Below are 57,671 nucleotides of genomic sequence, written 5' to 3'. Positions count from 1 at the left end.
TTGAATTCACCGGGAAATTTCACCGCTTCGAAATTAAAATGGGTCAAAGAAAATGAGCCGGAAGTCTATGAAAAAATCTGGAAGTTTATGCTTCCGGGAGATTTTATCGCTTTAAAATTAAGCGGTGAAGCAACAACAACCGTTACCGGACTTTCAGAAGGCGTGCTTTGGGATTTCCAGAAACATCAGGCTTCAAAAACCTTATTGAATCATTGGGGAATTGATGAATCTTTGGTTTCAACAGTGGTAGACAATTTTACGGAGCAATGTGTAGTTTCAAAACAAGGTGCTGAAGAAAGTGGTTTGCCTGAAGGAATTCCTGTTTTGTACAGAGCCGGAGATCAGCCGAATAATGCATTATCATTAAACGTTATGAATCCCGGAGAAATCGCTGCTACAGGTGGAACTTCAGGCGTTGTTTATGGTGTGACAGACAATATTCATTCTAAAGAATCTGTGCGTGTAAACAATTTTGCGCACATTAATCATACGAAAGAGCAACCGAGAATTGGGAAAATGCTTTGTTTAAATGGCGCGGGAATTCAGTACAGCTGGTTGCGTCACCAGGTGGATCAGAAAAGACATTCTTATCAGGAACTGAATGATCTGGCTTCACAAATCCCAATCGGATCAGACGGAATCATCGTTCTACCATTCGGAAATGGTGCGGAAAGAGTTTTAAAAAATAAAGACATCGGTTCGTCTACTTATAATGTGAATTTTAACCGTCACAAAAGTGTTCATTTATTCAGAGCTGGATTGGAAGGCATCGCCTACTCTTTCGTTTACGGCACTGAAATTCTGATGAATGACGGTTTACAGAAAGGAATTATCAAAGCCGGTGGAGACAATTTATTCCGTTCATCTCTATTCGCGCAATCGATTGCAACCTTGTTAGATACGGAGATTAGAATTTTCGATACGACTGGTTCCACAGGAGCAGCAAGAGCAGCGGCAATCGGAGCGGGAGCATTTGAAACCTTAACGGATATTTTAACCGAAAAAGATATTACCACAACGTACATTCCTGATTTTAAAAATATGGATCAGTACAGAGAAAGTTATGGGAAGTGGAAACATAAATTGGAACAAGTGATAAGCACGACTTAGTCTCGATTTAATGGTTAAAGTTCATTTTGAAAGACAAAGTTGCAGCCCGACTTGAACGGAGCACTTTTTCTGAAAAAATGGATGGGAAATGCGCTGGTTTTTTCAGAAAAAAGCGGGAGTGGAAGGCGGATAAAGCTGCCCAAATAAAAATGTTAGACAAATTTTAAGAATCAATAAAATATAAAATCAAAATAATGGCAATTACGACAGGAAACAAAGAGTACTTTAAAGGAATAGAAAAAATCAAGTTTGAGGGAAGAGAATCAGATAATCCGTTGGCATTCAAATTTTACGATGAGAATTTGGTCGTTCGTGGAAAAACGATGAAAGAATATTTCAAGTTTGCATCTGCTTACTGGCATACATTCTGCGCAACTGGTGGAGACCCGTTTGGTGCAGGAACTCAGCAATTTGACTGGTTAACGGCTTCTGATGCAAAACAGAGAGCAACAGAAAAAATGGATGCCGCTTTCGAATTTTTCACCAAATTAGGTGTTCCTTACTACTGTTTCCACGATTACGATTTGATTGACGAGGCAGATAACTTTACAGAATCTACCAAAAGACTGGAATTTATTACTGATTACGCTAAAGGAAAGCAGGCTGCTTCTGGTGTGAAACTGCTTTGGGGAACTTCCAACTGTTTCTCAAACCCAAGATTTATGAACGGTGCGGCAACCAATCCTTCATTTGACGTTTTGGCGTACGCAGGTGGACAGGTGAAAAATGCTTTAGATGCTACGATAAAATTAGGTGGCGAAAACTATGTATTCTGGGGCGGCCGTGAAGGTTATATGTCTTTATTAAACACGAATATGAAGCGTGAGCAAGAGCACATGGCGAAGTTTTTACATTTGGCTAAAGATTACGCAAGAGCTCAGGGATTCAAAGGAACTTTCTTCATCGAGCCAAAACCGATGGAGCCTACAAAACACCAGTACGACTTCGATGCTGCGACTTGTTTAAATTTCCTTCGTCAGTACGATTTATTGAATGATTTTAAATTAAATCTTGAAGTTAATCACGCTACTTTGGCTCAACATACTTTCGAGCACGAACTTCAGGTAGCTGCAGATAACAATGTTTTGGGAAGCATTGATGCGAACAGAGGAGATTATCAAAACGGTTGGGATACAGATCAGTTCCCGGTTGATTTGTACGAAATGACTCAGGCGATGTTGGTGATTATCCAGGCTGGAGGTTTCCAGGGCGGAGGTGTTAACTTTGATGCAAAAATCAGAAGAAACTCAACCGACCTGGAAGATATTTTCATCGCTCACATCAGCGGAATGGACAATTTTGCAAGATCGTTCCTGGCTGCTGATAAAATTTTAGAAAAATCAAAATATTCTGAGATCAGAACCAACAGATATTCTTCGTTTGATTCTGGAAAAGGTAAAGATTTCGAAAACGGAAGCTTATCTTTAACAGATCTTGCCACTTATGCTCAAGGATTAGGTGAAGTTGGAAGAGAGAGCGGAAAGCAGGAATATCTTGAGAGTATTATTAATCAGTATTTATAATTTTTAACTGCGAATTGCACGAATAATTTTCACAAATAGCACGATAAGCTGATTTGTGAAATTAGTGAAGACATTTGTGCAATTTGTGTTTAAATAAAACTTTTAACATTTAAAACTAAATCAAGCTATGCAAATAATAGATTCCGGTCCTAAATATTCTTCAGGAACAAAGGCGCAGATCAACATGCTGTACGTTACTGTACTCACGTTGGTCGCCACTTTGGGAGGGCTTTTGTTTGGATACGACACGGCCGTAATTTCAGGAGCCGAGAAATCGATTCAGGAATATCTGATCATTCCACTAGGATTGAGCTCACTGGCACACGGAGCGACCATCTCGAGTGCATTGATTGGATGTATCATCGGTGGCGCTATTTCCGGGATGATCTCCACGAAGCTGGGAAGAAAAAAATCATTAATGCTTTCTGCATTTCTGTTCTTCATCAGTGCTTTGGGAGCGGCGTATCCTGAATTTTTATTCTTCAAACACGGCGAACACTCCATGGGTGTTTTGCTGGCATTTAATTTTTATAGGATCATTGGTGGAATCGGTGTGGGACTGGCTTCGGCGGTCTGCCCGATGTACATTGGCGAGATTGCACCTGCCGAAATACGTGGTAAACTGGTATCACTGAATCAGTTTGCCATTATTTTCGGGATGCTCGTGGTTTACTTTGTGAACTGGGGCATCGCAAGCGGACAAACCGTAGAATGGATCAACGAAATCGGATGGCGATATATGTTTTTGTCACTGACGATTCCTTCTGCCCTATTCGGTATCCTTTTATTTTTCGTTCCTGAAACACCGCGCTATCTGACGTTCGTTAACAAAGATGCAGAAGCGCTGAAAATTTTAACTAAAATCAATGGTGAAGCGCGTGGAAAAGAAATTTTCTCCGAGATAAAAAGCACCGTTGTTGAACATAAAAGTGAAATTTTCGCATTCGGGAAAACCGTGATTTTGATTGGAATTTTACTTTCTGTTTTCCAGCAGTTTGTGGGAATTAACGTGGCTTTATACTACGCTCCAAGGATTTTTGAAAGTATGGGTGTTCAAAAAGATTCATCGATGCTGCAAACTGTGGTGATGGGATTGGTGAACGTTGTATTTACTGTTATCGCCATTTTCACGGTGGATAAATGGGGAAGAAAGCCTTTATTAATCACAGGTTCAGTAGGAATGGCAATTGGAATGTTTGCGATTGCAATATTATCATATTATCAGATCATCGGAATTGCCACTTTGTTCTTTATCATTGTTTACACCGCGTCATTTATGATGTCCTGGGGACCGATTTGTTGGGTTTTGATCTCAGAAATATTCCCTAATAAAATACGAGGAAGTGCGATTGCGATTGCTGTTGCGGCTCAGTGGGCAGCAAATTATTTAATTTCATCTACCTATCCTTTTATGATGGAATTCAGTGGTGCTTTCACATACGGATTTTACGGTGTGATGAGTGTTCTGTCCCTGTTCTTCGTTTGGAAATGGGTTCCTGAGACCAAAGGAAAATCTCTTGAGGAGATTGAGAAGGTTTGGGAAAAATAAAGTTTGAATTTAATTTTTAAGATAAAAAAACCACCGTATCATCGGTGGTTTTTTGTTTTTTACTTAGTCTTGATAAACAATTTATAATTAATTAAAAATATGGATAAAAAGGACAAGATCAAAATTGGAAGAATCGAATAAGTACCAACATAATATAGTTCTTCATTAAATAGATAAGTGCTCCAGGATGATTCTCTATCCACAAAAACAGAGTAATCCCAGAAAGACCAAATGGTGATCAAAAGCAAAAACTGAATGACAATTATGAAAATTTTGCTTCTGATTTTATTTAAAAACCTAAAGATGATTGCCAACAAAACAGCAGTTATCGAAGACATATAAAAAGCATCTTCTACAAACCAACATTCCAGACAGGAACTAGACATCCTTTCCGACAAATGTCCCATCGACCAATAAAATTGTAAAAATGAAGCTGCAAAAATAATTGCTGCTACAAAAAGAATTTGTCTCAGGAATCTCACAATCTTATCTTTACTTAATCTCTCCATAATCAGTCAATTAATTCTAATAGATTTACTTAATTAGATCATCTTTAGTCGCTCTTCCTCCAGATCAATTTGGAACAATTGCTGGCGGATGATCTCCTCGTTGATCTTAGGATCTTTGTTCAGTTCTGACAAATATTCTCTCTGTATTTCCAACATTTCCACAAAAATGACTTTAGTTTTTTCATTCATCCAACTGTCGTCTGTCGCTTTGGTACGCTCTTCCCAATGTTTCAGGAACATTTCCAGTCCTGCGTGGTCTTTCAATTCGTTTTCATATTTGGATTTTAGAAATTGATAAACATGTTGTTTTAGTTCCTTTTTAATCTTCTGCTTGGTTGACTGCTCACTTTCTTCAGCGAAAATGCCATCGAAAAAGCCAGTCCTTCTAATGATGTAGGGCAACGTAAGACCTTGTACCAAAAGCGTCAAGAGGATCACAACAAAGGTGATGAATAATATCAAATTCCTATGTGGAAACGCCTCACCATTGCCCAGAGTTACCGGAATTGCCAAAGCTGCAGCCAGGGAAACCACGCCACGCATGCCTGTCCAACCCAATAAAAGAGGCATCATCCATCTTCGTGTTCTGGAAGAGGGATGAGGCTGAACGCTAGGTCGGAAAATGATTGTAGCAATAAGCGCCGCATACGAACTGATCATTCTGGCAGCAATCAAAATAGCGGTCACCAGAACCCCATAACCGATGGCTGTTTCCAACGGAATGTGATCGTCCCGAAGTCCGTCCACGATCTCAGGAAGTTCCAATCCGATGATCAAAAAGACAATCCCATTTAAAATAAATATCAAACTTTCCCAAACACTGTATGCATGGATCCTACTGGTACTATTGAGAAATTTCAATCGTCTTGCTGACATAAAAAGTCCACCGGCAACCACAGCCAAAACACCTGAACTATGGAGCTGTTCTGCGAACCAATACATCAAGTATGGTTCGATAATCGTCAAAGCAATGTCGGAAGGTGCATCGGTTGGGAGCAGTTTGTGTGCTTGAACGAAAAGCCATCCCAAAAGCAAACCAATTCCTGCACCGCCAATCACCATCCAGAAGAAACTCATTGTTGCATCCTGCCAAACAAACCGCCCAGTTCCAACCGCAACAAGCGCAAATCTAAAGATGATAAGCGAAGAAGCGTCATTCAGAAGGCTTTCTCCTTCAAGAATTGCGGAAGTCGATTTGGGAATTTTCACAAATTTCGTGATCGCACCAGTACTCACCGCATCTGGCGGAGAAACTATCCCACCAAGTAAAAAACCTAAGGCAATTGTAAATCCGGGAATAAAATGATTGGCAACCAGCGCTACAGACAAAGCTGTGAAAAACACGACCAGAAACGCAAAACTACCGATGATCCGCCACCATTTTTTCATCTCTTTAAAGGAAATGGTCCACGCCGCTTCAAATAATAATGGCGGTAGGAATATGAAAAAGATAAGGTCGGGATCGATTTTAATAACAGGCAATCCGGGAATAAAGCTGATCGCCAAACCACCGATTACCAATAAAATAGGATAAGCGATTTTCAGTTTGGTGGCAAACATATTGAGCAAAACGATCACTGCGACCATTGCCAAGAGAAAAGGTAAAAGACTGTGCATTTTAGTATTCGTGTTTTAAGCTACAAAAATAACAAATACATCGACTTTATAAAATACAAATTTTGCGGCTTGCTTCCTAATGATATTCATCATATTAATTTTATTAAATCCTTAATAATTTAATATTTTTTGTAAATATTCAAAAATAGTTCAACTGATTTTCATCATTGATTACCGACCTAACAAATATCATATCTGATTTTTCGTCAACCATTATCAATAAAAGACAAAATTAGAATTAAGAAAAAATTAACATTTAGACAAAATCGATAAGCATTATCGATAAATTTTATCAATTATACAATAAGATACAATCATAAGATTTTTGTCATCATAATATAATATTGTATTCATTAATAACATTATACCTTTGACATATCAAAATAGGGAAATATTTAATTATAACAATCAAATTTTACGAAAATGAAAACAACGAAAAATCTATTTGGCTTGGCAATTCTTTTAGGAGCAACATTCTTACCTCAATTATCAAATGCTCAAAAATTAAATCAAAAATCTACAGCAATCACAATCTCTGGAACATCGCCGATGCACGATTGGGAAATGAAAGGTTCTACCGCCACTTTCTCAGGTGTTGTGAATGGAAATGCAATCACCAACATCACCTATACAGTTCCTGTAAAAACCCTGAAAGCAGAAAAAGGAAAAACGATGGAAAAGAAAGCCTACGAAGCTTTGAAGTCCGACAAAGCACCAAATGTGACCTTCACAGCGACTTCCATTAACCTAGGAAAAAGCAATGCTGCAGGGAAATTGACCATTGCTGGAGCTACCAAAAATGTTTCGTTCCCAGTATCGATCGTCAAAAAAGGATACTCATACATTATCGATGGAACAGAAACCATCAAACTATCAGAATTCGGAATGGATCGCCCAGGTTTCATGGGAATCAAAACCGGCGATGTGGTCACTGTAAAAGTGAATGTGGTAGCCGAATAACTTTTTAATAATAACAACTAAATATTTAAATATCATGAAAAGAAATCTACTGAAAGCCGGCCTCATCGCAGCTTTACTGACCGCAACATTTGGATTCGCACAGGAAGGCAAACTGGACAATCTAAAACCAAGAGACAAACGTGGATTGACCGTTTTTGAAAATCCAAAAGATACCGTTTCAACCTTTGATCACTTGAGAGTGAAAGTGGGTGGCGCATTTGCCCTACAGTTCCAAGGCTTGAAACACGAGAACAACGCAACGCCTGTAATCAATGCCGCTGGCGTAAATACAAATCAATTGTTTGACCTGGGAAATAACATCAACCTTCCAACTGCAAACTTAGACTTAGACGTTGCTTTGTACGATGGTGTGAATCTTCACTTGAGAACATTCCTATCTTCTCGTCACCACAACGAAACCTATGTGAAAGGTGGTTACTTGCAAATTGACAAACTGGATTTTATCCAGAAAGGTTTTGCTGAAGACATTATGAAATATACTACCATCAAAGTAGGTCAAGACCAGATCAACTATGGTGATGCGCAACTCAGAAGATCAGACAACGCTTACGCCATCATGAATCCATTTGTAGGTAATTACTTGATGGATGCTTACGCCACTTTCCCTTTTGCAGAGATTTACTACAGAAGAAACGGCGTAATCGTGATGGGTGGTGTGACCAACGGAAAATTGAACCAAACGGCCACTGGAGGCACAAGCCCTGGAATCTACGGAAAAATCGGTTACGACAAACAGGTCAACGAAGATCTGAGAGTCAGATTGACAGGCTCCGCATACAACATCGCAAGAGCACCAAGATTGGATTTCTATAATGGCGACAGAGCTGGATCAAGATATTACTTCGTGATGGAAAACACAGCCGCCACATCTTCTGCTCAAATGAGAAGCGGAATGGTAGATCCGGATTTCCAAAACACATTGACCTCATTCATGATCAATCCATTTGTGAAATACAAAGGACTGGAATTCTTCGGGATCTTCGAATCTGCATCTGGACGTAACTTGACAGAAACTGAAAGAAGAACCTACAACCAATATGCAGCAGAATTGCTTTACAGATTTGGCAACGACGAGAACTTCTACTTCGGCGGCCGATACAACAAAGTAGACGGAAAAATAATCACCGGAGAAGACATCAGCGTAGACAGATACAACATTGGCGGAGGTTGGTTCATGACCAAAAACATCCTGACAAAATTGGAATACGTGAATCAAAAATACGACGGCTATCCAACGACCAACATCAAAAGCGATGGAAAATTCAACGGATTCATGTTGGAAGCAGTGATCTCTTTTTAAATATTTAGTTAATAGCAGCAGGGGAAACTCTCGGGAATCCTCTGCTTTCTTTAAAAATCAAAAGTCATGAGACCTTTCTATATTTTACTCCTTTTCTTGACCACGATCATCCAAATCGGTGCACAGGAAAACTTCGTGAAGATCAATGGCAGTACAAACGTCAGTAGTTTCCAATGCACCAACAGCAAATTCAAAAATGAAGCTTATTCCTTTTCAGAAAAAAACCTACCGAATATCATTTTGAAAGTCACAGATTTCGACTGCGGCAACAAGATGATGACCAAAGATTTCCAGAAGATCCTGAATGCAGAAAAGTATCCGGAAATGACCATCAAGTTCCTCAATTTCACTAGAAATCAAAAGAAATTCCTTGCCGTTGTGGAAGTCAAAATGATGAACCAAAGTAGAAAGTACAATGTAGAATTCAATTTAGAGAACAATAAAATGGTTGGCCGAAAGAATGTCAAATTCAGTGATTTCAACATCACGCCACCAAAAAAAATGGGCGGAATGGTCGTGGTAAAAGACGATCTGGATCTCACCTTCAGCTTATCGACCAAAATTTAAATCATACTTTTTCATACAATTAGATTTTTCAATCCAACATCACTGGTTTTCCGGTGATGTTGTTTTTGTTATTAATTTGGGCAGCTTTTCCGCCTTCCACTCCCGCTTTTTTCTTTTCGTTGCCTGAGCTTAGTCGAAGGCAACGAAAAGAAAAAGAGCTCCGTTCAAGTCGGGCTGCGCTTCGCATTGATCGACGATCCTATTTCCAAATCAAATCAGAATCTCAATTCAAAACCTTTTATCATCTTAAAAACTACAATCCATAAATCAAATTTCAAAATTTAAAAGCTGTCAGTCTGAGGTTCTCGAAGACCAATAAAAACTCAATTTCTGAAAGAAATTATCCATTGGAAATCTTTGTAAGTCTGAGGCGAAGTTTATCCCGAGCCAAACGAAGGGAAGACCAATAAAAAAAAATCTATTTCTGAAAGAAATTATCCACTTGATTTTTTGTCAGTCTGAGGTTCTCGAAGACAAACAAAAACTCAATTTCTGAAAGAAATTTCAAATATGAATTTTCAAATTTTAAAACATTTCAAATTCGTAAATTTGCATTGTGAATATCAACCAAGCAGACCTTAATGAATTAGAATTTCCGGAACTTCTTTCGGAGATCGCACCTTTCGCATTCTCGCCAAAAACGGCAGACAAGATCATGGAACTTCGGCCAATGCCAATAGACGAAGCCGAAATATCTTTGAAAAAAACCTCAGAATTCCTTTCAAGCTTCGAAAGCTCAACAGCCGTTCCATTCGACCAGTACGAAGACATCGAAGAAGAATTGAAACTGATGCTGATCGAGAATTTCCGATTGGAAAACAAATCCTTCATCAGGATTAAAACGATGACGGAACAGATCGGGAAATTGCAACGGTTTTTCCCGCAGCTTTCCGAACTTTTCCCAACACTTTTGGAAGAGGTCAAACACTTGGAATTCCGAAAAGAGATTGTTGATAAAATCGATAAAGTCTTCAACCGTTTCGGAGATGTAAAAACCGAAGCGTCGCCAATCCTGAAAACACTTAGAACAGAAATTCAGCACGCCAGAAAAGCAATTGATGAGAATTTCAACAGAGCACTTTTCAATTACGGGCAAAGTGAGTTTTTGGACGACATCAAGGAAAGCATCATCGAAGACCAACGTGTTTTGGCGGTTAAATCCGGATTCAAGAAAAGAGTGAACGGAAGAGTTTTGGGCATTTCGAAAACAGGCTCCATCACTTTTGTTCAACCGGAAAGTGTCGTAAAACATTATTTCAAACTAAAAGAAAATCAGGAGGAAGAGAAAAAAGAGATTGACAAGATCCTCAGAAAACTGACAGCCGAAATCGCTGAATTTCAACCGCAGCTTTCAGATTATCAAACTTATATTTTTGATCTGGATCTAATTCGAGCGAAAGCAAAATTTGCGGAATTGGTGAATGGAATCCTTCCAAAGATCAACCGACATCAGACTTTGAGATTGCGGGAAGCTTTCCATCCGTTGCTTTGGATCAGAAACAAAAAAGAGAAAAAAGAGATCTTCTCACAGACGATTTCTTTGACCGAACACAATAGAATCGTCTGCATCTCCGGACCAAACGCAGGAGGAAAATCCATCACCCTGAAAACCGTTGGATTGCTGCAATTGATGATCCAAACTGGCATCTTGGTGCCTTGTCATCCAAAATCCGAAATGTTCTTCTTCGAAAAAATCATGACGGACATCGGTGACAATCAATCCATTGAAAATCATTTATCAACATATTCTTCCCGACTGAAAAAAATGTCTGGAATGATCAAACAGGCAGATGCAAGATCACTCTTATTGATCGATGAATTTGGAACTGGATCCGATCCGGAATTGGGTGGCGCGTTGGCAGAAAGTTTCCTGGAGTTTTTCTACGACAAAAAGAGTTTCGGCATCATCACCACGCATTACACGAACATTAAGCTGGTTGTGGAAAATCTTCCCGCAGCGACAAATGCCGCGATGCTTTTTGATGAAAATTCACTTGAGCCTCTTTACAAATTGGAAGTTGGACAAGCCGGAAGTTCTTTCACTTTTGAAGTGGCGGAGAAAAATAGAATTCCAAGATTCATCATCAATTCTGCCAAGAAAAAAGTGGAACACGACATTGTTAATCTTGATAAAACCATCGTGAAACTTCAGCAGGAGAAATTCGAGGTTGAGAAGATCAAATCTGACCTTTCGGAAAAGCGAGATTCCGTAGAAGACAAACGTGACAATCTTCAAAAACTGAACGAACAACTTCAGCAAAAACTTCATAATTTCCAGAAATTGTATGAAGACGAGCATCGCAAACTTCAATTCGGGAACAAAATCGAATCTTTCATCGACAGTTACGTGAAAGGGAAATCCCGAAAAGATGTGGTAAAAGATTTCGTGAAGATCTTGGAACAGGAAAAGTTCCGAAAAATCGGCGTGGACAAAGACGAAAGCAAACGTCTGCAAGTCATCAAACGAAAGATCACGCAGCAACTGAAGAAGGAGGACGTTCAGGAAAAGATTGTAGAAACCAATGAAAAATTAGAAGAAAAACGCGTTGCAGAACGTGCGATCTGGATGAAAGTTGGTCAGCGCGTCCGCATCAAAGGAAGCGCAAGCGTTGGGACGATAGATGAGATCAAGAAAAACAAAGTCACCGTGAACTACGGAACTTTCAAAACCACGATTGATTCTGGGGAATTGGAGCGGATTTAAATAAATTAGACTATGAAAATTGAATATAAAATAGAGCAATCTGAGTATATAAAGCTCATGTTTTTTCAAACTTACAAAAGACCACTTTTTATTGGCATAACTCTATTAGGACTTGTATTTCATCATTGAAAATTTGTTTTTATACGAAATGTTCTATGAGTTCACATCTTTGTTTATTGTACTTTTCACTTTAGTTTTTTATCCGATTCTGCTTTATGTGAGATTTCAGAAATTTTATAGATCACACAAGATTTTAGGTTTACGAACGATTTCAGAAATTGATGAGAAAGGATTTAGTGACGTTGGAGAAGGCTTTGAAGCAAAAATTCTGTGGGAGAATATCTACAAAGTCAAAGAGCTGAAAAACTGGATATTAGTTTATCATAATTCTACAGCATACGGTTTTTTACCAAAAAGAGTTTTATCAGGAAATCAGATTCAAGAATTTAGAAACATCGTGACCCAAAAGAATATCAAATCTGAATTACTAAAAGATTAAATAAAAAAAAGCGACCAAATCAGGTCGCTTTTTTTATGCGTTGAAGTGAGATTTCACTTCCTCCAGAACTTGCTGTTCACTAAGCTGTGAATCTGTTCCTAGTTTGATGTTTAGATTTTTGTACTGTGCCGTTTCCAGAAGGTGATTTCTCAATTCCTCTTGGGAAGTTCCAGGGCCAGTCACGTAAAGATCGGTACTGTTCGTGATCAACTTTTCAATTTCTTTGTAGAATTTCAATTTGTTGGATTGCTCTGCATTGTTCGCTGCATTTTCACTTGAATTTCCGTGCTGGATCTCCGCTTTTACCGTATCAACAACTGCAAATTCTGTTACTTCCTGAGAGTCGTGATTGGTCACTACGATTGCTTTTGTTCCGTCTATCCATAGACCGGCTACTTTTTTATCACTCATAATTTTTTGATTTGAATGATAACTTCCAAGGTTCGTGCTAATGGGCTGTTAAAGGAACGTTAAATGTTAATTTCTAAGAAAACAAATGTTTCCAAATCAAATCTAGGAACAAAAAATCCTTACTCTTAGTTCTTAATAATTTTACTTCTTTGAAGTTCCTTTCCATTTTTATCCTTCAAGACGACAATGTACACACCATCAGAAAATTTGGAAAGATCTACTGAAGAGGAATTTCTGCTTATCAAAACCCTTTGTCCAACGGTATTATAAACTTCTACATCAGCAGCCACAGACCAATTAACAGACGACCTTGTTGGATTTGGATAGATTTTCACATCGCCTTTAGAAATATCATTAAGACCCAAAGTAGAATTGCAATTAATGCTGTAAGTTGCGCTCGCGTCTTTTATCCAATATTCTAATGAGGCATAATTATTCGCAACTTCCATATTATCAACCTGAATGCACGAAAGGTCGGGATTCCCAGTCAAATCCACATAGACCAAAACTTCATTATTTGCGTTCTTCAAATTAACAGACAATAATTGATTGCTATTTGCCAACAGCAACTCCAAAAGCTGGTTGTTGCTGACATCCAAACTCTTCAACTTTCCATTTGTGAAGTCCAAAGCCAGCAATGCAGTGTTTTTGCTTAAATCGATTGTTGTATAATTATTTCCGATCGCATTCAAGATTGTCAACGCCGGGTTACCCGTCAAATCTAAAGCAGTCAGCGGATTGAGGTTTACGGTTAGCATTTCCAAGGCAGCATTGTTCTGCAGGTTCAAAGATGCAAATTGATTATTACCAGCATCCAAATTGATCAAGTTTGTATTTTTGCTCACATCCAAACTGGTCAAAAGATTGTTTTCACAGATCAGGTCGGTCAAGGCTGTATTCTTGGTAACATCGATTGTCGTGAACAAATTGTTGGAGAACGCCAAAAATGTCAGAAGCGTATTTTTGGAAACATCCAATGTTGAGATCTGATTGGTATGAAAGTTCAACTCGGTCAATGCCAAATTCTTCGTCACATCCAACGTTGAAAGTTGATTGCCAGCACAGACAATGCTCGTCAATGCAGTATTTTTGCTAACATCCAAAGTTGTCAGAAGATTACCAAAGCAACTTAATTTTGTAAGACTTACGAACGCCTCCAGGCCAGTCATACTTGCTATTCCCTTTGAGGAGCAGTCGATAGTTCCTGTAAAAGCAGCTGCTTCGGATACCTGTATTTGAGCATCTCCATTGGTATTGATCGCTGGACTACTGACAAGATAAGCCTTGAAGATCGGATCTGGAATTGTTACGTTTTGCGCTTTGCAAAATAGAGAAAAAGCAATTGATGCTAAAAAAAATAGTTTTGTTTTCACAGTTTTAATTTATTTAGGAATGTTTTACTAATGAATTTATTACCATAAATTATTATCGATGCAAATTTAATAATTTTAATACTCATTTTTTACCTTCCACAAATTTATTTACCAAAAAAAAACACCGAAAATATCGGTGTTCTTAATAATTACGATCTCAGTGATATCAATGATGATAAACGTCGTCATACATCACGCCAGCTTCTATTCTAACAGGCAATTTGTTCGCTTCCGGAACGATCGGGCAGTTGTAATCATACGCATTGTACGCACAAAATGGCTGATAAGATCGGTTGAAATCCAGAACGATTTCGTCACCTTTCGGAATACTCAGATCCATATATTTTCCGCCGCCATAGGTTTCCTTGCCATTGGTCTCATCTCGGAAAGGCAGGAAAAGATGGTCTTTGTACTTTTCCATTTTGATCAATCTTAGATTTTGATAGATCTTTAAAGCATACTGTTTTCCATCGATCTCGAATTCCGCAGTTCCAAACTCCTGATAACTTTGAAATTTCCCCGATGATGTAGGCAATTCAAACGGCACTGGATCTTCGGTCTTGATAAATTTGGCAGTCACTCGATATTTCAAATCGATCGGGAAGAACGGATGCTTTTTGAAATTCGTCAGATTATCACCTCGCAACGGCGATTCTTTCGGATTCAGATATTCGGCGTCCAGTTCTTTTTGGAACTTTCGTATTGCGTCGATGTTTTCCTTTTTGGTTTGCGCATTCAAAAACAAAGAGAATATAACGAATAAGAAACTTAATTTTTTCATAGTTTAATTTTAAAATATTTTGGGCAGCTTTATCCGCCTTCCACTCCCGCTTTTTTCTTTTCGTTGCCTTCGACTATGCTCAGGCAACGAAAAGAAAAAGAGCTCCGTTCAAGTCGGGCTGCGGGTTTCAAGCTTTAAAGTGCATTTTCACATTAATTTTTCGGTTCATCGTCCGAACCAGGAATGATTTCCACCTTTTCAATTTTCGTTTTCTTGACCAAAAAATATTTGTCAAAAGTCGATTTGAAGATTGGAACATCCTCATCCTCACCCATCAGGAATCCCCAGGATTGAAGACCTTCCACCCTATCGAAAATGATTTTCATAATCGCCAAAACTGGTATCGTCAGCAGCATTCCTGCAATTCCCCAAAGCATCTCGCCAATCACCAGACCGATGATCACGATCAACGAATTGATCTTCACTTTGGAACCCACGACTCTAGGCATAATAATATTACCATCGATCGCGTGGATCACCACAATCGTAATGACAATGAACAACACGTGACTTACGCCGGAAGTTGCAAACGTGATCAAAGCACCGATCAAAAGCGCCGTGAAAATCCCGATGTAAGGCAGAATATTCAGAATTCCGGTGAGAATCGCGAGCATGAAGTTATATTTCACACCAATGATTGTGTACGCTATCAAAGATAGAATCGTGACAATGAGCATCTGGAGAAATAATCCAACCAAATATTTCTTCACCATAAACTGGATATTATCGATGATCTCGAAAACTGTTTTGTGGTAGGTCTCAGAAAAACTTGCGACCAAGAACTTAAGCAAATGCGTTCTGTACAAAAGAAAAAACAAGGTAAACAAAAATGTGAAACCCGTTAGCATCAAAACATAACCTATGGACTTGAGCGCGGTTTCCAAAATTGCCGTTCCAGTACTGATGGATTTTTTTGCCGTATCATTCAGATACAACAACTGATCTTTTCTACGCACCCCAAATGTTCTGGAGATCCAACTTTGCAGATCATCCGTCAGATCCATGAATTGTTTTTGGAACTGAGGCCAGTCATTGGAGAGTTTCGCCACCTGAATAGACAAGCCGTAGATCACGCCGCCGATGATCGCCAAAGCCAAAAGACTCGCCACGACCGAAGACACACCTCTTGGGAGTCGCAATCGCTTCTCCATGAAACGACACATTGGCATAAGCAAGATTGCGATCAACAATCCCAAAACCATTGGAATCAAAATCTGCTGACCAATGATGGCCAAAAATCCTAAGATCAAAATACTGATCAGGATGCAGGAAAGTTTGAGGTAAAATGGGTAGGTTTGATTCATATTATAATATTTATGATTCACATGATATTGTTATGCCAATGTGGTAGGTCTTGCTATAAATAACAAAACAGAATGTCAATTAAAATCCAATGAATCTCATTACATCAAATTCTATTGGAAATTCACTCTGATGATCTTATCTTTTCCTGCCAGAATCAACGTATTTTCATCCAGCCATTCGCAGGTGTAGAGATTTTTCTCTTCGGAGATCTCGGTCCATGTTTTTCCGAAGTCTTCCGAAAAGCTGATATGCTGATCGCCGACCGCGACAATCTCTTTTCCTTTGGTCTTCGGACGGAATTTGACGCAGGTCATGTAGCCGGCGTTTTGTCCGCTGGCTTGGATCTTCCAGGTTTTTCCGCCATCGTTTGTGGTCGCGATGTTGTTGATATTATCAGATTGTTTGGTGTAATCTCCGCCGACTGCGATTCCGAAGTTTTCATCATAGAAATCTATGGAATAGATGCCTTGGGAAGATGTCCCTTGCGTGAAAGGTGTTTCAAAAACTTCCCAGTTGCAATCTTTGTTTCTCATTCTATATATTCTGGATTTTTTCCCGCCAGTTGCGATCCAAATCGCATCTCCAAAACTTGAGATATTCGTATTACTTGCGGCAAATGCAGCTTCACCTTTTTCTAAGTATGGAAAATCTTTGCAATCGTTGCAGTGGATCCATTTTGCACCGCCGTTTCTGGTCTGAGAAATATTTAAACGCTGATTGTTTGTCGGGTCACTAAATGCAATTCCAAAATTATTGTCCGTGAATTTCAATGCGTCATAAAAAGCAGTACTGTCTTTGTCATTGAAAACAACTTTATAATCTAAATTTTTTTTATCAATTTGAAAGAAGTAAGCTGGACTTTCTATATTGATGGCGTAGAAGTTTTTCTTGTTTTGAGCCAAAGTTCGAAACTGCAATTTTTTGTCAGAAAGTAAAATTTGCTTCTTCTCAGATCGATCCTTCAGATCTACAAATCCAAATTTGGAATCTGTTCCAGAATACCACACTTTCCCGTACCAGAGTTGTATGGCCCGAATGCTGATCTTGTCGGTCAACAAAGTGTCGACCTTGAATTTTTGGGAGTAACCGAATATGGAGATCAAGAGGAGGAGGAGACTTAGTTTTTTCATTTTATAAATTTAATGAAAGTTTGTAAAATATTGTGAATTTATTGGATGCTTCTAAAACCTCAGCATGACAATGTAAATATTGGTTTTTTGCAATGTGTAATATGTCAATTCCCTCCTAACTTTGGCAAAATGTGATTGACAAACCAAGCCCATAGCCCCGATAGTAGCGGTTACCCCACAGCAAGCGAAGGAAAAAGCCTTGGAGCGAGGAGTAATAGCGGATAGCGGGATGAAGCTCCAAAAAAAAATTCCGCACGAGGCGGAATTTATATTTTTAATGTTTGTTGTCGATATCGACGTCCACTTCTTCCAAAGGTGTTTGCTCTGCCTTGAAAGTCTCTCCAAATCCGCCATTCTGCATCTTGGAATTTCTTTTACTGTAAAGGAAATAGATGACGAAACCTAACGCCAGCCACGCCAATGAGTACTTCTGAGCTTCTGGACTAAGGTTGAAAATCAAATAAACGTTGATCAAGATCCCAAGCGTTGCAACAACCGGCAACATTGGAACTTTGAAGTTTCTTTGAAGATTCGGTTCTTTCTTTCTCAAGATCCAAACCGCTACACAAACCATAGTGAAGGCAAACAATGTCCCAAAACTGGTCATGTGCGCCAAGTCGTTGATCGGCGTGAATGCTGCAACTACTGCGATCACTGCGCCCAAGATGTAAAGATTCTTTTTGGGAACACCTGCTTCGGCATCAACTTTTGAGAACGTCGAAGGGATCAAACCATCTTTTGACATTCCCAAGAAAATCCTGGATTGTCCCATGATCATCACCATCAAAACCGAGATCAAACCTACTGTAGCTGCAATCGTGATGATGTAACCAGCCCAAGCCTGTCCTGCAATATCAAAAGCGTAAGCAACCGGTGCTTTGATCGCGTCCGGATATTTGCCTAGTGGATTGAAGTCTGTGTAATGCATCATTCCGGTCAAGACCAATGATACCAAAATGTATAAAACCGTACAAACCACCAATGAAGTGATGATCGCAAAAGGAACGTCTTTTTTCGGATTGATCGCCTCGCCTGCTTGTGTTGAAACAGCATCAAAACCTACGTACGCAAAGAAAATTGCGGCCGCTCCGGCGATGATCCCACTGTAACCATAGGCTGGTTCGGATTTTCCGTTCTCAATTATCGTTGTAGCTTCTGGAATGAAAGGTGTCCAATTTTCAACATTGATAAAAAATACACCAGCTACAATCACGAAAATAATAGCAGACACTTTCAGTATTACGATAAAGTTATTGGCTTTAGCTGCGCCTTTAGTTCCTCTTACTAAGATTGAGATCACTACCAAAACGATCAGTAGCGCGGGAAGGTTCAAGAACAGTTTGAAATTCAAAAGTTCAGGTGCGGCGTTGAAATTATTGATGGTTTCTTGAAAAGCCTGTAATTTCTCCAATGGCAATCCTCCAGCAGCAATCTGTGAAGTCGCTTCTCCAAAGGCTTTCTTCGCAGTTCCTGGATCTGTGGTCATCCAATAAGGTAGATGCAGACCGAACATCTTGAGCAATTTCCCAAAATAGCCGGACCACGAAACGGCGACCGTCATTGATCCCATGGCATATTCCAAGATCAATCCCCAACCAATGATCCAAGCGAAGATCTCCCCTACTGTTCCGTAAGCGTAAGCGTAAGCCGAACCTTCAACTGGTAATATCGATGCAAATTCTGCGTAACAAAGTGCTGCAAAAACACAGGCGATGCCAGCTACAACAAATGAAAGTGCCAACGCGGGACCAGCATTATAGTAAGCGCCTGTACCTGTTAAAACAAAAATGCCACCTCCAATGATAGCACCAATTCCAATAGCCGTTAAACTCCATTTCCCCAATACGCGTTTCAGCTGACTCTTTTTGATGTCTGCTTCATACGCTTCCATTGGCTTCTTAATCCAAATGTTTGCCATAATCTAATTTTTTTATCCCCAAAAAAATGAGGGGCTTTTCTTCTGTTTGTTTGTTTTGAATTACGAAAATATTAAAAAAATGTCATCCTTAACTTTTTTTAACTAAATAATTTTACTTATTTGTATTAATTCCAGATTTTACCAGACTTTCTGAAGCTTAATAATTATCTTTGAAAATGGATTTTTTACAAACTCTCACTGCGCAGTACAGTTCCTACGAGACTTATCTTATTTATTTTGAAGCAATTGCTGTTATCTTTGGTCTACTTAGCGTTTACTTTTCCATCAGACAAAACATTTGGGTGTATCCTACAGGCATTATTTCCACGGTGCTTTTCATCTATATCATGTACGTTTTTGGACTATTGGGCGACATGTTGATCAACATCTATTACACGGTGATGAGTGTTTATGGCTGGATTCTTTGGTCAAAACATTCGGATGACAACATCCACGTGGAAGTCAAAAAAGCAAGTAAGAAAGATTGGCAGATCGGAAGTGCCTTATTTGTGGGAAGTCTGGTATTTGTGGGATTGGTCTATTATTTCAAACCTTATATTGATAATCAATTTTCTATGACCGGTGTGAGGCTGGGACTTTACCACCTCGATTGGGCAAACTACACCGACATCATCACCACTTCTTTATTTTTGGTCGGGATGTTTTTTATGGCCAAACGGAACATTGAGAATTGGATCTTTTGGATCGTTGCCGATTTTATCTGTATCCCAATGATGGTTTACAAAGGATTGGGAATCACAGCCATCCAATACATTATCTTTACAGCGATGGCAATCATCGGCTATTTGGAATGGAAGAAAAGCTTAGCGAAAAATGAGACTTTCCATCAAATTTAGCAGGAACTTTTTAATTGCTTCCTGATAACTTATCAGCGTATTCTTTTGAGAAAAGCACTTTATCTTCTTGTAGTTTTTCCAAAGTGGTTGGCAAAATGTAATGGAAAAGATATTCGTCCTTATCATCTACGAATGTAATTTCCTTCTCTTCATCACCAATTAATTGTGCGAAAATATCCCACATCGATTCGCCTTTCAGTTTTAGTAATTCGAAGAAGTCGTTGGCTTTTATTGTAATTTTTTTCATGGACTTAATGTAAAAAGTATGATGTATTCTGTTTAAATTGATTTGATGAAATCCTCGTATTCATAATAGAACATTTCGAAGGCGTTCATTTTCTCGACGAAGAAGTCAAAAGTGTCTGGCCAGGTTTGTTTGTTGAAAATACTGACATTGTGCTTTTCTACCCAAATCCGGCTGATGACTTTTCGGTTTTCTAACGTATAAAATTCATCCATTTGGAATTCGCCAATCTCATCTCTCAACAGATCTTCCAGAGACTGAAACTTCTCAAAATAAGCATTTCTGAAAAGTTCATCCTTCATTTCGATATCAATTGAGACCTCCGCTTTTTTGTTGTCTGCAGAGAATTTGAAAGAAAAATCCTTGATCTTGGTGTCGTACAACAACCATTTTCTCGGAAAAGCCTTTCCAAAAGCCGTCCAGAATTCTGTTTTGAGTTGTTGCGCTTCTTGTTTGGAGAACATAATATATAAATGATGATTGATCAATGATGAGCGATTGTCAGGCTGAGGCTCTCGAAGCCTTCGACCTTGAATCTTTTTCCTTTTATCTTCTTACAAAGTAAGATCTACTTTTGCTTCGTTGAATTCCTTAATTAAATTTTCAAAGACTTTTTCTACGGGAAGAATCTCATCTATCAAAGCAGAAACTTGTCCAATCTCCAATTCGCCTTCCGTGAGATTACCTTCGAACATGCCGAGTTTTGCGCGTGCTCTTCCGAGAGTTTCTTTCAACGCTTCAACATTTCTGCCAGATTCGTACAGACTTTCCAGATTGTGGTAGAATTTATTCTTGACCAATCGAACTGGCGCTAATTCCTTCAAGGTCAATTGCGTGTCGCCTTCATTCAGTTCAACGATCTTATTTTTGAAATTCTCGTGCGAACTAGCCTCAAACGTTGCTGCAAAACGAGAACCAATCTGAACGCCGTCTGCACCGAGAATCATCGCTGCTTTCATCTGACTTCCCAATCCAATTCCGCCCGCTGCGATGAGTGGAACACCAATGTGTTTTTTCACATTCGGAATCAGGCAAAGTGTTGTTGTTTCTTCACGACCGTTGTGTCCACCCGCTTCAAAACCTTCTGCTACAACCGCATCTACGCCTGCATCCTGACATTTCACTGCAAACTTTGAACTCGCGACCACGTGAGCGACTTTGATGCCTTCTTTCTTTAAAGTTTCGGTGTAGGTTTTTGGATTTCCTGCCGATGTGAAAACGATATTCACGCCTTCCTCCAAGATGATATTAATGATCTCATCGATGTTTGGATAAAGCAAAGCGATGTTGACCCCGAAAGGTTTATCGGTCGCCGCTTTACATTTCCGAATATTTTCTCTTAGAATATCCGGATACATACTCGCCGAACCAATTAGTCCCAATCCACCATTGTTGGAAACTGCAGAAGCCAACTTCCATCCGGAATGCCAGATCATGCCGCCTTGGATGATCGGATATTTGATATTGAAAAGCTGTGTGATCCTATTCATCTCTGATTGTTTATTCTCAAATGATTTTTTGGCTAATCCAAAATCTATGAAACTGGACATTGTTTTTATTTTTTCCAAAAATAGGGATTCGTTTTTTAAAGAGCATAAAAAAGCCGGAAGAAATGACCTCCGGCAAAATATTCATTGATGCCTAATGACTTTACTTTTTGATGAACTTGGAATTTCCTATTCCGTTTTTGGTTTTCACCTTTACTGTGTAAGTTCCTTTTTCCAGTTGGGAAACGTTGACCTTTGTCGCATTTGAAGCACTGATCGATAGCTTGCCACTAAGGTCGTAGATCTCCACTTTTTCTATCGACTCTGCATTTTTGAAATTGATAAAATCTGAAGTAGGATTAGGGTAGATCTGGAAATTATTTTTTCCATTAATAGTATCATCCACAGCTAGGACAAGACCTGTGTCCTTTACCCAAGTGAAAGCATCAAGACCAAGATAACGATATTCACCACCAAGCGTAATTCGAAGCTCATCAATGATGATATTGGAATAATTCTGACCATTAAGATTAGTAAGATCAATCAGCGTATATCCATTTGTTGAACCCAAAGCAGTGGCAAATCCTGTAGATTTTGTCTGACTGTACTTTGTAACTCCTGACAATCTTCCAGTCACCGTAAGCGTTCCCACAGAGTTTTGATTGACAAAATGATTAGCTACAAACACCCAAAACCTATTGACCTTGAATAGATTAGAAGTCGTCTTTATACTAAAAGAAGAATTAGCATTGGCTAAAGTGGCAGTTCCAGTATTATCGATATACCTGCTGTCAGTTTGCGTACCATTCCATCCTGTGCCTGGGAAAACACCAATATCAAAAAGAGAAGCTGGTGCATTGTTCGATATGATGTTGAAAATCACACCATTGTCTGTAAAACTTGTACTTCCAGACGATTCTGTTTCAAACTGTTCTGTACTCGTTTGTGCATTGATAAGTACCAAACTCATCAACATCGCTGTAATTAAAAAATAGATTTTTTTCATGGTTTTAAAATTTAAAAATTAATAGTTTTATAATAAATCATTATCAATGAATATTTATCACAAATATATTATTTTAAATACTACATCTCTAAAGAAAAATCAAAAAAATGCGAATTCATTAATTTAACTTTCAATTTACATTGCCGTAACTGACCTCTTAGAGCAATTACCTTTCAGCTTTTACAATAATCAAGCAATCAGAACATTATAAATCTTTTATCTACTGAACTAATGAAATAAATTTTTAGACCTTCATACATTAATTTCCTAATCCTTATTTTTACAAAAAATTACAAATTGGACTTATCCCTAAGAACAGTTACCGTCACACGCTACATCCTGCCATTGCGGGAAGGTGGTTCTCTGCCAGCGTTGGCGGAAGCGGACGACGATTTCAAATATGTTTTGAAGTTTCGAGGTGCTGGACATGGCGTCAAAGCTTTGATCTCTGAATTGATCGGTGGGAAAATTTCGCAGGTTTTGGGATTTCGAATTCCGGAATTGGTGTTTGCGAATCTTTCGGTTGATTTTGGAAGAAGTGAAGCCGATGAAGAGATCCAAGACCTTTTGAAAGGCAGTTGCGGACTGAATCTCGCTCTGCATTACCTTTCCGGCGCCATCACTTACGATCCGGGCGCTGTGAAAATTGATTCCAAATTATCTTCTGAGATTGTTTGGCTGGATGCGTTCCTTACTAATATCGACCGTACTTTCCGAAATACGAATATGCTGATGTGGCACAAAGAATTATGGCTGATCGACAACGGTGCCTCGCTCTACTTCCACCATTCTTGGGACAATTGGGAAAAGAATGCCGTGAGTCCGTTTGTGATGATCAAAGACCACGTTTTGTTGCCTCAAGCTTCTGAATTGGATTCTGCCAATGAAAGATTCAAAGCGATATTGACGGACGACGTTTTGAGAGAGATCGCAGAACTGATTCCTGAAGATTGGTTGCAATGGAACGATACCGAACTGACGCCTACTGAAATTAAAAATGTTTACTTTCAATTCCTGACTTTGAGACGAGACCATTCTGATAACTTTTTAAATGAAGCCAAAAATGCAAGAGCAAAAGTTATATGAGTACGCGGTGATCCGTCTGGTGCCGAAGCCTGAACGTGAAGAGTTCTTCAACGTTGGCTTGATCTTATTCTCAAAAAGAGAGAAATTCATCAAGGTGAAAATCCATCTTTGTGAGGAGAAATTTCGGGTGATTCATTCGAAAATCGATTTTGATGATGTGAAGAAACATTTGGAATCCTTTGTCAATATTGCCAACGGCGAAAAGTCGGCAGGCTCCATTGCGCAACTCGAAATCCCTGAGCGTTTCCGATGGTTGACGGCTGTGAAGAGTTCTATCATTCAGACTTCTCGCCCGCATCCTGGAGCGAGCTTGGATTTGGAGAAGACTTTTGAGAGATTGTTCGAGGAATTGGTGTTGTGAAAAATTTTGAACGAAAAGATTCTGTGTAGAAAACCTAATATTTTTTTTCTAATTGATTTTTGTTTACCCCAACCCTAAAGGGAGCAAAAATCAATTAGAAATTTCATCGAAATCACTTCCTTTAGAATTAGAGAAATAATTTTGATGAAATTTTAAACAGCCTCTAACTTCTAATAATTTTCTTTTTTAATTTCAAAGACGACATTCAATCGTTCAGGTTCGTAAGCATAAGCAACATTGACTTCGTCTACTTTCTTTGCACCCAATTTTTCCATTGCTTTTTGCGAACGGATGTTGTCTTTCCCAACGTGGAAATTGACTTTATCAACGAATTGAAAAATATAATCCAGCATCAGTTTTTTGACCTGCGGATTCAGTTTTGAGCCCCAGAATTTCCTTCCATAAAAAGTATAACCAATGAAAATCGAGTTATCATCCGAATTATAATCATAAAACCTCGTGCTTCCGGCAATTTCGCCTGTGTTTGTCTCAATGATTTTGAACGCGCCACCACTTTCCATCGCACCTTTGAAAAAATTTTCGAAGACTTCCCTTTTGTATCGGTCTTTGTTCGGATGTTGTTCCCAAACTAGAGGATCCGAAGCAACAGATAATAATTGCTCAAAATCAGTTTGATCAAGCGGAACGAGTTTTACATTTTCGTTTTCTAAAGTGGGTTGGATATTCATTTGGTTGATAGTTGATAGTTGATAGTTGATAGTTGATAGTTGATAGTACGAAATTATTAAACCTTGAATAATAAATTTTGAACTTTGAATTAAAACAAAATAGCTTTTTCCAATTCCAAAAGTTTCTGTTTTCTCCAGATTCCACCGCCATAACCGGTCAAAGTTCCATTGGTTCCGATGACTCTATGACAAGGTATGATGATTGAAATTTTATTAAGTCCATTCGCATTGGCAACAGCGCGCACAGCTTTTGGATTGCCAAGAATGTCGGCTTGTTGCTGGTAACTTCTCGTCGTTCCATATGGAATGGTTCTAAGAATCTGCCAAACATTCTTTTGAAAATCTGTTCCGACAGGCGAAAGTGGAACGGTGAAATCCAATCTTTTCCCTTCGAAATATTCTTCTAATTCTTTTTCTAATATTTTGAAATGCGGATTTTCTCCCTGAATAATATTGGCTTTGAAGTATTTCGAGATTTCATCTAATTCTCTCGAAAGTGATTTTCGGTCGGAATATTCCAGCAGACAAATTCCATTTTCATTAGCACACGCAATCATCGCTCCGAGCGGTGTTTCGATTCTTTTGAGGTCAACGATTTTTTCCAGTTTCGAATTTTTTGGCGAAGTTCCTATAATGGATTTGAAACTTTCATTAAAACCACTCAAACTTTCATAACCATTTTCCAAAGCGACATCCAAAACATTCTCACCTTGCTGAAGTTTTTTGAAAGCCGAATTGATTTTGAACGTTCTTTGAAACGCGTGGAAAGTCATTCCGTGGTATTTTAGAAACCAGCGTTTCACAGTTGCAGGCAATAATCCACGACCAATCAAATCCACATCTTTGAATTTAAGTTCCGGATTCTCAGACAATTCATTCATCAGCTTCTGAATTTCAATCGGCGTTTCATCTGGATTCTCCAATGGTTTACAGACTTTGCACGGTCGATAACCTTTTAGAATGGCATCTTTTGTATTATCAAAAAATTCAACATTCTCAGGTTTTGGTTTTCTCGCGGTACAAGTTGGGCGACAAAAAATGCCTGTCGTTTTCACGCCCATCCAAAAAACACCTTCGAAGTCGGGATTTTTCTGGAAAGAAGCTTGGTACATCTGTTCGAAACTCGGTTTCATAAAAATGATAATTAATAATACAAATGTAATCGTTTTAGAAATTTGATAACAACCGAAAAATGAACAAGCAATTTTTCTCTTTCATATTCCTGAAAAATATTATCTTCCAAAACACAAAATCAAGAATTTTATGGATAAGAAAAAACTTCGGGAATCGATTTTCAGACATTTGGATGGGATTGTGACAGCGCCTGTGATTTCGGCCTTGTCAAAGAAAAATATTTTGGATTTCATTAATGAAAATCAAACTTTGGAACTTTCTGAGATTAATGAAAAATTCAATTCCAATGAAGGTTATCTGAATGTCGCACTGAGAGTTTTGGCATCTCAAGGTTTTCTGGATTATCACTTGGATAATGTAACTGATGTTGTGAAAATATCAGCCAACTCCAAAACTGAAGAAGCATTTTCTTATCAAAAAATCTACTGTGATTTGGCGGAATTTCTAGCCGACCCAAACGTCATCAATTCCAAAGAACTGACCGAAGAACTCTGTAAAAAGTGGATTGCAATCTTCGAAAAGTATAAATCTTTTTTGCTGGAAAATGTAGATGGAAATTCATTGAAATATCAAATCCAAAAACACATCGAAGGTGCGCTGGTTGGTCCCATCATTATCAAATTGGGAATGAGTGGAATGTTCCACAAATACTTTATGGAAGCGAGTTTCAGCGCGGAAGAGTTTCACAAGAATCCACATTATTTTGAAATCATTCTCAATTATCTTTCAGAAATTGGTTGGTTTTCCAAGAAAGGAAATAATTTCCAATTCACGGAAACGGGACTTTTCTTTGCGAGACGCGCAACAGCTTATGGCGTAACGGTTTCTTATCTGCCGATGTTCTCAAAATTGGACAATCTGATTTTCGGAAAAGCCTCAGAAATCCGCGAAATTGAAGATGGCGAAGACGAAATCCACGTGAACCGCGAGATGAATGTTTGGGGAAGTGGTGGCGCTCATTTGACTTATTTCAAAGTGATTGATGAGTTCATCATCGAGATTTTCAACAGGCCAATCAATGAGCAACCAAAGGGAATTTTGGATATGGGTTGCGGAAACGGCGCCCTTTTGCAACATCTTTATGAAGTCATCGAGAGACAGACTTTGCGCGGAAAATATTTGGAAGAACATCCGTTATTTCTGGTTGGTGCAGATTACAATCCAGCATCGTTAAAAGTGACCAGAGCCAATCTCATCAAAAATGATATTTGGGCAAAAGTGATTTGGGGCGACATCGGAAATCCGAAACAACTTGCCGAAGATTTGGAATCCGACTACAATATCGAATTGGGAGATTTGCTGAATATCAGAACATTCCTCGACCATAACCGGATTTGGGAAGACGTTTTGGAAACCGACAGCCAAAGAATCAGCACTTCGACTGGCGCATTTGCCTTCCGCGGAAAACGATTATCCAATCGTGATGTCGAAGAAAATCTCCTAAATCATTTGAAAAAACGGACACCTTATGTTGAAAAATTTGGATTGCTTTTGATTGAGCTTCACACACTTTCGCCAGAAATCACTTCGAAAAATCTTGGTTTGACAGCTTCCACAGCGTACGACGCGACACACGGATTTTCTGACCAATATATTGTAGAAGTAGATGTTTTTCACAGAATTTGCAAGGAATCTGGCTTGGAACCAGACGTCAATTTGTTTAAAAAGTTTCCAGATTCTGAGTTGGCGACGGTGAGCATCAATCTTTTGAAGAAATAGTTTAACAAAAAAACTCATCGGTTGGATGAGGTTTCTATTTGCTGTAAAGCTTATTTCACGCTTTTCACTCTTATCATTCCTTTGTTTTCGTGATACATCATACACATTATCTTGCCGTCCCTTTCTGCGCATTCTTTTGTATACACAAAAACGAGTGATACTTTTTCACCATCTTTTTTCTCTTTTAATGCATCTGAATTACAAACCAGATAATCGTTATTTTCTCCAACTCTAAGGTAAGTTCCGGTGCAATCCCTAAACACTGTTCCATTTTGCGAACTATTTTGAACGGACTTGCAAGATAAAAATGATGATGCGGAAATGGCTAAAATTAAAATGTTTGTTGCTTTCATTTTTTGATGATTTATTTAAAACCAAAAATACAATTAATTCTAACTGCAAATAAGAGATATTTATAGTACAAAAAAATTTTATACTAAAGACAAAATATTTTTTACGCATTACGGGAAACCGTAAGGAAGTTTTATTAATTATATATAATTTTCCAGAAAATTTACAATGAAAAAACTAATTATCTTCTTTACCGTACTGATAGGCGGTTTTATGATTGCTCAAAAAAAAATAGCAAACATTTATTCAACTTCGGAACTTCAAAATATGCAGAATTCGATACCTGCAAACGAACAACAGGAATTTTATAGTCAATATTTAAAAGCAAGTCTTTTCGAAAAAATAAAAAAGAATTTTAATTCCAAAAAATACTCTGATAATCTGCTGAAAAAGTTTACAGATTCAATCGTATCACGCAACGATTTTGGATTTGACGAAGAAACTTCTAATGATAAAGAAGAAAAACTGATGACCTTTGAAGAATATGCTTCACTTGAAAAGGAAAGAGAAAAAAAACGAAAGGAAAGCTTGGAAAAAATGAAAAAAGACGACCCAAAACAGTACAAACTTATGAGTAGTATTTTGAGTGATGTATCCTACAAAACTGGTGATGTAAAAAAAGATTACGACCAATATAAAGCAAATTATGAGCATCAAAAAAATCCTCTTAATAACCCATATTCACAGGAAAGTAGAAAATTAATCATTACAAAACTAAATGATGCTTTTGCCAAAAAAAATTACAATTCCGAAGAAACAGAGGAATTATTGGTTAAAAACATCAGTCCCCATTATAATAATTTCCCATATCCAGTTTCCAAGCACGACAGCGAAGCACAAATTTATGAGGTTGTCGATAACGAAATCATTGCATTTGGTGTAACTTCTGGTGTTGCAGCGGGAACTTTCGAAAATTATTATAAAATTGATGGCGATAGCGTAATTCCCATTTCCGTTTATCCTTACGAAGACCAAAATTTCGATAAAAAAGTTTCTAAATATGTCAAGAAAGGTTTCCGTTTTGAAGGAAGAGCAGGAGCTGACATAAAAAAAATCGGTGATGAATATTTTTTGTCAACCAATTTGTACAAAGAAGATGATGCAAATTGTTGCCCATCGATGTTGATTGAATACAAAACAAAAGATTTTAAAACTTTTATCCCTCTCAAGATTGCAGACAATTCAGAAAATCCAAAGTGGAAAACCATTAAATAATAAAGAAAAGAAAGCGTTGTCAGAATAAATCTAACAACGCTTTCTTTATTATATTTAATCCTAAAATTACATCGCCTCCATTTTGAAAGTCATACTCTCAATCACCTTCAAAATCGCTTCGACTGTATCCATTGATGTCAAACAAGGAACACCGTTTTCCACGCTCATTCTTCGGATTTGGAAACCGTCTCTTTCGGCTTGTTTTCCTTTGGTGGTCGTATTGACAACGTATTGAACTTTTCCTTTTTGAATCAAATCAATCAGATTGACATCCTCTTCCCCAATTTTGTAACCGATTTTGGTTTGAATTCCTTTTTCCTCGAAATACTTCGCCGTTCCTTCTGTCGCCCAAATTCTGAAACCAATCGTATGGAATCTTCTCGCAATCTCAGACGCTTCTTCTTTGTCCTGGTCAGCGACTGTGAATAAGATGGAACCGTGCGTCGGCACTTTTCTTCCTGCTCCGATTAAACCTTTGTACAAGGCTTTTTCGAAGGTTGAATCTTTCCCCATTACTTCGCCTGTAGATTTCATTTCTGGTCCGAGAGAGATATCCACTTTCGTCAATTTGCTGAAAGAGAAAACCGGAACTTTCACGAAGATTCCTTCTTTGTTCGGAATCAATCCGGAAGTGTAACCCAAATCTTTTAGTTTTGCTCCCAAAATTGCTTTCGTTGCAAGATTTGCCATTGGAACATCTGTGATTTTGGATAAGAAAGGAACGGTTCTGGACGAACGCGGATTCACTTCAATCACGAAAACTTCACCTTTGGAAATCACGTATTGGATATTCATTAATCCAATCACATTCAAGCCCTTAGCTAATCTTATCGTGTAATCTTCTAAAGTTTTGATTTGAGTTTCCGTCAAATGTTGTGGTGGATAGACCGCGATTGAATCTCCGGAATGAACACCAGCTCTTTCGATATGTTCCATAATTCCAGGAATGACAACTGTTTCGCCGTCGCAAATTGCATCTACTTCCACTTCCTGACCAGTCAAATATCGGTCAATCAAAACTGGTTGGTCGGGACTGGCTTCCACCGCATTTTCCATATAATGCGAAAGTTCCTTCTCCGTATAAACGATTTCCATCGCTCGTCCTCCCAAAACATAACTTGGACGCACCAAAACCGGATAACCAATTTCGTTGGCAATCACAATTGCTTCTTCTTTTGAAGTCGAAGTTTTCCCTAATGGCTGTGGAATTCCCAGTTCCTGAAGCGCTTTCTCAAATTTATCTCTGTTCTCCGCTCTGTCTAAATCTTCGAGTGAAGTTCCCAAGATTTGAACGCCGTGAGCCGATAATTTATCTGCTAAATTAATAGCGGTTTGTCCGCCAAACTGAACCACAACACCTTTTGGTTTTTCGAGTTCAATGATGTTCATCACGTCTTCTTCTGCCAATGGTTCGAAGTATAATTTGTCTGCAATCGAGAAGTCTGTGGAAACAGTCTCCGGATTATTATTAATGATAATCGCCTCGTAACCCATCTGCTGAATCGCCCAAACCGAATGAACCGTAGCATAATCGAACTCAACACCTTGCCCAATTCTAATTGGACCTGAACCAAGAACGATGATTTTTTCCTTGTCAGAAACCACACTTTCATTTTCTTCTTCGTAAGTTCCGTAGAAATAAGGCGTTTCAGATTCAAATTCTGCCGCGCAAGTATCCACCATTTTGTAAACCGGCATCACGCCATTTTCTTTTCTGAAATTGAAAACTTCACGTTGTGTCGTTTCCCAAAGATGAGCGATATTAAGGTCAGCAAAACCTAATTTCTTGGCTTCAATAAGCGTCTCCTTATCAAACTTGTTATCTACAATTGTTTTCTCGAAATCAATTAATTTCTTGATTTTCCAGATGAAGAATTTATCGATTTTGCTCCATTCTACAATCTGTTCCCAATCGTATCCTCTTCTCAAAGCGTCACCGATGATGAACAATCTCTCGTCATCACAAACGCGAATCCTTCTTTCAATTTCCTCGTCGGTAAGGGCTAAAGCCTGTTTTGTTTTTAATCCCAAATGGCGAAGTCCGGTTTCCAAAGAACGGATGGCTTTGTGCAAAGACTCTTCGAAGTTTCTTCCGATGGCCATTACTTCTCCCGTTGCTTTCATTTGTGTTGACAATCTTCTGTCAGCCGTCTCAAATTTATCGAATGGGAATCTTGGAAACTTGGTCACTACATAATCCAAAGCTGGCTCGAAACAAGCGTAAGACGTTCCGGTTACAGGATTTTTGATTTCGTCCAATGTCAATCCAACTGCAATTTTAGCTGCAATTTTAGCAATCGGATAACCAGTTGCTTTACTCGCCAAAGCCGATGAACGCGAAACTCTTGGATTTACTTCGATGATATAATATTGATAAGAATGCGGGTCGAGAGCGAGCTGAACGTTGCAACCACCTTCGATTCCCAATGCTCGAATTATTTTGAGTGATGCATTTCTCAGCATCTGATATTCTCTGTCAGAAAGTGTCTGCGAAGGCGCAACAACAATTGAATCTCCTGTGTGAACGCCAACCGGGTCGATGTTTTCCATATTACAAACCACGATGGCGTTGTCGTTTTTGTCACGCATCACTTCGTATTCGATTTCTTTGAAACCTGCAATGGATTTCTCTATCAGACATTGCGTTACGGGAGAATATTTCAATCCCAATTCAGCAATTTCACGAAGTTCGGGTTCGGTTGCGGCAATTCCACCACCTGTTCCACCCATTGTAAAAGCGGGGCGAACAATCACTGGATAACCGATTCTATTAGCAAAATCAATCGCACCTTCAACGGTTGTTACGATGTCGGAATCTGGAACCGGCTCGTTCAATTCGTGCATCAATTCGCGGAAAAGGTCTCTGTCTTCGGCCTGATTGATAGCGTCTAATTTGGTTCCTAGAACTTCCACCTTACATTCCTCCAGGATTCCGGATTTCTGTAATTCCACGGCCATATTAAGTCCGGTTTGTCCACCTAAAGTTGGCAACAAGGCATCCGGACGTTCTTTTCTGATGATTCTGGAAACAAATTCCAGAGAAATCGGTTCGATATAAACTTTGTCGGCAATCTCTTTATCCGTCATTATTGTTGCCGGATTGGAATTAATAAGAATCACGCTGTAACCTTCCTCTCTCAAGGAAAGACAAGCTTGTGTCCCCGAATAATCAAATTCCGCAGCTTGGCCAATGATGATAGGACCTGAGCCGATTACTAAAATTGTTTTTATGTCTGTACGCTTTGCCATTTTACTTTTTTACTTGATTAGATTTAAACTCCTCCATTAATTCAATAAAATCATCAAATAGATAATTCGCATCCTCTGGACCTGGACTTGCTTCCGGGTGATATTGAACTGAGAAACAAGGATGAATTTTGTGTTTCAGACCTTCGTTGGTTCTGTCGTTCAAGGCGATGTGTGTTTCGATTAAGTCTGTGTCTTTCAAAGATTCCTGGTCGATTGCATAACCGTGATTCTGAGAAGTAATGGCCACTTTATTTTTTTCTAAATCCAAAACCGGGTGATTGCCACCCCTGTGACCGAATTTCAGTTTGTAAGTCTTTGCGCCACAAGCCAGACCAATCAATTGATGACCCAAACAAATCCCGAAAATCGGCACTTTTCCGAGCAATCCATTAATCAATTCTGAGGCACCTTTCACATCTTCCGGGTCGCCGGGACCGTTGGAAAGCATTATTCCGTCTGGGTCCATTAATAAAATCTCTTCTGCGGTTGTATCCTGAGAAACCACGATGATGTCGCAATTTCTTTGAGATAATTCGCGGATGATTCCCAACTTGGAACCGAAATCTACCAACACCACTTTGAAACCTCTTCCAGGACTTGCATAAGATGTTTTTGTGGAAACAGATTCTACCTGGTCGATTGGGAAAGTGGTTTTCTTAAGCTCTTCAACCGTTTGATTGTCATCGGTTTCAGCATTTACTATTTTGCCTTTCACAACACCTTTGTTGCGAAGAATTCTCGTCAGTCTTCTCGTGTCAATTCCTGAGATTCCGGATAGATTTTTCTTTTTGAAAAGTTCATCCAAGGTCATTTGAGTTCGGAAATTGGAAGGCAAATCGCACAATTCTTTTACAATCAAACCTTTGATTGCAGGTTCGATGCTTTCGTAATCGTCCCGGTTGATGCCGTAATTTCCTATCAAAGGATAGGTCATACAAACGATTTGTCCGCAATAACTTGGGTCGGAAATCAATTCTTGATAACCCGTCATTCCTGTGTTGAAAACCACTTCGCCGGCAGTCTCCTGTTCTGCTCCGAATCCTACCCCATTGAATACTTCTCCGGATTCTAATATTAATTTCTTTTTCATTTTTACTTTTAAGTCGGAAGACGGAAGTCCGAAGTCCGAGGTTTCACTAATATTTATTTCATTTTTGTCATCGGTCATCAGACTTCTGACATCGGTCTTTTTTACTCAAAAAAAACACGCTCGAAAAGCGTGAATTAATTTTTAATTTTGGGAGTCGACAAACTCGAAACCTTTATTCTCAAGGTCAAATTTAAGAATCGCCATTCTTGCAAAAACGCCGTTCTGCATTTGTTTGAAGATTCTGGACCTTTCACATTCCACCAATTCCGAATCTATCTCCACACCTCTGTTGATTGGTGCCGGATGCATAATGATGGCGTTTGGCTTCATTTTCTTTTCTCTTTCTTTCGTCAAACCGAATTTCTTAAGATAATCTTCGGATTTGAAATTGAAAGTTCTCTCGTGACGCTCGTGCTGGATTCTCAACAACATCAAAACATCCACTTCTTTCACCAAATCGTCGAACTGCATATAAGTTCCGTTGACCAACATTCCTTCGTCAAACCAGAATTCTGGGCCAGAGAAATATACTTTTGCGCCCATTCTTCTGAACAATCCTGCGCCTGAATTGGCAACTCGGCTGTGTTTCACATCGCCTACGATTCCAATCTTCAAACCTTCTATCTTTCCAAACTCCTGAATGATGGTCAAAGCGTCCAAAAGCGCCTGTGAAGGGTGACTTCCAACGCCGTCGCCAGCATTTACGATACTTAATTTAGCATCTTGAAGCTGGTCGTAATATCTTTTTTCAGAATGCCTGATAACTGCCACTTCCACGCCGATAGCTTCCAAAGTTTTAATCGTATCAAGCATTGTTTCACCCTTTGCGATGGAGCTTTTATCAGCTTCAAAATCTATAACTTGAAGACCGAGTTTCTTCTCGGCTACTTCGAAGCTTGTTTTGGTTCTTGTGCTATTCTCAAAAAAGAGGTTCGCGGCGAAAACATCACCTTTAATTTTGCTGACTTTACCATCCGCAAACTGCTGTGCTTCCTGTAAAATTTTTTCTATACTCTCCGTGGAGACGCGTGCAAGCTTAATCATATCTGAAATTTTTAAATAAAAAAAACGAAGCCTAAAAGACTTCGTTAAATATAAAAAATATTGTTGTTGTCGGCAAATTTGCCAAACACTAATGTCGCTAAATTCTGTACCAGATTCATTGGGTGCAAAGATACCAATATTTTCGATATGATGAAATCTTATTCATACTTTTTTGTAATAAATCAATGAACTTCTGCGCTTAAAATTTCTCCAGTCAAATATTTTCTTTACTTTTGAAAGATTGACAAGTACTTGAAACTACTTAAACATATATTTTTAACTATTAAAGCGTTGCTTTTTAAGCCAATCGCCAAAAGCAACGTGCTATCAGCCACTTAATATTATGAGTTTGGACAAAAAAGACAAATTAATTCTCTCCCTTCTTCAGGAAGATTCTACGCTATCGGTAAAGGAAATCTCCGAAAAAATCGGACTTACTTTTACGCCGACCTACGAGCGTATCAAAAACCTTGAAAAAAGTGGCGTTGTAGAAAAATATGTCGCCCTGCTCAACCGTGAAAAACTCGGAATCAATATTGTTGTTTATTGCAATGTTCGTCTAAAAGAGCAGTCTCAAAACACGCTCAAAGATTTCGAAAATTATATCTCGAAATATGATGAAGTCCAAGAAATCATCAGTCTTTCCGGCGAATATGATTATCAATTGAAAATCCTTGCAAACGACATTTATTCTTACAATCATTTCACTGTGAATGTGATTTCAAACAGTCCTCACATCGGGCAATATCACAGTTCTATTGTTTTGGCTGAAGTGAAAAAATCTACCAAGTTCAAACTGGATTAAAAATATATTTCTATCGCAAAGTCGCAAAATTATTTAGTAATAAACTGCTGAAAGTCGCAAAAGAAAACCTTCGATTTACATCATTCCAATTAACTTAAAACTTTGCGACTCAAATTTAATTAAATCTTGCGCCTTTGCGATATTTTTCAACCCAACAATTTATCTCTGACTTTATTGAATTGATATTCGATTTCGTCGAGGCAAAGGTTTCCCAAACTGCCTTGATGAGAGTGATTGAGTTCTTTGTAATCGTATTCGAACAAGCCTTTTTCTATTTCCTGACCGATTTGAATATAGGCATCTCGGAATGACTTTCCATTCTTCACTTCTTCGTTGATTTTCTCTACGCTGAAGATGTATTTGTACTTTTCATCATCCAGAATATTGTCTTTCACTTCGATGTTTGGAAGCGTGTAAATCAGGATTTCAAGACATTCTTTCAAAGAATCGATGGCCGGAAAAAGGATTTCTTTTGTCAATTGCAAATCTCTGTGATAGCCTGATGGCAGATTATTCGTCACCAAAATCAATTCATTTGGCAAAGCTTGAATTCTGTTGCATCTCGCTCTCACCAATTCGAAAATATCCGGATTTTTCTTGTGTGGCATTATACTACTGCCAGTTGTGAATTCCTTTGGAAAGCTGATAAAATCAAAGTTCTGACTTAAATAAATACAAACATCGTAAGAAAATTTGCTTAAAGTTCCAGCCAAAACCGACAACGAATTCGCCAACAATTTCTCGGATTTCCCTCGTGTCATCTGCGCATAAACCACATTATGATTCAAAGTTCTGAAACCTAGTTTGTAAGTCGTACTTTCTCTGTCAATCGGGAATGATGAACCGTAACCCGCGGCCGAGCCTAGTGGATTTTTATTAATGATATTCTTCGTTGCAAACAGCAATTCCAAATCATCCACCAAAGATTCTGCATACGCGCCAAACCACAATCCGAAAGACGACGGCATCGCCACCTGCAAATGCGTATAACCAGGCAATAACACGTCTTTATGAAGATTGGCTTTGTCTTTCAGGATTTGAAAAAATGAATCGGTCAGTTCTGTGATTTCTCTGATTTCGTCAATTAAGTATAATTTGATATCCGTCAAAACCTGGTCGTTTCTTGACCTTGCGGTGTGGATTTTCTTTCCTGTTTCGCCCAATTTTTCGATGAGGATATTTTCGATTTGAGAATGGATGTCTTCTGCGGTTTTATCGATTTCGAAAGTTTCTTTTTCGATTTCAGAAAGAACTTCTTCCAAAACGGCCACGATTGCGTGCTCTTCATCCAGTCGAATCAATCCAACTTCTGCGAGCATTTTTGCGTGGGCAATGGAGCCCAACACATCGTATTTTGCTAATCTGTCGTCAAAATCCAGGTCTTTCCCGACTGTGAATTTTGTAACCAAATCGTTGGTTGTCGTATTGTCTTTTTGCCAGATTTTTTTCATTTTAATAATTTTTAGAAATTAGATTTTAGAGGTTAGAAGTTAGATTCCAAATTGGTTTTCTAATTTCTAATTTCTCAATTCTAACTTCCGTTAAAGAACTTTCTCTAATATTTTAATGTAAACATCGATGCCTTCTCGGATTTCGTCGATGTAGACAAACTCGTCCGCGGTGTGGGAACGCAAGCTGTCGCCGGGTCCCAACTTGACCGATGTGCACGGAATAATCGCCTGGTCCGAGGATGTCGGCGAACCGTAAGTTGTCCTGCCCAACGCCAATCCAGCCTGAACAAACGGATGGTTGACGTCGATTTTTGAGGAATTGAGACGGAATGACCTCGGTGTCAGTTTGGATTTCATCTGCGACTGGATGATTTCGAAAACTTCGCGATTCGTGTATTCGTCTGTCACGCGGACATCCAATGTGAAATTGCATTTTTCGGGAACCACGTTGTGTTGCGTTCCTGCGTTGAGAACTGACAATGTGACTTTCACCTCGCCCAAATAATCGGAAACTTTCGGGAATTTGAAATCGAGGATGTTTTGCAAATCCTTCATACATTTCACAATCGCATTGTCATCGTTCGGATGCGCAGCGTGAGAAGGCGTTCCCAGCATTTCGCCATCGATGACGAGCAAACCTTTTTCTGCAATCGCAAGATTCATTTTTGTAGGTTCGCCAACAATTGCCAATTCGACGTTCGGAAGTTGTGGAAACAGGGCTTCGATGCCGTCCAGACCGGAGATTTCTTCCTCGGCTGTCAAAGCAATTACTAAATTATGAGTCAAATCTTCGGCTTCATAAAAATAGAGAAAAGTCTGCGCCATCGCTACTAAAGACGCGCCCGCATCATTGCTTCCCAAACCAAATAATTTGCCGTCTTTTTCCACCGGAATGAACGGGTCCAAAGTGTAAGCTTTGTTCGGTTTTACCGTGTCGTGATGCGTGTTGAGGAGAATCGATGGTTTGCCGGCGTCAAAATGTTTGTTGGTTGCCCAGATGTTATTTTTGAATCGGTTGACAGTCAATTGATGCTCATTGAAAAAGCCTTCGATGATGAGCGAAGCGTTGTATTCGTCGCGACTCATAGATGGTGTTGCGATGAGTTTTTTCAGTAATTTGACGGCATTTTCCGCAAGTTCTTCTCTGCTAAAGACAGATTTCAGTTCCTTCATTTCCTTGTTTTATTTGGTCTGACAGTTTTTTCTCGTTAATCAAAGATACTTTCTGAACGCCATTTTCTTTGGCTTTGAAAGCATTTTCGAGTTTTGGCAAAATTCCTTTATGGAATTTTCCTTGCGATTTCAATTCAGAAAATTCAGTTTTATTAATGGTTTTAAGATTTGAATTTTCGTCTTCCACATTTTCTAAAACCCCGTTTTTATCGAAGCAGAACAACAATTCTGTCTCGAAATTTTTTGATAAAGCCTGAGCAATAGTTCCGGCAATCGTGTCTGCGTTGGTGTTTAACAGATTTCCTTTTTTATCGTGAGTGATTGCAGAAAACACCGGAACCAAACCCAGATTTATCATATTTGTAATCAATTCGTGATTGATGCTTTTTTCATTAATATCGCCAACAAATCCAAAATTGATGGTTGGATGCTGGCGTTTTTCAGCTTGAATTAAATTGCCGTCTGCGCCGGAAAATCCCATCGCGTTGCAATTAAAACTCTGCAATTTTGCCACAATATTTTTGTTGATTCTTCCCGCGTAAACCATCGTCACCAACTTCAAAGTTTTCTTGTTGGTAATCCTGCGTCCATCAATCATCGTCTGTGTGATTTTCAGTTTTTCTGCCAAAGTTTCTGCAATCTTTCCACCGCCGTGAATCAGGATTTTGGCGCCTCCGATTTGAGAAAATTGTTCTAGAAAAGCTTTCAATGATTTTTTATCATCGATTAAAGCGCCTCCGATTTTTATGATGTGTACTTTTTGCATTAATTGTTTTGCCTTTATATTTCGGCTAAAGCCTATTTAATTCCCATCCTCACAAACGGGCTAAAGCCCGCTCCTATTGATATTTTATTTCTCAATCTTTACTATTAATCTCATCTAAAATTTCAGAGAAAACAGCCTGTGCAGAAAAAATTCTGTTTTTTGCCTGCTGATAAATGATTGAGTTTTCGCCATCCACCACTTCATCACTCAATTCAAGATTTCTACGGACGGGAAGGCAATGCATCACTTTTCCATTGTTTGTTAATTCCAATTTTTCATTGCTCAACATCCAGTTTTCGTCAACTTTCGGCATCGCTGTATAATCTTCAAATGACGACCAGTTTTTAACGTAAACAAAATCTGCATCTTTCAGTGCTTCGTCTTGATTATGAATCACTTTCGTATCCTTTGTAAAATTTTTATCCAAATCATAACCTTCCGGATTTGCAATCACAAAATCAACATCCATTTGTTGCATCCATTCTGTGAACGAGTTTCCGACAGCCTGCGCAATCGGTTTGATGTGAGGCGCCCAAGTCAAAACGACTTTTGGTTTTCTATTTTCCGTCCAATTTTCTGTGATTGTGATGCAATCTGCCAGACTTTGCAACGGATGACGCGTCGCAGATTCCAAAGAAATCACTGGAACTTTGGCGTGTTTCAGGAACTGGCTCAGAATACTTTCGTTCACGTCGTCGGCTTTGTTTTTCATTCCCGCGAAACATCTTACGGCGATGATATCACAATATTGATTCAGAACCTCGATGGCATCTTTGATGTGTTCAACTGTATCGCTGTTCATCACCGTTCCATCAGCGAATTCCAGATTCCAGGCTTCTTGAGCGGCGTTGAGTGTTAGGACATTTAATCCTAAATTTTGAGCAGCAATTTGAGAACTCAATCTTGTTCTGAGACTGGAATTGAGGAAAACCAAACCAATCGTTTTCCCTTTTCCTTTGGTTGGATTTTCTAATGGATTTTCTTTTATTTTTAAGGCTTTTGCAATGATTTCCTGCAAATTATCTATATCGTAAACCGAAGTGAAATTTTTCATTTCTTAATTGTTTTGAACGCAAAGGCGCTATGATTTTTTATGATTCGACATTTCAAGTCGCAAATTTTAACTTACAATGTTGGCGACTTTTCAGCAGTGAGATTACTACTCTCGCGCCTTTGCGTTATTTTAATTCTAATATTTTCTCATCAATGGCTTTCAAGGTTTTTCCTAAAGCATTGATGAACAAATCGGATTCTTTTTCCGAAATATTGAGCGCCGGTAGAATCCGCAGAACATTCTTGTCATTGGCATTTCCAGTGAAAATAAAATGTTCGAACAGCAATTCTTTCCTGACATCTGCGCAAGCTTGGTCGAGCTCAATTCCAATCATCAGACCGCGCCTTTTGATGTTTTTGATGTGAGGGAAATCTTTAATTTTTTGTTCGATGTAAGCGCCGATTTTTTCTGAATTATTAATTAGATTTTCATTTTCAATCACTTCCAAAACTGCAATACCAGCCACGCAAGCGAGATGATTTCCGCCAAATGTAGTTCCCAATAATCCGTAACTCGCCTCGAATTTTGGACTAATCAGAACACCGCCAATAGGGAAACCATTTCCCATTCCTTTTGCAACCGTTATTAAATCTGGTTTGATGTCAAATTCCTGATGGGCAAAGAATTTCCCGGAACGTCCGTAACCAGACTGAACTTCGTCCAAAATTAAAATCGCATTATTTTCTTTGCACAATTTTTCAATCGTTAAAATGAAATCTTTATCCAATAAATTAATTCCTCCAACACCTTGAATTCCTTCTACGATTACTGCTGAAATTTCGTTCTTGTTTTCGGCAAAAATCTTTTCTAATTCTTCAGAATTATTGAATTCACATTTGACGAAATTCTCAGATTCGTTGACTGGCGCTACGATTTTTGGATTGTCTGTCACAGCAACCGTGGCGGAAGTTCGGCCGTGGAAAGCTTCGGAGAAATAGATTACTTTCTTTTTTCCGTTGTGAAATGAAGCCAGTTTTAAAGCGTTTTCGTTGGCTTCTGCTCCAGAATTACAGAGGAACACTGAATAATCTTCGTAACCTGATAATTTTCCTAATTTCTCAGCCAATTCAGTTTGTAAATTATTCTGAACCGAATTGGAATAAAAACTGATTTTACCCAATTGATTTTTCAATTTGTCAACATAATGCGGATGATTGTGACCAATGGAAATCACAGCGTGACCACCATAAAAATCGAGGTATTTTTGTCCGTTTTCATCCCAAAGGAAAGAACCTTCGGCTTTGACAGGATTGATATTGAACAGTGGATACACGTTGAATAAATTCATTTTTACATTTTTAATTTAACGCAAAGTGCGCAAAGATTTTTTTTTAATTTCAAACTGCTTTAAAGTCGCAAAGTTTAGAAAGCCAATGGTTTTAAGTTTAATCCTAGATTTTGTTCCCAGCCATTGGCGATATTCATATTCTGAACTGCTTGTCCGGATGCGCCTTTCAATAAGTTATCGATTGCTGAATGAACCGCTATTTTGTTTCCTTGTTTTTCGATTTGGATGACACAGAAATTGGTATTCACAACTTGTTTCATATCAATCGATTTTTCTGAAATTTTCACGAAATGCGAATCTTTGTAGAAGTCTTTATATAAATTGTAAATTTTATCTAATTCCAAATCGCATTCGATGATAGAACTTGTGAAAATTCCTCTTGCAAAATCACCACGCCACGGAACAAAGTTGAGTTCCACATCCTTTTCATTAAGCAAATTGACTTGTTTTAAAATCTCGTCGACGTGCTGGTGATTCAAAGTTTTGTAAGCTGAAATATTGTCATTTCGCCAAGTGAAATGCGTTGTCGGTTGCAAAGATTGTCCTGCTCCAGTCGAACCCGTAATTCCTGTTGTGTAAACATCATTCAAAAGATTTTCCTTTGCTAAAGGCAACAACGCTAATTGAATCGCAGTTGCAAAACATCCAGGATTTGCGATACTTTTTGAGTTTTTAATTTTATTAAAATAAATCTCGGGCAAACCATAAACAAAATTTCTATTTCCGAAATTGCCTTCGAGACGGAAATCATTTCCTAAATCGATAACCAAAGTTTCTTCTGAAACCGGATTTTCATTCAGCCAGTTTTGACTTTCTTTGTGAGGAAGGCAAAGGAAAAGAATGTCCGTTTCTGAAATTTCATTCGTCAAAACCAAATCACAAATCGAGTCCAAATCCGGATACAATTCGGAAATTTTCACTCCGGAATTGGAACGACTGAACAAAAACTTTAATTCTATATTCGGATGAAATGCGAGCAAACGAACGAGTTCGCTTCCCGTGTAGCCATTGGCTCCGATGATTCCGACTGATTTTTTCATATTTTTAACGCAAAGAGCGCAAAGATTTTTTTGTAATTATTGAAAATATTTTAAGTCCGCAAAGAGCTAAACTTTAAAGTTCTTTTGTCATTCCGTAGGAATCTCGACAGCGATGGTTAGATTCCTACGGAATGACAAAATTCTGTTTTTATATTGCCATTTGTTTTTTACCGAATCTGCAGCCCGGCTTGAACGGAAATCCTTTTTTGCTTGTACTCAAGTTCTACTTAAACTGAAATCGTCTTGCAAAAAAGATTGGGAGTGGAAGACGGAAAAGCTGCCCAAAAAATTCTAATTCAACTTATTGACTTGATGATAAATATTAAGCGAGTTGCTTAGGATTTTGGTATATCCTTTGACATCGTCGCCACTCCATGCGAGATTCTCTTCGCCATAACTTCCAAATTTTGAAGACATCAAATCATTTTCAGACTCAATTCCGTTCAAGACAAAACGATATGGATGAAGTGTGATAAATACTTTTCCGTTGACTGTTCTCTGAGAATCCTGCAAAAATGATTCGATGTTTCTCATCACTGGGTCCAGGAAAAGTGCCTCGTGAAGCCAGTTTCCGTACCAATCTGACAATTGCGATTTGATGGTCTGCTGATATTTGGAAAGTGTATGTTTCTCCAAAAGATGATGCGCTTTGATGATAATTGACGCCGACGACGCCTCAAAACCGACACGACCTTTTATCCCAACAATCGTGTCTCCAACGTGGATGTCGCGACCGATTCCGTATGGTGAAGCCAATTCTTCAATCTTCTGAATCGCTAAAACGGGATGAGAAAAAGTTTCGCCATTAACGGAAATCAGTTCTCCATTTTTGAATTCGATTTCCAAATTTGAAGGTTCGGTTTTTTCAACTTGCGAAGGAAAAGCTTCTTCTGGAAGGGAAAATCGGGAAGTCAACGTTTCTTTTCCGCCGACGGAAGTTCCCCAAAGTCCTTTGTTGATGGAATATTTGGCTTTGTCAAAATCCATTTCGCAGTTGTGGTCTTTCAGGAATTGGATTTCGTCTTCACGCGATAAACTTAAATCACGGATTGGTGTGATAATTTCGATTTTCGGACACATTACGTTGAAAATCAAATCGAAACGAACCTGGTCATTTCCTGCGCCTGTACTTCCGTGTGCGATTGCGTCGGCTCCAATTTCCAAAGCAGATTCGGCAATCGTCTGCGCCTGAATCGTTCTTTCGGCGCTGACAGACAATGGATAAGTGTTGTTTTTTAGAACGTTACCGAAAATCAAATACTTGACACAATCGTTATAATATTTTTCTGAAGCATCTATAAACCTGTAAGAAGCCACGCCTAATTTTTCTGCCTTTTCCTTAAGCAAAACCTCATCGTTTTTATCAAAACCACCTGTGTTGATTGTGATTGCGTGAACTTCGTAACCCAAAGTTTCGCTCAGATATTTGGCGCAATACGACGTGTCCAAACCTCCGCTAAATGCCAAAACTACTTTCTTACTCATTGTCGTTATTTATAGATTCAAAATCTTTTTCTTTATTTATATTTACTTTTTCCGGGACGAAAAGCATTGCCGTGCAAAGACAGTTTTTGCGTTCTTTCATCATCAGAATTTCATAATTCACACAGTTTTTGCAACCGTTCCAGAATTGTTCATCCTGAGTCAACTCTGAATAAATCACGGGCTTGTAACCTAAACTGCTGTTGATTTTCATCACTGCCAGTCCGGTGGTGAGGCCGAAAATCTTTGCATTTGGATATTTCTCCCTGGAAAGCTCGAAGATTCTTTCTTTAATCAAAGTGGCCAATCCTGCGTTTCTGAATTGGGGCGAAACTATCAAACCGGAATTCGCGACATACTCTCCGTTCGTCCAGGTTTCTATGTAGCAGAAGCCTGCCCAGGTTCCATCTTCGTCGATGGCGATGATGGCGTTACCTTCCGAGATTTTCTTGCCCAGATATTCGGAAGAACGTTTTGCGATGCCTGTTCCTCTTTTCTTTGCAGAATCCTCCATTTCGTTTCGGATTTCTTCCACATAGACCAAATGTTTCTCTGAGGAAACTTCTAATTTCATTGATATTATCTAATTAAGCGGCAAATTTAAATACAATTATCTTTATTATCCAAATTAAAAAGATAATATTATCTGTTAATTATTATTTAACAACAATATTATCTGTTAATCAACTGAATAATAATCGTGGCAGGTATTCTATTTGTTATAGATTTTGTGTAATTTGGCTAAGCTATTACCGCGGTCTGCAAAGGATTCGCAACTATTCATCAATCAAAACCACCATCATAAATCAATCAGTATGAGAAATTATCACATTCAGAATCTGCAGGATTATTTCAAAGAGTATAAAAAGTCAATTAAGAATCCGAAGAAGTTTTGGGATAAGATTGCGGATGAGAATTTCGTCTGGTATCAGCGCTGGTCCAAAGTTGTGGATTATGATATGCAGGAAGCCAACATCAAATGGTTCAAGAATGCGAAATTGAATATCACCAAGAATGCCTTGGACAGACATCTTTCCGTGCGTGGCGACAAAACCGCCATCATCTGGGAACCGAACGACCCAAAGGAAGAAGCACAGCATATTTCATACAGCGAACTTTACACCAGAGTCAACAAAGTAGCGAATATCCTTCGTGAAATGGGCATCGAGAAAGGCGACCGTGTTTGTATTTATCTTCCAATGATTCCGGAATTGGCGATTACGATGTTGGCTTGTGCTAAATTGGGCGCTGTTCATTCCGTGATATTTGCCGGATTCTCTGCTTCAGCGGTAGCTTCGCGGGTGAATGACTGCGGGGCAAAGATGGTCATCACATCTGACGGAAGTTACAGGGGAAACAAAGTTCTGGATTTGAAAAGCCTTGTGGATGAAGCCTTAGAGAAAACACCAATCGTCGAAAGCGTATTGGTTGTGAAAAGAACCCACAACGACGTGAAGATGAAAGAAGGCCGTGACCATTGGATGGACGACTATTACGACAAAGCCTCCGCGGATTTCGTGACGGTGATCATGGATGCGGAGGACCCGTTGTTCATTCTTTACACTTCGGGGTCGACTGGGAAACCGAAAGGGATGTTGCACACTTGCGCGGGTTATATGGTCTATACGGCTTACACGTTCAAGAATGTGTTTAATTATAAAGAGAATGACATCTATTGGTGTACGGCGGATATCGGCTGGATCACGGGGCATTCTTATATTTTGTACGGACCACTTTTGAATGGTGCGACCACCGTTATCTTCGAAGGGGTGCCGACTTTCCCTGATGCTGGGCGATTCTGGGAAGTGATCGAGAAACATAAAGTGACCCAGTTCTACACCGCTCCTACAGCGATCCGCTCTTTGGCGAAGGAAAGTGTGGAATGGGTGGAGAAGCACGACCTGAGTTCGCTGAAAGTCATTGGCTCTGTGGGTGAACCTATCAACGATGAGGCTTGGCACTGGTATAATGACCACGTTGGGAAGAAAAAATGCCCGATTGTCGATACCTGGTGGCAGACGGAAACGGGCGGCATTATGATCTCGCCGATTCCTTTTGTGACACCTACCAAACCAACTTACGCTACGCTTCCGTTGCCAGGCATTCAGCCGGTGTTGATGGATGAGAAAAGAAATGAGATCACCGGAAATCAGGTGGATGGGAATCTTTGCATCCGTTTTCCGTGGCCGGGGATTGCAAGAACGATCTGGGGTGACCATCAGCGGTACAAGGAGACCTACTTCTCGGCTTTCCCTGGGAAATATTTCACGGGGGATGGCGCTTTGCGGGACGAGGTTGGCTATTACCGAATCACGGGGCGTGTGGATGATGTGATCATCGTTTCCGGGCACAATCTGGGGACGGCGCCTATAGAGGATAGCATCAATGAGCATCCGGCGGTGGCGGAGTCTGCGATCGTGGGTTATCCGCACGATGTGAAAGGCAATGCACTCTACGGTTTTGTGATCCTGAAAGATGCAGGTGCAGAAAGAAACCGCGAGAACCTTGCGAAGGAGATCAACCAGCTGATCTCTGAGCAGATCGGGCCGATCGCGAAGCTGGACAAGATCCAATTTGTGTCCGGGTTGCCGAAGACGCGATCTGGGAAGATCATGCGTAGAATTCTGAGAAAGATCGCGGAGGGCGACTTCAACAGTTTTGGGGATATCTCGACTTTGCTGAATCCGGAAATCGTGGATGAGATCAAGGATGAGAGGGTGTGATTTGAGTTGGAGAGTTTGAGAGTTTGAGAGTTTGGGAGTTTGAGAGTTGGAGGGTTTGAGGGTTTGAGGGGTTTTAAATTAATTTTGACGATATCTTAATCCAACATTTAAAATAAAAACATTAAAAAAGCCATCCGTATTGGGTGGCTTTTGTCATTTTGACATATTGTTTTCATAGGCTATCGCTGTACACTCGCTGTACACTTTCCGTACTCTCTGTGTTATTTTGTCTTTTAGAGTGTTTGGTTCATTTCTGTCAGATTGGCAGGATTATCTGTGGCTTTGATTGTGATTTTGTCGCCTGATAAATCTGTGTTGCTTGCCGTTGCAGTGTATATCCACTCGAAGCCGGAATCTATAGCTGAACCCTCTTCTACCAGTGTACCGTCTGCGTTTTCTATTTTTACGGTTACTTCTTTTACTGCAAAATCATCCAGAACAATAATCTTAATAACATCTCCAATGTTACCTGTATAAGCGGACAAGTCCAATGTTTCTATATCTGGAGCATTGAGCAAATCTGCGACTGCGACGTTGTAAGTGCTCATCCCTCTGGAAGTATCTGCAGCTGCAGAGTACAGCTCTTTCTGAACAGGGTCATTGATAACTGATTTAGCATACAGGGTTGCTTTTTGGAATTTGCGCTTGTGGTCTTTCTGTTTTTGCGAGTCTTCTCCGGTTTTGTCCCTTGGTGCTTTGGAGACTATGGTTTTGCCGTTTCTTTGGCTGAATACGATAAGGTCTCCTACTTTACCGCTAAGGCCGTGTGTGATGATGTTGTTTTTGCTTTCTGCCATCGTTTGTTGTTTTTAAAGGTTAATAATAATTTGAGTTCCTAAAATAAATATTTTATTCATACTAAAGATGTTTTTTGATGGATTATTTTTTGAAAATTTATTATGTTAAATTGGTTTTTGACATTAATTGCATACTTTTGATTTATATTATGTTAAATCATTAAATTAATTTATTGAATATCAGAGTATTTTGTAAATTTGAGTCAAACTAAAAAACTAATACCATTACCCTCCGATGAAGAAAATCCTTTTACTTCTGTCAATTTTTGTATGCACTCTCAGCTATGCTCAGGATTGGAAACCGATCTTTGAAGCGGAGGATATCGCTTACTACTACAAGCCCCAAACTAAAAATACAGCCTGGATCAAAGAGGTCTCAGACAAAACGGAATACGAGCCGGAAGACTCTCTGGAAACCAAGGTGATCAAAGGCTACCAAATTACTTTGTGGAAATTTGATTGTGATGATAAGAAAATTTCACCGATACAAATCAATGTTTATTCGACAGAAGGTAAACCACTACAGAGTGTAAGAAAAGATGAGGATGAAACGGAAATGTTATTCGTCATTCCTGATTCTGCGGGGGAAGGTTTTTTTGGGGTGTTTTGTGGGAAGGGGAAGCAATAGGTGATGTAAGTAAGAAATAATAATAAAATAGAAATGAATAAATTAGATTTAATTCAAAAAGTAACATTTGGTGAAAGTATAGCAGAATTAGAAGCTCAGAAGCTAAAAGATTACTTCTTAGAAACTGAATTTTGGAAGCTTATTAGAAATGGTACAAATGATATAGTTTATGGCGCTAAGGGAGCTGGTAAAAGTGCAATTTACACTAGCCTAACAAATGATATTGATTCATTATTCGATGAAGGTATACTTGTCTCAATTGCTGAAAATCCGACTGGAAACACTGCTTTTTCAACCCTAAAAAATGACCCTCCAACAACTGAAACTGAATTTGTTCGACTATGGAAGCTATACTTTCTTGTTATTACCGCTCAAGTATTTGAGGAGTATGGAATAAATGATAAAAACGCTAAAAGAGTGAGAGAAATTTTGACCGATTGTAATCTAATTCCTGCTCAGAACAAATTAGCAAGTTTTCTAAAAGTTTGTTTTGATTTTATGAGATCATTTAAAAATGGGAAAGAGGTTAGTACGACAGCTGAATTTGATGTAAATACAGGAATGTATTCGGGGCAGAAATTTTCGCTATCATTTGGAGAGCCAACAAAAAATGATTTTGAGAAAGGTCTTATACCTATTGAGTACGCATATGATTTGTTACAAAAGTCTTTACTAGAAAATAATATTAAACTTTGGATTACTATTGACCGTTTAGATGTAGCATTTTTGGAAAGTGAAGAATTAGAAACAAATGCCCTTAAAGCACTATTCAAGGCATATTTAGATCTTGCTCAATTCAGTGAAATTAAAGTTAAAGTTTTTTTGAGAGATGATATTTGGCAACGTATAACAAATGAGGGTTTTAGAGAAGCAAGTCACATTACAAAATACCAGAATTTAAAATGGTCTAAAGACTCTCTTTTAAATCTTTTAATAAGGCGTGTTTTAGATAATGAAGAATTAATTACAGCACTAAATATTGACAAGAATGAAATATTATCTGATATTCATAAACAAGAAGAACTTTTTTATCGCATTTTTCCAAAACAGATTGATCGAGGAAGTAAAAAACCTGCAACATTAGATTGGGTACTTTCTAGAACAATGGATGGCAAAGGCCTTAATGCCCCAAGAGAACTAATCCAATTATTTACCCATGCTAGAAGTATTGAATCAAAAAGACAGGAAAGCGGAATTGATGAATTAGAGGGTGATCAAATAATTTCTAGACAATCTTTTAAAGGTGCTATATATGAAGTTAGCAAACAGAGGCTCGAACAAACTATTTACGCAGAGTTTCCCGCGTTAAAATCACATATTGAATCACTAAGGGGAGATAAGGCTGAGCAAAATATTGAAACACTAATGAATAAATTATCCGTAGATCTACATTCTGCCTTTAGCATTGCTAAAAATCTGGTTTCCATAGGATTCTTCGAACAACGTGGAGAGAATCTAAGTCCTAGATATCGGATACCATTTATATACAGACCATATTTAGAAATAACACAAGGATCTGCAACTATCGATTAGTATGAATAAATAATCCGATAACACGGACTTCAAATCCGCAACATCTTTTCTTTATTAATGCCTAGTCATAATTATCCATACTAATTATATCATTTCAATGAGCAAACAAGAATATTCAAAATTTATAGAAGAGAGAGCAGAAAAAAATTTTGAAAAACAAAGTAAATATTTTGATTTTGACAGCACTTTATTTGCAGAGATTAGACCTTTAATTTATCAAATAAATAACAGCTTAATACTGGAATCTCACGTACCTGCTTTAACTGCAACAAATTATTTGGTAGAAAGATTATTGAAAATTGCGCTTATATATAATGAAGTTAAAATTGAATCTGTTGAACTCGAAAAATTAAATTCTCTGTATGACCTGCCAAATAAAAAATACATCAAACTTAATTTTGAGAAATCAATAGAGAAATGCAGAAATTTGGGATTAATAAATGATTCTGAAAGAAATTTTCTTGACACAAAAATAAGACCCTTAATTAGAAATTCTTATTCTCACGGGGATCCCACTAAAATTACAAACACACTACCTAAAAAAACAAAAGCATATGTTGGAAGTTTTTCTGAACCAGGTAAAATAGATGAAATTGACTTTGAAAAACATTTTATTCCTACCTTTCAGAGCCAAATATTTAATGAATTTGCAGAACAAAATTCTAAAACCTATTTTGATTTCGCTTATAATTTGATATCAAATATTGAAGATAGAATAAATTACTTTCACAAAAAATAAATAAAGCGATATTGGGTATAACTTCCTACATAAAGATAAAGTCTCTGATTACAAATCCGCAATATCGACTAACCTTAAATGCTAGCAGACAAACAAACACCCGCCACAAATGAAATTGATCATCTTTTTTCTTGGAATATCTACCTTTTGCTTCTCGCAAAAATTTAGTTTTATTTACGAAACAAAATACAAACTGAATTCAGAACAACCAGATGATGTGAGTTCCGAGAAGATGATTTTGGACCTCAAAAACAACAGTTCCATTTTTAGAGATTCACTCGACAGAAAATCAGATTCAGTAAGGTTGAACCATGGAAACGGCAGGTTTAAAATGGGTGTCGAAAACCAATTCTATGTCAAAAAGAATCTTGCTCAAAAAAGAATTGAAAAAGTTATCACTTATTTGGGAACAGATTATCTGCTTCCAGTTGAGGACGTATTAGATTGGAAAATAAGTTCTGAACAAAAAGTCATTGGAAACTACAGATCTCAAAAAGCAGAAACTACTTATGGCGGAAGAAACTGGACCGCCTGGTTCACTACAGAATTGCCTTTTTCCGATGGTCCTTATATTTTCAGTGGTTTGCCTGGGTTGATCCTTTCTATTCAAGATTCAAACAATGATTATTCGTTTAATTTGATAGAGGTCAAAAAAGGCGAGCCTATTTTTGACGCCCGCACAAAAACGGTAAAAATCGATTGGAAAAAGTATGAAACCCTTGCAAGATCCTATTTTAATGACCCGTTTGATATCATTTCAAAAGGTTGGAAAACTGCTAAATTTACAGATTCGAAAGGTGTTACAGTGGATATTTCCATAAAGAATAAAGAAATGCAGAATAATATTTTGCAAGAAAATAACCCCATTGAATTAGATCACAAAATCAACTATAAATAAAAACTTTTAATCAAGAAAAAATGAGAAACCATATTTACACTTTGTTATTATTATTTTTATTTACAGGCGTTAATGCGCAAGACTATTCAACACTGATAGGTGAAGCTAATCAATCATATGAGGCAAAAGATTACAAAATGTCTACTGACCTCTATGATAAAGCTTTTAAAATCGAAAGCAAAAACCCCAGTCATTTGTATAATGGTGCTTGTGCATCTGCATTAGCAGGCGATACGAAAAAGGCATTTAGATGGTTGAACTTATCCATAGAAAATGGTTGGACAAACTTAAGGCACTTAAAGTCTGATACTGATTTGGACCATCTGCATTCAAAAAAAGAATGGGAGAAAACGGTTGAAAAGTTGGAAAAGAAATTAGAGTTGGTAGAAGCCAATTATGACAAACCATTGCAGGCTGAATTGTTGACCATTCTGGAGGAAGACCAAAAATACAGAAAGCAGATCCACGAAACGCTAAAAACCCACAGTGATGACTCTAAAGAAATGCAAGACCTCTGGAAAATAACACATCAGAAAGACTCCATCAACTTATTAAAAATAAAAAAGATATTAGATGAAAAAGGTTGGGTTGGAAAAGACAAAGTAGGCGCGCAAGCCAACAGTGCGATATTTCTTGTCATTCAACATTCGGATCTGGAGACGCAAAAAAAATATTTGCCAATGATGAGAGAAGCTGTAGCAAAAGGGAATGCAAATTCAGGCTCTTTGGCTTTGTTGATCGACAGAATAGAGATCCGAGAAGGCCGGAAACAAATCTACGGCAGTCAGATCGGCATCAATCCGAAAGACGATACGCACTATGTTTTACCATTGACCGATCCTGACAATGTAGATAAAAGAAGAACAGAAGTTGGCCTTGGCCCCATCGCTGACTATGTTAAAACTTGGAATTTGGTTTGGGACGTCGAAAAGTATAAAAGTGAGCTGCCTGAATTAGAAAAATTACATCAATAGAAAAAACGTCCGCCGAAGGATGTTTGCAAAACGTTAACCGTAATTTTATGAGAAATACTATTTGTTATCTATCGATATTAATGATGTCTCTTTCTTGTTCACAGAAAAAGACTGACACCGTAAATGTGAAAATTGAAAATAACAAGTCTGATACGGTTGAAACACGGAAAGAGAATGAACTAGAAAACAACCCTGATTGTGTGTTTGACGATAATTACAAAAAATTGACTGAAGAATGGCTAAGTGAAGTTGACATCAAAACATATATTTGGGATTCAAAAATCAATAAAGCCACATTGATCTACGAAGGGGACACTTTAACTTTGTATAAAGGCGGTTGCAACCATTTTGTAAGTTCAGTAGAAATTAAAACAGATATTTACCCAAATAATATATCAGACAGCAATCTGCTAACAAAAATCAATAACATAGCGTGCAAATTTAAATTTGAAAATTATTGCAAAAAGCTTATGGAAAGTCGATTTAAAAAAATTAATACTGGCAACTCATCTTATTTTTTAGAATTTGAAGATGATGATCCGGAAGACAATTTGATTTCTGAAGGTATTAAAATCTCAGAAAAAGGAAGGAGAACAATTATTGAAATATCAGAATATTATAATTAAAAACGAATGCTAGTAGGTCTTTGCAATAGTGGAGCGATACTGGAACGTTCTATCGCAGTTTGCCTTTCGTGCACTACAAACCGACTCCCAAAGTGCTGTTTTATTTTTCCTAAAAATCAGCCAAAATTTAACATCAATCATCAAAGCTTTTACAAAATTGGCGTAACTTCGGGGAACAAATTCTGATTATGAAAAAGCATCTCATAACACGATCTCTCATATTGGTGCCTATGGCATTCCTTACGCTTCAATGCAACAAAACGGAAACCAGCCCTGCACCAGCGCCTCAGAAACTCTCTCTGAGCGACACGGTAACTGCCAAACCAAAGCTACAACCCGAAAACAAGGACGACACCACAGAGAAAGTGGCACACTACATCGCCAACGAGTACCTGACGCCCGGCGACCTGAAAGCCATCCCGATGAGCGAGCGGAAATTTCGCTACCAAACAATCGACCTGAACACCGATGGGAAGATGGAAATCTTTGTGAGTTTCTTTACGCCTTACTTCTGTGGCTCCGGTGGCTGCTCTATGGTTTTGCTGGATGACCATCTGAAACCGATCACGAAATTCACGGTCACTACGCCACCACTCTACGCTGAGCAAGAAACAACAGATGGCTGGAAAACATTACTCGTGCAGGACCGTGACGGATGGAAACAACTGACGTTTAAGGATGGAAAATATCCATCGAACCCTTCTGTCCTACCCGCTTCTACCAAGGAGCCAAGCGACTATGCACAAGGCATCTTCACAGAACAACTCACCGAACATCAATTCTAAAAATATCTTCATTATGAAAAAACTGATCCCTTACTTATTATTGCTGGTCTTCACAAGCCTGAGTGCCCAGAAGATCGCAGACGGCGAAACGGTAACGGTGGACGGACTGGCCGTGACCTTCAACATCCTGAACAAAGAGTCTGTGACGGCAGGCGGGAAAACCTATGACCGCTACAAAGTATCCGCAACGCTGGTGAACAATTCCGGAAAAGACTTCAGCCTGCGACTGAGCAACGCCCCGCAAGTGGTGACGAAAACCGAACTGGTGGAGCTGGACTGTATCAATGCGACCGGCGCCAAACTGACGTCTAAAAAACTGGCCCTGAAAATGAATCCGCAGAACCTGAACGTGACCTACTGGGCTTACACCAAAGATGGCAAATACCAAAGCTTTGTGATTCCTGTTGTATCGGGCTACTTCCTGGACAATGGCGGATCGGTGAGCGACAATGCGATCTTCATCGTACCCCAGGGTGAAGCACCGAATGTGACTGTACGCAAGACCTTGTAAGTGAACAGCACTTGCAGCAAGTTTATAAAATTTAAAAACCGCTTTTTGAAAGCGGTTTTTTGTCTGCTTTTGAAGACAGTTCTCGATACAATTTTTCTCCGCTATGCTGCGAAAAATCACTCGAACTGACGGCAATTGGCGTTCATAATTTTTTGACCTAGATTTAAAAGCTGCGTTACTTGTAATAGCGAAGATTATCAAGATATTGTGTTTTTGCTGTAATGTAGATTCTCGATACAGTTTTCCTCCGCTCTGCTACGAAAAATCACTCGAACTGACGGCAATTGGCGTTCATAATTTTTTGAACTAGATTAAAAGCTGCGTTACTTGTAATAGCGAAGATTATCAAGATGTTATGTTTTTGCTGTAATGTAGGTTCTCGATACAATTTTTCCTCCGCTGCGCTGCGAAAAATCACTCGAACTGACGGGATGAAGATGTTAATTTCAGTTATCAATCTATAGAAAAAGTCTGCGAGGAAATTTGTATTTTAGTCCATATTAGAAGCATATACATGAAAACCAGTCTTTACATCTTCATCCTGTTATCCATTTTGCTTGTGGCAGATTGTATCGCTTATTATTTTTACCAAATCAGCTTGGCAGGATATTACAGTGACATCATTTTGTTATGGCTTTGGTTATTGATGAGTCTTGTCGTGATTGTTTTATTCTGGAAGAAGATCTTGGCAAAAGTGTTTTTGGGCCTTATGGTCGTGACATTGGTTCTAAGTATCGCCCCGATGGGATTGCCATTTTATACCTTCATCCTTTCTATGACCTCAGCAGGTTTACGCCTGGACAAAGACCTCAACGACAAATATCGGGGACAGATCGTAGGATATGGCGTAATGGTCTATCCATGGCTTGAGATCATAGAGAAACATGGACTGCTGGAAAGAAAGATTCTGGAATGTACAGAGATGCAACTAGAAGCATTTGGCAAAGAAAGGATCGATGTGAAGTTTGAGACACAATTGAGCCCTGACTTAAAGATTAGTGAAGCCAAAGACCTCTTCCTCAAATCTGAGACAGATAGTACCATCGCTATCACAATCTTTTACGGCGGGCCGAATAAGACCATCACTTTTGATAAAATTAATAAAAGTTTGAAATACATCAGTGAAAAGTGATGTGTCAGAAATAATTGTTATTTTAGTGATGCTAAAAAACTAATTGAAAACTAAATAATAAAAAAAAATGGACAAAAGTAAAGCCCCGATTTTCACGATGAGTATCGTCGCCATCATTGTTGGCGCGGCATTGTACAAGCAGATTGATTTTAGAACAATGACCGTTGAGAAGCCTGCTTTGTCGATTCTGTATGCTGTCACTTTTTTGTTTGCGGTTGCAGTGTTGGTAAGGAATTATCGGAAGGGTGCGGAGAAATAGAATCTCTAATATCATTAGATTATCCATAAACTAAAATGCTCTATGGACAAAGAACTTTGGGATCACATACTTCAATTTGATTTTGATGATCCACCCAGTGAATATGGATTTACAATCCGTCTTGCCAACGAAAACTACTGGACTAAAGCGTTTACAGAACTCGCTATTTTGGAATACAAAAAGTTCATGTACCTCGCGGCAACCTCTGATATGATGGTTTCTCCGTCCGAGATTGTTGATACCGTTTGGCATCAGCATTTGATTTTCACGCAATCTTACTCAAGTTTTTGTATTTTGATAGGAAAGCAGATCCAGCACATTCCGTCCACACATAATAGAGAGGAATTTGAGAAATTCAGACAAGCCAAAGAGAGAACTCTGGGACTGTACAAATCAGTTTTCGGTGAGCAACCCAAAAGCATCTGGGAATATCATGGGATGTTTGAAAGCCTGAATCTGAATAAAGCCAACTTAAAAATAAGAACGTTTCTGGTATTTGGAATTCTGGGTTTCATTGCCCTGATTGCACCTTGCTACTTTCTATTGAGACCCATCTATTTGGAGATCCATAATCCTTATTTCATGATCGGATTTATTGCTTTATGTCTCTTAACATTTGCCGGACTGGAGTTTTACAACCGAAATCAGCTGAAGAAAATAACAAAAGAATTTGATGAAGATTCATTTGTTTATCATCTGAAACCTTATGAACTTGTTTATCTCAAAACACAGAGACTCAACGATGTCATCAATGGAACTATCAATGAATTGATAAATAATAATACAATCTACATCAACCCTGATAAAACCATCGGTCTGATCAATCCCGATAATGTGAGTTCTAAGGAGCAGCTACAGACCGTCACCGTATTGAGTGAGCTGGGAAGGCCATTTTATCCATCCTTAGTAAGACAACTAGTCAACAAACCAATATTTTGGAATACTGCCAAATGTATGGATGCATTTGCGAAGTACGTGTACAAGTCAAAGAAATTCAGGAATTTGTTTTATATGAATTTTGGTATTTTGACCATTGTCCTCATGCTTGGTATCATTAGACTGACAACCGGCATCGTTAGGGATCGACACGTATTTCAAATTTTAATTGCGACACTTATTTTGATTGTCTTAATTATCTTCTACTTAAACAGACTTACCAAACTGGTCTGCACACACACCATTCCAAATCTGTACAAAACAGATATTTTACCAAAAAGAACTGCCCAGGACGATTGGCAATGGCAATATTTTCTACTAGGTTCCGCCGTGTTGACAGCCGCTTTTATACCCATAATTGGTTACACAGAGAAAAATAACCAATTTGGAAGTGATAGCGGAAGCTCCGGATCATCCTGTGGGAGCAGCTGTGGAAGTTCATGCGGTGGTTGCGGCGGCGATTAATAAAAGTAATTTAATTTACGACCACAAAAAGACATTAGCAAAACTAATCTTCGAAATAAATTTAAACTTAATTAAAAAAACCACAATTACATGGGATTATTTTCAAAACTATTTGGACGGAAAAACGAAGACAAATCAGCATCCGAATTGATGCGTTCAGCAGTTTCTGACAAAACAAGCGCTGACCTGAAAATGTACCAGGAAACAGTTGATCACATTGTGGTTTCTGAATCTCTACAATCCGATTTGAAACTCAAACTAAAACAAGCTTTTGAAGACCCGAGATCTTTTTATGATGATGATAATGAATTCATCCTATCTGAGCGTGGACTGACCTATCCAAACGATGTGGCGCTGACGCCGAAGTTTGTTTTGATCGATACAATGGAAGATGAAGACCAAATGGCAGAAGTGGATTGGAAAGAAGATGAGGACGAGATACGATTTGCGATCAACAGGATTATGAAGGCAAAAAAGTACCCAACAATTTCAGACGAATTGAAGTATACTGATTTAGATACTTCGGAAATCATTCGGAAAATCAATGATGATGAACTGAAACCAATGGGTCATTCTTTGGAGATCCTGGATATTAATTCTGACAGTTATGTTTTCACGATCATCCCGATAGACAAGCATCGGGACGTTTCAGAACTATTTTTAAAACTTAAATAAAAACAAACAATGGTAAAACAAATTTTCATCAATCTGGCAGTAACAGACCTTCAACGGTCTCTGGATTTTTACTTGGCACTAGGATTTACGCACAATCCTCAGTTTTCGGATGATACTGGAAA

At 38.6% G+C, this 57,671-nt stretch carries 55 protein-coding genes (2 of these 55 only partly in view); 28 read left to right on the top strand and 27 right to left on the bottom strand.

From position 1 onward, the window contains the following. The 3 genes from BMW39_RS03505 to xylE form a co-directional block, all read left to right on the top strand. Positions 1–1,110 carry the 3' portion of a xylulokinase gene (locus BMW39_RS03505; protein ID WP_034977288.1) on the top strand. The gene continues 381 nt to the left of window position 1, outside the view, so 1,110 of the gene's 1,491 nt are visible here — the last part of the coding sequence; the start codon falls outside the window, past its left edge; it ends in the stop codon at positions 1,108–1,110. Positions 1,111–1,304: 194 nt separating this feature from the next. Then, the gene (gene xylA, locus BMW39_RS03500; protein ID WP_034977285.1) at positions 1,305–2,633 is read left to right on the top strand and encodes a xylose isomerase; all 1,329 of its coding nucleotides are present in this window, start codon (positions 1,305–1,307) and stop codon (positions 2,631–2,633) included. Between the two features lie 127 nt (positions 2,634–2,760). Then, entirely contained in the window at positions 2,761–4,182 is a 1,422-nt protein-coding gene (gene xylE, locus BMW39_RS03495) for a D-xylose transporter XylE (protein WP_074719287.1), read from the top strand. Between the two features lie 59 nt (positions 4,183–4,241). Here xylE and BMW39_RS03490 read toward each other — a convergent pair whose 3' ends face one another. Both BMW39_RS03490 and BMW39_RS03485 read right to left on the bottom strand, forming a co-directional pair. Continuing rightward, positions 4,242–4,691, bottom strand: coding sequence for a hypothetical protein (locus tag BMW39_RS03490; protein WP_034977282.1), 450 nt, complete (start codon positions 4,689–4,691; stop codon positions 4,242–4,244). Positions 4,692–4,724: 33 nt separating this feature from the next. Further along, the gene (locus tag BMW39_RS03485) at positions 4,725–6,308 is read right to left on the bottom strand and encodes a Na+/H+ antiporter (RefSeq protein ID WP_034977279.1); all 1,584 of its coding nucleotides are present in this window, start codon (positions 6,306–6,308) and stop codon (positions 4,725–4,727) included. Between the two features lie 423 nt (positions 6,309–6,731). Between BMW39_RS03485 and BMW39_RS03480 the strand changes: the two genes are divergently transcribed. The 5 genes from BMW39_RS03480 (at position 6,732) to BMW39_RS03460 (ending at position 12,359) form a co-directional block, all read left to right on the top strand. After that, positions 6,732–7,268, top strand: coding sequence for a YceI family protein (locus BMW39_RS03480; protein ID WP_034977276.1), 537 nt, complete (start codon positions 6,732–6,734; stop codon positions 7,266–7,268). Positions 7,269–7,302: 34 nt separating this feature from the next. Then, positions 7,303–8,589 carry a hypothetical protein gene (locus tag BMW39_RS03475; RefSeq protein ID WP_034977273.1) on the top strand — a complete coding sequence of 429 codons (1,287 nt, stop codon included), beginning with the start codon at positions 7,303–7,305 and terminating at the stop codon, positions 8,587–8,589. 66 nt (positions 8,590–8,655) lie between these two features. Then, positions 8,656–9,156, top strand: a complete 501-nt coding sequence (locus BMW39_RS03470; RefSeq protein ID WP_034977268.1) for a YceI family protein — start codon at positions 8,656–8,658, stop codon at positions 9,154–9,156. A 556-nt stretch (positions 9,157–9,712) separates the two neighbouring features. Then, positions 9,713–11,860, top strand: coding sequence for an endonuclease MutS2 (locus BMW39_RS03465; protein ID WP_034977266.1), 2,148 nt, complete (start codon positions 9,713–9,715; stop codon positions 11,858–11,860). Positions 11,861–11,993: 133 nt separating this feature from the next. Then, a complete protein-coding gene (locus BMW39_RS03460; protein WP_131474344.1) occupies positions 11,994–12,359 on the top strand; it encodes a YcxB family protein in 366 nt (121 codons plus the stop codon). Positions 12,360–12,392: 33 nt separating this feature from the next. On the opposite strand, the gene BMW39_RS03455 is transcribed toward BMW39_RS03460, so the two are convergent. The 6 genes from BMW39_RS03455 to BMW39_RS03430 all read right to left on the bottom strand — a co-directional run bounded on the left by BMW39_RS03455 (position 12,393) and on the right by BMW39_RS03430 (position 19,277). Then, positions 12,393–12,770 (bottom strand): hypothetical protein, encoded by a 378-nt coding sequence (locus BMW39_RS03455; protein WP_034977261.1) that lies wholly within the window; start codon positions 12,768–12,770, stop codon positions 12,393–12,395. A gap of 125 nt (positions 12,771–12,895) precedes the next feature. After that, entirely contained in the window at positions 12,896–14,143 is a 1,248-nt protein-coding gene (locus BMW39_RS03450) for a T9SS type A sorting domain-containing protein (protein WP_051879999.1), read from the bottom strand. Positions 14,144–14,309: 166 nt separating this feature from the next. After that, positions 14,310–14,924: a DUF1684 domain-containing protein gene (locus tag BMW39_RS03445; RefSeq protein WP_034977258.1), complete on the bottom strand. Its 615-nt coding sequence runs from the start codon at positions 14,922–14,924 to the stop codon at positions 14,310–14,312. A 152-nt stretch (positions 14,925–15,076) separates the two neighbouring features. After that, the gene (locus BMW39_RS03440; RefSeq protein ID WP_034977255.1) at positions 15,077–16,228 is read right to left on the bottom strand and encodes an AI-2E family transporter; all 1,152 of its coding nucleotides are present in this window, start codon (positions 16,226–16,228) and stop codon (positions 15,077–15,079) included. Positions 16,229–16,339: 111 nt separating this feature from the next. Next, positions 16,340–17,359: a WD40/YVTN/BNR-like repeat-containing protein gene (locus BMW39_RS03435; RefSeq protein WP_034977253.1), complete on the bottom strand. Its 1,020-nt coding sequence runs from the start codon at positions 17,357–17,359 to the stop codon at positions 16,340–16,342. Positions 17,360–17,633: 274 nt separating this feature from the next. Continuing rightward, on the bottom strand, positions 17,634–19,277 hold the full coding sequence (locus BMW39_RS03430) for an APC family permease (RefSeq protein WP_051879998.1): 1,644 nt from the start codon (positions 19,275–19,277) through the stop codon (positions 17,634–17,636). Positions 19,278–19,453: 176 nt separating this feature from the next. Here BMW39_RS03430 and pnuC point away from each other — a divergent pair, with 176 nt between their 5' ends. Continuing rightward, a complete protein-coding gene (gene pnuC, locus BMW39_RS03425) occupies positions 19,454–20,134 on the top strand; it encodes a nicotinamide riboside transporter PnuC (RefSeq protein WP_034977251.1) in 681 nt (226 codons plus the stop codon). A gap of 10 nt (positions 20,135–20,144) precedes the next feature. Here pnuC and BMW39_RS03420 read toward each other — a convergent pair whose 3' ends face one another. The 4 genes from BMW39_RS03420 to BMW39_RS03405 all read right to left on the bottom strand — a co-directional run bounded on the left by BMW39_RS03420 (position 20,145) and on the right by BMW39_RS03405 (position 22,871). After that, on the bottom strand, positions 20,145–20,381 hold the full coding sequence (locus BMW39_RS03420) for a hypothetical protein (RefSeq protein WP_034977249.1): 237 nt from the start codon (positions 20,379–20,381) through the stop codon (positions 20,145–20,147). Positions 20,382–20,413: 32 nt separating this feature from the next. Continuing rightward, positions 20,414–20,842 (bottom strand): DUF4268 domain-containing protein, encoded by a 429-nt coding sequence (locus BMW39_RS03415; RefSeq protein WP_034977244.1) that lies wholly within the window; start codon positions 20,840–20,842, stop codon positions 20,414–20,416. Positions 20,843–20,932: 90 nt separating this feature from the next. Beyond that, on the bottom strand, positions 20,933–21,868 hold the full coding sequence (locus BMW39_RS03410; RefSeq protein WP_034977958.1) for an NAD(P)H-dependent flavin oxidoreductase: 936 nt from the start codon (positions 21,866–21,868) through the stop codon (positions 20,933–20,935). Between the two features lie 160 nt (positions 21,869–22,028). After that, a complete protein-coding gene (locus BMW39_RS03405) occupies positions 22,029–22,871 on the bottom strand; it encodes a T9SS type A sorting domain-containing protein (RefSeq protein WP_051879997.1) in 843 nt (280 codons plus the stop codon). Between the two features lie 297 nt (positions 22,872–23,168). On the opposite strand from BMW39_RS03405, the gene BMW39_RS03400 reads away from it, so the two are divergent. Further along, entirely contained in the window at positions 23,169–23,957 is a 789-nt protein-coding gene (locus BMW39_RS03400; protein ID WP_034977241.1) for a HipA family kinase, read from the top strand. Further along, positions 23,935–24,318, top strand: coding sequence for a DUF3037 domain-containing protein (locus BMW39_RS03395; RefSeq protein WP_034977952.1), 384 nt, complete (start codon positions 23,935–23,937; stop codon positions 24,316–24,318). The genes BMW39_RS03400 and BMW39_RS03395 overlap by 23 nt, the downstream gene beginning before the upstream one ends. Before the next feature lie 170 nt (positions 24,319–24,488). Here the strand turns inward: BMW39_RS03395 and BMW39_RS03390 are convergent, their stop codons facing one another. Continuing rightward, a complete protein-coding gene (locus BMW39_RS03390) occupies positions 24,489–25,007 on the bottom strand; it encodes a GNAT family N-acetyltransferase (protein ID WP_034977238.1) in 519 nt (172 codons plus the stop codon). Between the two features lie 89 nt (positions 25,008–25,096). Then, positions 25,097–26,140, bottom strand: a complete 1,044-nt coding sequence (locus BMW39_RS19650; RefSeq protein WP_034977234.1) for a bifunctional transcriptional activator/DNA repair enzyme AdaA — start codon at positions 26,138–26,140, stop codon at positions 25,097–25,099. 130 nt (positions 26,141–26,270) lie between these two features. On the opposite strand from BMW39_RS19650, the gene BMW39_RS03380 reads away from it, so the two are divergent. Beyond that, on the top strand, positions 26,271–27,860 hold the full coding sequence (locus BMW39_RS03380; protein WP_034977231.1) for a class I SAM-dependent methyltransferase: 1,590 nt from the start codon (positions 26,271–26,273) through the stop codon (positions 27,858–27,860). A 50-nt stretch (positions 27,861–27,910) separates the two neighbouring features. On the opposite strand, the gene BMW39_RS03375 is transcribed toward BMW39_RS03380, so the two are convergent. Further along, positions 27,911–28,213: a hypothetical protein gene (locus BMW39_RS03375; RefSeq protein ID WP_051879996.1), complete on the bottom strand. Its 303-nt coding sequence runs from the start codon at positions 28,211–28,213 to the stop codon at positions 27,911–27,913. Between the two features lie 166 nt (positions 28,214–28,379). On the opposite strand from BMW39_RS03375, the gene BMW39_RS03370 reads away from it, so the two are divergent. Continuing rightward, entirely contained in the window at positions 28,380–29,426 is a 1,047-nt protein-coding gene (locus tag BMW39_RS03370) for a hypothetical protein (protein ID WP_034977227.1), read from the top strand. Positions 29,427–29,492: 66 nt separating this feature from the next. On the opposite strand, the gene carB is transcribed toward BMW39_RS03370, so the two are convergent. From carB to BMW39_RS03355, 3 genes are all read right to left on the bottom strand, one after another. Then, positions 29,493–32,675, bottom strand: coding sequence for a carbamoyl-phosphate synthase large subunit (gene carB, locus BMW39_RS03365; protein ID WP_034977224.1), 3,183 nt, complete (start codon positions 32,673–32,675; stop codon positions 29,493–29,495). Position 32,676: 1 nt separating this feature from the next. Next, the gene (gene carA / locus BMW39_RS03360; RefSeq protein ID WP_034977945.1) at positions 32,677–33,765 is read right to left on the bottom strand and encodes a glutamine-hydrolyzing carbamoyl-phosphate synthase small subunit; all 1,089 of its coding nucleotides are present in this window, start codon (positions 33,763–33,765) and stop codon (positions 32,677–32,679) included. 141 nt (positions 33,766–33,906) lie between these two features. Continuing rightward, positions 33,907–34,809 (bottom strand): aspartate carbamoyltransferase catalytic subunit, encoded by a 903-nt coding sequence (locus tag BMW39_RS03355; protein ID WP_034967344.1) that lies wholly within the window; start codon positions 34,807–34,809, stop codon positions 33,907–33,909. Positions 34,810–35,152: 343 nt separating this feature from the next. On the opposite strand from BMW39_RS03355, the gene BMW39_RS03350 reads away from it, so the two are divergent. Next, a complete protein-coding gene (locus BMW39_RS03350) occupies positions 35,153–35,614 on the top strand; it encodes an Lrp/AsnC family transcriptional regulator (protein WP_034967340.1) in 462 nt (153 codons plus the stop codon). A gap of 146 nt (positions 35,615–35,760) precedes the next feature. On the opposite strand, the gene argH is transcribed toward BMW39_RS03350, so the two are convergent. The 8 genes from argH to BMW39_RS03305 all read right to left on the bottom strand — a co-directional run bounded on the left by argH (position 35,761) and on the right by BMW39_RS03305 (position 44,442). Continuing rightward, positions 35,761–37,065 carry an argininosuccinate lyase gene (argH, locus tag BMW39_RS03345; RefSeq protein WP_051879995.1) on the bottom strand — a complete coding sequence of 435 codons (1,305 nt, stop codon included), beginning with the start codon at positions 37,063–37,065 and terminating at the stop codon, positions 35,761–35,763. A 90-nt stretch (positions 37,066–37,155) separates the two neighbouring features. Beyond that, positions 37,156–38,238 (bottom strand): M20 family metallo-hydrolase, encoded by a 1,083-nt coding sequence (locus BMW39_RS03340; protein ID WP_034977222.1) that lies wholly within the window; start codon positions 38,236–38,238, stop codon positions 37,156–37,158. After that, positions 38,213–39,004 carry an acetylglutamate kinase gene (gene argB, locus BMW39_RS03335; protein WP_034977217.1) on the bottom strand — a complete coding sequence of 264 codons (792 nt, stop codon included), beginning with the start codon at positions 39,002–39,004 and terminating at the stop codon, positions 38,213–38,215. Before argB ends, BMW39_RS03340 begins: the two co-directional genes overlap by 26 nt. 91 nt (positions 39,005–39,095) lie before the next feature. Next, positions 39,096–40,058 carry a Rossmann-fold NAD(P)-binding domain-containing protein gene (locus BMW39_RS03330; RefSeq protein ID WP_034977214.1) on the bottom strand — a complete coding sequence of 321 codons (963 nt, stop codon included), beginning with the start codon at positions 40,056–40,058 and terminating at the stop codon, positions 39,096–39,098. Between the two features lie 124 nt (positions 40,059–40,182). Then, entirely contained in the window at positions 40,183–41,346 is a 1,164-nt protein-coding gene (locus BMW39_RS03325; protein WP_034977211.1) for an aspartate aminotransferase family protein, read from the bottom strand. 74 nt (positions 41,347–41,420) lie between these two features. Next, positions 41,421–42,386 (bottom strand): N-acetyl-gamma-glutamyl-phosphate reductase, encoded by a 966-nt coding sequence (gene argC, locus BMW39_RS03320; RefSeq protein ID WP_034977208.1) that lies wholly within the window; start codon positions 42,384–42,386, stop codon positions 41,421–41,423. A gap of 291 nt (positions 42,387–42,677) precedes the next feature. After that, positions 42,678–43,871, bottom strand: coding sequence for an argininosuccinate synthase (locus BMW39_RS03310; protein WP_034977203.1), 1,194 nt, complete (start codon positions 43,869–43,871; stop codon positions 42,678–42,680). Further along, positions 43,864–44,442: a GNAT family N-acetyltransferase gene (locus tag BMW39_RS03305; RefSeq protein ID WP_051879994.1), complete on the bottom strand. Its 579-nt coding sequence runs from the start codon at positions 44,440–44,442 to the stop codon at positions 43,864–43,866. Before BMW39_RS03305 ends, BMW39_RS03310 begins: the two co-directional genes overlap by 8 nt. Before the next feature lie 208 nt (positions 44,443–44,650). On the opposite strand from BMW39_RS03305, the gene acs reads away from it, so the two are divergent. Next, entirely contained in the window at positions 44,651–46,591 is a 1,941-nt protein-coding gene (acs, locus tag BMW39_RS03300) for an acetate--CoA ligase (protein ID WP_260262218.1), read from the top strand. A gap of 233 nt (positions 46,592–46,824) precedes the next feature. On the opposite strand, the gene BMW39_RS03295 is transcribed toward acs, so the two are convergent. Further along, entirely contained in the window at positions 46,825–47,388 is a 564-nt protein-coding gene (locus BMW39_RS03295) for a hypothetical protein (protein WP_034977197.1), read from the bottom strand. Positions 47,389–47,623: 235 nt separating this feature from the next. On the opposite strand from BMW39_RS03295, the gene BMW39_RS03290 reads away from it, so the two are divergent. The 13 genes from BMW39_RS03290 to BMW39_RS03230 form a co-directional block, all read left to right on the top strand. Continuing rightward, positions 47,624–48,016, top strand: a complete 393-nt coding sequence (locus BMW39_RS03290) for a surface-adhesin E family protein (protein WP_034977194.1) — start codon at positions 47,624–47,626, stop codon at positions 48,014–48,016. 33 nt (positions 48,017–48,049) lie between these two features. Further along, on the top strand, positions 48,050–49,549 hold the full coding sequence (locus BMW39_RS03285) for a P-loop ATPase, Sll1717 family (RefSeq protein ID WP_034977191.1): 1,500 nt from the start codon (positions 48,050–48,052) through the stop codon (positions 49,547–49,549). A 97-nt stretch (positions 49,550–49,646) separates the two neighbouring features. Next, positions 49,647–50,288, top strand: a complete 642-nt coding sequence (locus BMW39_RS03280; protein ID WP_034977188.1) for a hypothetical protein — start codon at positions 49,647–49,649, stop codon at positions 50,286–50,288. A gap of 109 nt (positions 50,289–50,397) precedes the next feature. Further along, entirely contained in the window at positions 50,398–51,186 is a 789-nt protein-coding gene (locus BMW39_RS03275; RefSeq protein ID WP_051879993.1) for a GLPGLI family protein, read from the top strand. A gap of 20 nt (positions 51,187–51,206) precedes the next feature. Further along, positions 51,207–52,160 carry a DUF6624 domain-containing protein gene (locus tag BMW39_RS03270; protein ID WP_034977185.1) on the top strand — a complete coding sequence of 318 codons (954 nt, stop codon included), beginning with the start codon at positions 51,207–51,209 and terminating at the stop codon, positions 52,158–52,160. Between the two features lie 47 nt (positions 52,161–52,207). Then, positions 52,208–52,786 carry a hypothetical protein gene (locus BMW39_RS03265; RefSeq protein WP_131474343.1) on the top strand — a complete coding sequence of 193 codons (579 nt, stop codon included), beginning with the start codon at positions 52,208–52,210 and terminating at the stop codon, positions 52,784–52,786. 188 nt (positions 52,787–52,974) lie between these two features. Further along, positions 52,975–53,571: a hypothetical protein gene (locus BMW39_RS03260; protein WP_034977180.1), complete on the top strand. Its 597-nt coding sequence runs from the start codon at positions 52,975–52,977 to the stop codon at positions 53,569–53,571. A gap of 13 nt (positions 53,572–53,584) precedes the next feature. Beyond that, the gene (locus BMW39_RS03255; RefSeq protein WP_051879991.1) at positions 53,585–54,082 is read left to right on the top strand and encodes a hypothetical protein; all 498 of its coding nucleotides are present in this window, start codon (positions 53,585–53,587) and stop codon (positions 54,080–54,082) included. A 514-nt stretch (positions 54,083–54,596) separates the two neighbouring features. After that, positions 54,597–55,214 (top strand): hypothetical protein, encoded by a 618-nt coding sequence (locus BMW39_RS03250; RefSeq protein WP_034977177.1) that lies wholly within the window; start codon positions 54,597–54,599, stop codon positions 55,212–55,214. A gap of 67 nt (positions 55,215–55,281) precedes the next feature. Further along, the gene (locus BMW39_RS03245) at positions 55,282–55,473 is read left to right on the top strand and encodes a hypothetical protein (RefSeq protein WP_034977175.1); all 192 of its coding nucleotides are present in this window, start codon (positions 55,282–55,284) and stop codon (positions 55,471–55,473) included. Between the two features lie 42 nt (positions 55,474–55,515). After that, complete coding sequence (locus BMW39_RS03240) at positions 55,516–56,874, top strand: DUF2207 domain-containing protein (RefSeq protein ID WP_034977172.1); 1,359 nt, start codon at positions 55,516–55,518, stop codon at positions 56,872–56,874. A 90-nt stretch (positions 56,875–56,964) separates the two neighbouring features. Next, complete coding sequence (locus BMW39_RS03235; protein WP_034977169.1) at positions 56,965–57,549, top strand: DUF6630 family protein; 585 nt, start codon at positions 56,965–56,967, stop codon at positions 57,547–57,549. Positions 57,550–57,558: 9 nt separating this feature from the next. Beyond that, on the top strand, positions 57,559–57,671 hold the 5' end (the start) of the coding sequence (locus tag BMW39_RS03230) for a VOC family protein (protein ID WP_034977165.1). The gene runs 310 nt beyond the window's last position; 113 of the gene's 423 nt are visible here — the first part of the coding sequence; it begins with the start codon at positions 57,559–57,561; the stop codon falls past the right edge of the window.

This window comes from Epilithonimonas lactis (assembly GCF_900110605.1).
GTDB classification, from domain to species: Bacteria; Bacteroidota; Bacteroidia; order Flavobacteriales; family Weeksellaceae; genus Epilithonimonas; species Epilithonimonas lactis.
Note: the sequence above shows the minus strand (reverse complement) of the source record. Positions and strands in the feature narration are given on the sequence as shown.

Bases quoted from the DNA above. Each gene is read 5' to 3' on its own strand.
- argC (WP_034977208.1), bottom strand. From the start codon at position 42,386: ATGAAAAAATCAGTCGGAATCATCGGAGCCAATGGCTACACGGGAAGC.
- BMW39_RS03475 (WP_034977273.1), top strand. From the start codon at position 7,303: ATGAAAAGAAATCTACTGAAAGCCGGCCTCATCGCAGCTTTACTGACC.
- BMW39_RS03390 (WP_034977238.1), bottom strand. From the start codon at position 25,007: ATGAATATCCAACCCACTTTAGAAAACGAAAATGTAAAACTCGTTCCG.
- BMW39_RS03245 (WP_034977175.1), top strand. From the start codon at position 55,282: ATGGACAAAAGTAAAGCCCCGATTTTCACGATGAGTATCGTCGCCATC.
- BMW39_RS03435 (WP_034977253.1), bottom strand. From the start codon at position 17,359: ATGAAAAAACTAAGTCTCCTCCTCCTCTTGATCTCCATATTCGGTTAC.
- BMW39_RS03470 (WP_034977268.1), top strand. From the start codon at position 8,656: ATGAGACCTTTCTATATTTTACTCCTTTTCTTGACCACGATCATCCAA.
- argH (WP_051879995.1), bottom strand. From the start codon at position 37,065: ATGAAAAAAATCTGGCAAAAAGACAATACGACAACCAACGATTTGGTT.
- BMW39_RS03350 (WP_034967340.1), top strand. From the start codon at position 35,153: ATGAGTTTGGACAAAAAAGACAAATTAATTCTCTCCCTTCTTCAGGAA.
- xylE (WP_074719287.1), top strand. From the start codon at position 2,761: ATGCAAATAATAGATTCCGGTCCTAAATATTCTTCAGGAACAAAGGCG.
- BMW39_RS03305 (WP_051879994.1), bottom strand. From the start codon at position 44,442: ATGAAATTAGAAGTTTCCTCAGAGAAACATTTGGTCTATGTGGAAGAA.
- BMW39_RS03235 (WP_034977169.1), top strand. From the start codon at position 56,965: ATGGGATTATTTTCAAAACTATTTGGACGGAAAAACGAAGACAAATCA.
- BMW39_RS03455 (WP_034977261.1), bottom strand. From the start codon at position 12,770: ATGAGTGATAAAAAAGTAGCCGGTCTATGGATAGACGGAACAAAAGCA.
- argB (WP_034977217.1), bottom strand. From the start codon at position 39,004: ATGCAAAAAGTACACATCATAAAAATCGGAGGCGCTTTAATCGATGAT.
- carA (WP_034977945.1), bottom strand. From the start codon at position 33,765: ATGAAAAAGAAATTAATATTAGAATCCGGAGAAGTATTCAATGGGGTA.
- BMW39_RS03270 (WP_034977185.1), top strand. From the start codon at position 51,207: ATGAGAAACCATATTTACACTTTGTTATTATTATTTTTATTTACAGGC.
- BMW39_RS03490 (WP_034977282.1), bottom strand. From the start codon at position 4,691: ATGGAGAGATTAAGTAAAGATAAGATTGTGAGATTCCTGAGACAAATT.
- BMW39_RS03285 (WP_034977191.1), top strand. From the start codon at position 48,050: ATGAATAAATTAGATTTAATTCAAAAAGTAACATTTGGTGAAAGTATA.
- BMW39_RS03275 (WP_051879993.1), top strand. From the start codon at position 50,398: ATGAAATTGATCATCTTTTTTCTTGGAATATCTACCTTTTGCTTCTCG.
- carB (WP_034977224.1), bottom strand. From the start codon at position 32,675: ATGGCAAAGCGTACAGACATAAAAACAATTTTAGTAATCGGCTCAGGT.
- BMW39_RS03480 (WP_034977276.1), top strand. From the start codon at position 6,732: ATGAAAACAACGAAAAATCTATTTGGCTTGGCAATTCTTTTAGGAGCA.
- BMW39_RS03265 (WP_131474343.1), top strand. From the start codon at position 52,208: ATGAGAAATACTATTTGTTATCTATCGATATTAATGATGTCTCTTTCT.
- BMW39_RS03445 (WP_034977258.1), bottom strand. From the start codon at position 14,924: ATGAAAAAATTAAGTTTCTTATTCGTTATATTCTCTTTGTTTTTGAAT.
- BMW39_RS03255 (WP_051879991.1), top strand. From the start codon at position 53,585: ATGAAAAAACTGATCCCTTACTTATTATTGCTGGTCTTCACAAGCCTG.
- BMW39_RS03380 (WP_034977231.1), top strand. From the start codon at position 26,271: ATGGATAAGAAAAAACTTCGGGAATCGATTTTCAGACATTTGGATGGG.
- xylA (WP_034977285.1), top strand. From the start codon at position 1,305: ATGGCAATTACGACAGGAAACAAAGAGTACTTTAAAGGAATAGAAAAA.
- BMW39_RS03370 (WP_034977227.1), top strand. From the start codon at position 28,380: ATGAAAAAACTAATTATCTTCTTTACCGTACTGATAGGCGGTTTTATG.
- BMW39_RS03375 (WP_051879996.1), bottom strand. From the start codon at position 28,213: ATGAAAGCAACAAACATTTTAATTTTAGCCATTTCCGCATCATCATTT.
- BMW39_RS03355 (WP_034967344.1), bottom strand. From the start codon at position 34,809: ATGATTAAGCTTGCACGCGTCTCCACGGAGAGTATAGAAAAAATTTTA.
- BMW39_RS03240 (WP_034977172.1), top strand. From the start codon at position 55,516: ATGGACAAAGAACTTTGGGATCACATACTTCAATTTGATTTTGATGAT.
- BMW39_RS03420 (WP_034977249.1), bottom strand. From the start codon at position 20,381: ATGAAAAAAATTACAATAAAAGCCAACGACTTCTTCGAATTACTAAAA.
- BMW39_RS03395 (WP_034977952.1), top strand. From the start codon at position 23,935: ATGCAAGAGCAAAAGTTATATGAGTACGCGGTGATCCGTCTGGTGCCG.
- pnuC (WP_034977251.1), top strand. From the start codon at position 19,454: ATGGATTTTTTACAAACTCTCACTGCGCAGTACAGTTCCTACGAGACT.
- BMW39_RS03310 (WP_034977203.1), bottom strand. From the start codon at position 43,871: ATGAGTAAGAAAGTAGTTTTGGCATTTAGCGGAGGTTTGGACACGTCG.
- BMW39_RS03325 (WP_034977211.1), bottom strand. From the start codon at position 41,346: ATGAATTTATTCAACGTGTATCCACTGTTCAATATCAATCCTGTCAAA.
- BMW39_RS03250 (WP_034977177.1), top strand. From the start codon at position 54,597: ATGAAAACCAGTCTTTACATCTTCATCCTGTTATCCATTTTGCTTGTG.
- BMW39_RS03295 (WP_034977197.1), bottom strand. From the start codon at position 47,388: ATGGCAGAAAGCAAAAACAACATCATCACACACGGCCTTAGCGGTAAA.
- BMW39_RS03485 (WP_034977279.1), bottom strand. From the start codon at position 6,308: ATGCACAGTCTTTTACCTTTTCTCTTGGCAATGGTCGCAGTGATCGTT.
- BMW39_RS03330 (WP_034977214.1), bottom strand. From the start codon at position 40,058: ATGAAAAATTTCACTTCGGTTTACGATATAGATAATTTGCAGGAAATC.
- BMW39_RS03430 (WP_051879998.1), bottom strand. From the start codon at position 19,277: ATGGCAAACATTTGGATTAAGAAGCCAATGGAAGCGTATGAAGCAGAC.
- BMW39_RS19650 (WP_034977234.1), bottom strand. From the start codon at position 26,140: ATGAAACCGAGTTTCGAACAGATGTACCAAGCTTCTTTCCAGAAAAAT.
- BMW39_RS03440 (WP_034977255.1), bottom strand. From the start codon at position 16,228: ATGAATCAAACCTACCCATTTTACCTCAAACTTTCCTGCATCCTGATC.
- BMW39_RS03415 (WP_034977244.1), bottom strand. From the start codon at position 20,842: ATGTTCTCCAAACAAGAAGCGCAACAACTCAAAACAGAATTCTGGACG.
- BMW39_RS03290 (WP_034977194.1), top strand. From the start codon at position 47,624: ATGAAGAAAATCCTTTTACTTCTGTCAATTTTTGTATGCACTCTCAGC.
- BMW39_RS03410 (WP_034977958.1), bottom strand. From the start codon at position 21,868: ATGAATAGGATCACACAGCTTTTCAATATCAAATATCCGATCATCCAA.
- BMW39_RS03340 (WP_034977222.1), bottom strand. From the start codon at position 38,238: ATGAAGGAACTGAAATCTGTCTTTAGCAGAGAAGAACTTGCGGAAAAT.
- BMW39_RS03260 (WP_034977180.1), top strand. From the start codon at position 52,975: ATGAAAAAGCATCTCATAACACGATCTCTCATATTGGTGCCTATGGCA.
- BMW39_RS03280 (WP_034977188.1), top strand. From the start codon at position 49,647: ATGAGCAAACAAGAATATTCAAAATTTATAGAAGAGAGAGCAGAAAAA.
- BMW39_RS03405 (WP_051879997.1), bottom strand. From the start codon at position 22,871: ATGAAAAAAATCTATTTTTTAATTACAGCGATGTTGATGAGTTTGGTA.